The 56,702-nt window shown below is 59.5% G+C and carries 57 protein-coding genes and 1 pseudogene (2 of these 58 only partly in view); 19 read left to right on the top strand and 39 right to left on the bottom strand.

Translation table 11 applies throughout. From position 1 onward, the window contains the following. Positions 1-121, top strand: the final stretch of a protein-coding gene (locus tag ASC96_RS05055) for a WGR domain-containing protein (protein WP_060502065.1). 188 nt of this gene lie to the left of the window's left edge; the window shows 121 of its 309 coding nt (coding positions 189-309); the start codon falls outside the window, past its left edge; the stop codon is at positions 119-121. 65 nt (positions 122-186) lie between these two features. Here the strand turns inward: ASC96_RS05055 and ASC96_RS33280 are convergent, their stop codons facing one another. The 3 genes from ASC96_RS33280 to ASC96_RS05060 all read right to left on the bottom strand — a co-directional run bounded on the left by ASC96_RS33280 (position 187) and on the right by ASC96_RS05060 (position 1,426). Further along, positions 187-360, bottom strand: coding sequence for a hypothetical protein (locus tag ASC96_RS33280; protein ID WP_200956616.1), 174 nt, complete (start codon positions 358-360; stop codon positions 187-189). A gap of 292 nt (positions 361-652) precedes the next feature. After that, positions 653-814, bottom strand: a complete 162-nt coding sequence (locus tag ASC96_RS33175) for a hypothetical protein (RefSeq protein WP_162246319.1) — start codon at positions 812-814, stop codon at positions 653-655. Positions 815-1,114: 300 nt separating this feature from the next. After that, positions 1,115-1,426 (bottom strand): DUF736 domain-containing protein, encoded by a 312-nt coding sequence (locus tag ASC96_RS05060; protein ID WP_060501967.1) that lies wholly within the window; start codon positions 1,424-1,426, stop codon positions 1,115-1,117. Positions 1,427-1,883: 457 nt separating this feature from the next. Here ASC96_RS05060 and ASC96_RS33285 point away from each other — a divergent pair, with 457 nt between their 5' ends. Further along, complete coding sequence (locus ASC96_RS33285) at positions 1,884-2,060, top strand: hypothetical protein (RefSeq protein WP_200956617.1); 177 nt, start codon at positions 1,884-1,886, stop codon at positions 2,058-2,060. Between the two features lie 6 nt (positions 2,061-2,066). On the opposite strand, the gene ASC96_RS05070 is transcribed toward ASC96_RS33285, so the two are convergent. The 13 genes from ASC96_RS05070 to ASC96_RS05130 all read right to left on the bottom strand — a co-directional run bounded on the left by ASC96_RS05070 (position 2,067) and on the right by ASC96_RS05130 (position 17,613). Further along, the gene (locus ASC96_RS05070; RefSeq protein ID WP_060501969.1) at positions 2,067-2,984 is read right to left on the bottom strand and encodes a zincin-like metallopeptidase domain-containing protein; all 918 of its coding nucleotides are present in this window, start codon (positions 2,982-2,984) and stop codon (positions 2,067-2,069) included. Between the two features lie 275 nt (positions 2,985-3,259). Next, a complete protein-coding gene (locus tag ASC96_RS05075) occupies positions 3,260-4,093 on the bottom strand; it encodes an IS5 family transposase (protein ID WP_060501970.1) in 834 nt (277 codons plus the stop codon). 126 nt (positions 4,094-4,219) lie between these two features. Next, positions 4,220-4,804: a hypothetical protein gene (locus tag ASC96_RS05080; RefSeq protein ID WP_060501971.1), complete on the bottom strand. Its 585-nt coding sequence runs from the start codon at positions 4,802-4,804 to the stop codon at positions 4,220-4,222. A gap of 392 nt (positions 4,805-5,196) precedes the next feature. Continuing rightward, positions 5,197-5,469 carry a hypothetical protein gene (locus ASC96_RS05085; RefSeq protein ID WP_244481873.1) on the bottom strand — a complete coding sequence of 91 codons (273 nt, stop codon included), beginning with the start codon at positions 5,467-5,469 and terminating at the stop codon, positions 5,197-5,199. Between the two features lie 48 nt (positions 5,470-5,517). Next, positions 5,518-6,408, bottom strand: coding sequence for a hypothetical protein (locus ASC96_RS05090; protein ID WP_060501972.1), 891 nt, complete (start codon positions 6,406-6,408; stop codon positions 5,518-5,520). Continuing rightward, complete coding sequence (locus ASC96_RS05095) at positions 6,405-6,881, bottom strand: hypothetical protein (protein ID WP_060501973.1); 477 nt, start codon at positions 6,879-6,881, stop codon at positions 6,405-6,407. Before ASC96_RS05095 ends, ASC96_RS05090 begins: the two co-directional genes overlap by 4 nt. Before the next feature lie 94 nt (positions 6,882-6,975). After that, positions 6,976-8,799 (bottom strand): ParB N-terminal domain-containing protein, encoded by a 1,824-nt coding sequence (locus ASC96_RS05100; protein WP_060501974.1) that lies wholly within the window; start codon positions 8,797-8,799, stop codon positions 6,976-6,978. Between the two features lie 508 nt (positions 8,800-9,307). After that, entirely contained in the window at positions 9,308-14,410 is a 5,103-nt protein-coding gene (locus ASC96_RS05105; protein ID WP_060501975.1) for a DEAD/DEAH box helicase family protein, read from the bottom strand. A 121-nt stretch (positions 14,411-14,531) separates the two neighbouring features. Next, entirely contained in the window at positions 14,532-14,933 is a 402-nt protein-coding gene (locus ASC96_RS05110) for a DUF3085 domain-containing protein (RefSeq protein WP_060501976.1), read from the bottom strand. A gap of 10 nt (positions 14,934-14,943) precedes the next feature. After that, positions 14,944-15,549 (bottom strand): DUF1419 domain-containing protein, encoded by a 606-nt coding sequence (locus ASC96_RS05115; protein WP_060501977.1) that lies wholly within the window; start codon positions 15,547-15,549, stop codon positions 14,944-14,946. Positions 15,550-15,614: 65 nt separating this feature from the next. After that, positions 15,615-16,643: a DUF3991 and toprim domain-containing protein gene (locus ASC96_RS05120; RefSeq protein WP_060502066.1), complete on the bottom strand. Its 1,029-nt coding sequence runs from the start codon at positions 16,641-16,643 to the stop codon at positions 15,615-15,617. A 198-nt stretch (positions 16,644-16,841) separates the two neighbouring features. Continuing rightward, entirely contained in the window at positions 16,842-17,018 is a 177-nt protein-coding gene (locus tag ASC96_RS33290; protein ID WP_060501978.1) for a hypothetical protein, read from the bottom strand. Between the two features lie 313 nt (positions 17,019-17,331). Continuing rightward, positions 17,332-17,613 carry a LuxR C-terminal-related transcriptional regulator gene (locus ASC96_RS05130; RefSeq protein WP_244481882.1) on the bottom strand — a complete coding sequence of 94 codons (282 nt, stop codon included), beginning with the start codon at positions 17,611-17,613 and terminating at the stop codon, positions 17,332-17,334. Between the two features lie 167 nt (positions 17,614-17,780). Between ASC96_RS05130 and ASC96_RS33705 the strand changes: the two are divergent. Continuing rightward, positions 17,781-17,985 (top strand): annotated as a pseudogene (locus ASC96_RS33705) (2-keto-3-deoxy-L-rhamnonate aldolase); the annotation flags it as partial. Between the two features lie 104 nt (positions 17,986-18,089). Here the strand turns inward: ASC96_RS33705 and ASC96_RS05135 are convergent. From ASC96_RS05135 to ASC96_RS05165, 7 genes are all read right to left on the bottom strand, one after another. Continuing rightward, positions 18,090-19,694, bottom strand: a complete 1,605-nt coding sequence (locus ASC96_RS05135) for a glycoside hydrolase family 3 protein (protein WP_162246322.1) — start codon at positions 19,692-19,694, stop codon at positions 18,090-18,092. Positions 19,695-19,781: 87 nt separating this feature from the next. Beyond that, complete coding sequence (locus ASC96_RS05140) at positions 19,782-20,126, bottom strand: EthD domain-containing protein (protein ID WP_060501980.1); 345 nt, start codon at positions 20,124-20,126, stop codon at positions 19,782-19,784. Between the two features lie 24 nt (positions 20,127-20,150). Further along, positions 20,151-21,239 (bottom strand): sn-glycerol-3-phosphate ABC transporter ATP-binding protein UgpC, encoded by a 1,089-nt coding sequence (ugpC, locus tag ASC96_RS05145; RefSeq protein WP_060501981.1) that lies wholly within the window; start codon positions 21,237-21,239, stop codon positions 20,151-20,153. A gap of 2 nt (positions 21,240-21,241) precedes the next feature. Beyond that, positions 21,242-22,138, bottom strand: coding sequence for a carbohydrate ABC transporter permease (locus ASC96_RS05150; protein ID WP_060501982.1), 897 nt, complete (start codon positions 22,136-22,138; stop codon positions 21,242-21,244). A gap of 2 nt (positions 22,139-22,140) precedes the next feature. Beyond that, a complete protein-coding gene (locus ASC96_RS05155; protein ID WP_156397399.1) occupies positions 22,141-23,022 on the bottom strand; it encodes a sugar ABC transporter permease in 882 nt (293 codons plus the stop codon). 64 nt (positions 23,023-23,086) lie between these two features. Next, positions 23,087-24,322 (bottom strand): ABC transporter substrate-binding protein, encoded by a 1,236-nt coding sequence (locus ASC96_RS05160; protein WP_082511952.1) that lies wholly within the window; start codon positions 24,320-24,322, stop codon positions 23,087-23,089. 425 nt (positions 24,323-24,747) lie between these two features. Next, positions 24,748-25,629 carry a LysR family transcriptional regulator gene (locus ASC96_RS05165; protein ID WP_060501984.1) on the bottom strand — a complete coding sequence of 294 codons (882 nt, stop codon included), beginning with the start codon at positions 25,627-25,629 and terminating at the stop codon, positions 24,748-24,750. 93 nt (positions 25,630-25,722) lie between these two features. Here ASC96_RS05165 and ASC96_RS05170 point away from each other — a divergent pair, with 93 nt between their 5' ends. After that, the gene (locus tag ASC96_RS05170) at positions 25,723-26,412 is read left to right on the top strand and encodes a DsbA family protein (protein WP_060501985.1); all 690 of its coding nucleotides are present in this window, start codon (positions 25,723-25,725) and stop codon (positions 26,410-26,412) included. A gap of 247 nt (positions 26,413-26,659) precedes the next feature. Here ASC96_RS05170 and ASC96_RS05175 read toward each other — a convergent pair whose 3' ends face one another. The 10 genes from ASC96_RS05175 to ASC96_RS05220 all read right to left on the bottom strand — a co-directional run bounded on the left by ASC96_RS05175 (position 26,660) and on the right by ASC96_RS05220 (position 34,969). Then, a complete protein-coding gene (locus ASC96_RS05175) occupies positions 26,660-27,049 on the bottom strand; it encodes a nitrile hydratase accessory protein (RefSeq protein WP_162246323.1) in 390 nt (129 codons plus the stop codon). Next, complete coding sequence (locus ASC96_RS05180; RefSeq protein ID WP_060501987.1) at positions 27,049-27,768, bottom strand: SH3-like domain-containing protein; 720 nt, start codon at positions 27,766-27,768, stop codon at positions 27,049-27,051. Before ASC96_RS05180 ends, ASC96_RS05175 begins: the two co-directional genes overlap by 1 nt. Then, positions 27,765-28,430, bottom strand: a complete 666-nt coding sequence (nthA, locus tag ASC96_RS05185) for a nitrile hydratase subunit alpha (RefSeq protein ID WP_060501988.1) — start codon at positions 28,428-28,430, stop codon at positions 27,765-27,767. The genes ASC96_RS05180 and nthA overlap by 4 nt, the downstream gene beginning before the upstream one ends. A gap of 22 nt (positions 28,431-28,452) precedes the next feature. Next, positions 28,453-29,823, bottom strand: a complete 1,371-nt coding sequence (locus tag ASC96_RS05190) for an MFS transporter (RefSeq protein WP_060501989.1) — start codon at positions 29,821-29,823, stop codon at positions 28,453-28,455. 36 nt (positions 29,824-29,859) lie between these two features. Further along, positions 29,860-31,254 carry an amidase gene (locus tag ASC96_RS05195; protein WP_162246324.1) on the bottom strand — a complete coding sequence of 465 codons (1,395 nt, stop codon included), beginning with the start codon at positions 31,252-31,254 and terminating at the stop codon, positions 29,860-29,862. Continuing rightward, the gene (locus tag ASC96_RS05200) at positions 31,244-31,453 is read right to left on the bottom strand and encodes a hypothetical protein (protein ID WP_156397401.1); all 210 of its coding nucleotides are present in this window, start codon (positions 31,451-31,453) and stop codon (positions 31,244-31,246) included. Before ASC96_RS05200 ends, ASC96_RS05195 begins: the two co-directional genes overlap by 11 nt. 74 nt (positions 31,454-31,527) lie before the next feature. Beyond that, the gene (locus ASC96_RS05205; RefSeq protein ID WP_060501992.1) at positions 31,528-32,475 is read right to left on the bottom strand and encodes an ABC transporter substrate-binding protein; all 948 of its coding nucleotides are present in this window, start codon (positions 32,473-32,475) and stop codon (positions 31,528-31,530) included. Positions 32,476-32,578: 103 nt separating this feature from the next. Continuing rightward, positions 32,579-33,352 carry an ABC transporter permease gene (locus tag ASC96_RS05210; RefSeq protein WP_060501993.1) on the bottom strand — a complete coding sequence of 258 codons (774 nt, stop codon included), beginning with the start codon at positions 33,350-33,352 and terminating at the stop codon, positions 32,579-32,581. 1 nt (position 33,353) lies between these two features. After that, positions 33,354-34,139: an ABC transporter permease subunit gene (locus ASC96_RS05215; protein ID WP_060501994.1), complete on the bottom strand. Its 786-nt coding sequence runs from the start codon at positions 34,137-34,139 to the stop codon at positions 33,354-33,356. Next, positions 34,139-34,969: an ABC transporter ATP-binding protein gene (locus tag ASC96_RS05220; protein ID WP_244481884.1), complete on the bottom strand. Its 831-nt coding sequence runs from the start codon at positions 34,967-34,969 to the stop codon at positions 34,139-34,141. The genes ASC96_RS05215 and ASC96_RS05220 overlap by 1 nt, the downstream gene beginning before the upstream one ends. A 229-nt stretch (positions 34,970-35,198) precedes the next feature. Here ASC96_RS05220 and ASC96_RS05225 point away from each other — a divergent pair, with 229 nt between their 5' ends. Then, on the top strand, positions 35,199-35,996 hold the full coding sequence (locus ASC96_RS05225; RefSeq protein ID WP_162246325.1) for an IclR family transcriptional regulator: 798 nt from the start codon (positions 35,199-35,201) through the stop codon (positions 35,994-35,996). Between the two features lie 365 nt (positions 35,997-36,361). Here the strand turns inward: ASC96_RS05225 and ASC96_RS05230 are convergent, their stop codons facing one another. Next, positions 36,362-38,086, bottom strand: coding sequence for an FAD-dependent oxidoreductase (locus ASC96_RS05230; protein WP_060502069.1), 1,725 nt, complete (start codon positions 38,084-38,086; stop codon positions 36,362-36,364). Between the two features lie 28 nt (positions 38,087-38,114). Beyond that, on the bottom strand, positions 38,115-38,873 hold the full coding sequence (locus tag ASC96_RS05235) for an SDR family oxidoreductase (protein WP_060501997.1): 759 nt from the start codon (positions 38,871-38,873) through the stop codon (positions 38,115-38,117). A 210-nt stretch (positions 38,874-39,083) separates the two neighbouring features. On the opposite strand from ASC96_RS05235, the gene ASC96_RS05240 reads away from it, so the two are divergent. After that, positions 39,084-39,680, top strand: coding sequence for an EthD domain-containing protein (locus tag ASC96_RS05240; protein ID WP_060501998.1), 597 nt, complete (start codon positions 39,084-39,086; stop codon positions 39,678-39,680). Positions 39,681-40,024: 344 nt separating this feature from the next. Here the strand turns inward: ASC96_RS05240 and ASC96_RS05245 are convergent, their stop codons facing one another. Next, positions 40,025-40,789: a glucose 1-dehydrogenase gene (locus ASC96_RS05245; RefSeq protein WP_244481886.1), complete on the bottom strand. Its 765-nt coding sequence runs from the start codon at positions 40,787-40,789 to the stop codon at positions 40,025-40,027. A 175-nt stretch (positions 40,790-40,964) separates the two neighbouring features. Between ASC96_RS05245 and ASC96_RS05250 the strand changes: the two genes are divergently transcribed. The 13 genes from ASC96_RS05250 to ASC96_RS05310 all read left to right on the top strand — a co-directional run bounded on the left by ASC96_RS05250 (position 40,965) and on the right by ASC96_RS05310 (position 53,463). Continuing rightward, complete coding sequence (locus ASC96_RS05250) at positions 40,965-41,576, top strand: NAD(P)-dependent oxidoreductase (RefSeq protein WP_060502000.1); 612 nt, start codon at positions 40,965-40,967, stop codon at positions 41,574-41,576. Positions 41,577-41,587: 11 nt separating this feature from the next. Next, the gene (locus ASC96_RS05255; protein ID WP_082511955.1) at positions 41,588-42,631 is read left to right on the top strand and encodes an NADH:flavin oxidoreductase/NADH oxidase; all 1,044 of its coding nucleotides are present in this window, start codon (positions 41,588-41,590) and stop codon (positions 42,629-42,631) included. 70 nt (positions 42,632-42,701) lie between these two features. Beyond that, on the top strand, positions 42,702-43,343 hold the full coding sequence (gene maiA / locus ASC96_RS05260; protein WP_060502002.1) for a maleylacetoacetate isomerase: 642 nt from the start codon (positions 42,702-42,704) through the stop codon (positions 43,341-43,343). Between the two features lie 841 nt (positions 43,344-44,184). After that, on the top strand, positions 44,185-44,841 hold the full coding sequence (locus tag ASC96_RS31560; protein WP_162246327.1) for a flavin reductase family protein: 657 nt from the start codon (positions 44,185-44,187) through the stop codon (positions 44,839-44,841). A 144-nt stretch (positions 44,842-44,985) separates the two neighbouring features. Further along, positions 44,986-46,143, top strand: a complete 1,158-nt coding sequence (locus ASC96_RS05270; protein WP_060502004.1) for an ABC transporter substrate-binding protein — start codon at positions 44,986-44,988, stop codon at positions 46,141-46,143. Positions 46,144-46,198: 55 nt separating this feature from the next. Further along, positions 46,199-47,074, top strand: coding sequence for a branched-chain amino acid ABC transporter permease (locus tag ASC96_RS05275; RefSeq protein ID WP_060502005.1), 876 nt, complete (start codon positions 46,199-46,201; stop codon positions 47,072-47,074). Positions 47,075-47,078: 4 nt separating this feature from the next. Next, positions 47,079-48,053 (top strand): branched-chain amino acid ABC transporter permease, encoded by a 975-nt coding sequence (locus ASC96_RS05280; RefSeq protein WP_060502006.1) that lies wholly within the window; start codon positions 47,079-47,081, stop codon positions 48,051-48,053. After that, positions 48,050-48,823 (top strand): ABC transporter ATP-binding protein, encoded by a 774-nt coding sequence (locus ASC96_RS05285; protein ID WP_060502007.1) that lies wholly within the window; start codon positions 48,050-48,052, stop codon positions 48,821-48,823. The genes ASC96_RS05280 and ASC96_RS05285 overlap by 4 nt, the downstream gene beginning before the upstream one ends. Beyond that, the gene (locus ASC96_RS05290; protein ID WP_060502008.1) at positions 48,816-49,547 is read left to right on the top strand and encodes an ABC transporter ATP-binding protein; all 732 of its coding nucleotides are present in this window, start codon (positions 48,816-48,818) and stop codon (positions 49,545-49,547) included. Before ASC96_RS05285 ends, ASC96_RS05290 begins: the two co-directional genes overlap by 8 nt. A gap of 56 nt (positions 49,548-49,603) precedes the next feature. After that, entirely contained in the window at positions 49,604-50,809 is a 1,206-nt protein-coding gene (locus ASC96_RS05295; protein ID WP_060502009.1) for an MFS transporter, read from the top strand. A gap of 158 nt (positions 50,810-50,967) precedes the next feature. After that, a complete protein-coding gene (locus ASC96_RS05300; protein WP_060502010.1) occupies positions 50,968-51,750 on the top strand; it encodes a LuxR C-terminal-related transcriptional regulator in 783 nt (260 codons plus the stop codon). A gap of 17 nt (positions 51,751-51,767) precedes the next feature. Further along, on the top strand, positions 51,768-52,445 hold the full coding sequence (locus ASC96_RS05305; RefSeq protein ID WP_060502011.1) for a hypothetical protein: 678 nt from the start codon (positions 51,768-51,770) through the stop codon (positions 52,443-52,445). Positions 52,446-52,488: 43 nt separating this feature from the next. After that, a complete protein-coding gene (locus ASC96_RS05310) occupies positions 52,489-53,463 on the top strand; it encodes a helix-turn-helix domain-containing protein (RefSeq protein ID WP_162246328.1) in 975 nt (324 codons plus the stop codon). A 517-nt stretch (positions 53,464-53,980) separates the two neighbouring features. On the opposite strand, the gene ASC96_RS05315 is transcribed toward ASC96_RS05310, so the two are convergent. The 3 genes in view from ASC96_RS05315 to ASC96_RS05325 are tightly spaced (at most 9 nt apart) and all read right to left on the bottom strand, a layout consistent with a single transcriptional unit that may run on beyond the window. Continuing rightward, positions 53,981-54,982 (bottom strand): sugar ABC transporter substrate-binding protein, encoded by a 1,002-nt coding sequence (locus ASC96_RS05315; protein WP_082511958.1) that lies wholly within the window; start codon positions 54,980-54,982, stop codon positions 53,981-53,983. Positions 54,983-54,991: 9 nt separating this feature from the next. Further along, positions 54,992-55,981 (bottom strand): ABC transporter permease, encoded by a 990-nt coding sequence (locus ASC96_RS05320; protein ID WP_156397404.1) that lies wholly within the window; start codon positions 55,979-55,981, stop codon positions 54,992-54,994. Further along, positions 55,978-56,702: the 3' portion of an ABC transporter permease gene (locus ASC96_RS05325; RefSeq protein ID WP_082511959.1), read on the bottom strand. It continues 256 nt past the right edge of the window; only the last 725 of its 981 coding nucleotides appear in the window; its start codon lies off the right edge, out of view — the gene reads right to left on this strand; it ends in the stop codon at positions 55,978-55,980. The genes ASC96_RS05320 and ASC96_RS05325 overlap by 4 nt, the downstream gene beginning before the upstream one ends.

Here is a 56,702-nt window from a genome sequence, read left to right on the forward strand (position 1 = left end):
GGAGAAACAGCATGTTTTCGAACGGGAGGAGGAAGCGGTTCGATTGTTCCTCGACCTGCTGAAACAAAAACGCGCTCGCGGCTATCGGCCAAGAACAACTCTCCGGTACTTGCGGGGCTGACCTCCATCATCTGCTTTCCTTCACAGCCGAAGCGAGGGCCGCCGAAGCGGCCCCGGAATGGCCCGTCATTCGCGCCGGTTCCAGTCGGTCTCGAACGATGCCTCGATCTCGACGAAGAAAGGGATCTTGATGGCCAGTTTCAGGCCGAGTTTCCCCTTGCGGAAGAAGTGACAGATCACCTTGCCGAGGACGTGTAGCCGGCGACCGGTGACGGTGAGGAACTGAGCGAGCTGTTGCATGGTTTATTCTCCTTTCGAATGCGGATATCGCGGGGATAGGCCGCATGACGGACAAGGAGGGGCGCACCTGAAAGGCCGAAACGGAGGTCGAGGACCTACCGGCGCCTGAATTTTGGCGCGCAAGGAGCCGCAACACGGTGGGGAAAATTCTGGCGCCGGCAGGTTGCGGCGCGAGGTACGGGATGCAACATCCCCGATGTCGATGATAGGAGAGCGAAAGGAGAGCGGGAGCGGATCGCTTCTCTCCGGGGCCTGGATGGCGACGGTCCCCAGAGCTGGTGATATGCCGCCCTCAGAAGGGCGGCTCGGCATCGATGGAACCGTCCTGTTCGGCAAGCATCACGATCAGCTCGGCCTGGGCGATTTCGAGCTCGGCTTCGATCTGGCGGCGCTCGGCGGGCTCGATGCAGGCGTTCAGCTCGGCGCGCAGTTCTTCGATTTGTTGTTCGATCATCGTCATCTCCTTGATGTTTGAGAAAGATGACGCCCGTGGGCGTGGCGGTGGGTCGGGGTCAAGGATCGCGCATGCGACCGCCAGCGGCGGTGAGTGGGGGAGCCGAAATGCGCCAGCATTTTGGGGGAACCGCGAAGTCCTTGAGGCTGGCCCGGCTCCACGGCACGATTGGTTCGATATGAGCAGACCCCACCTCTCCGTATCGCACCCGAAAAGCCGGGAGCGGGCTCGACGCCCGTTACCGGCTTTCTCGAAGCGGCCGGTTGGCCCCGCCTCAAGCGGCGGGGCCTTGGCCGGATCTCAATCCCGGTTGGGGCGGGACCAGATCAGTTGGTAGCCGTCCTCGCCCTCGACCTCGGTGAGCGTTGCGTAGATCGGAGCCGGGAAGCTCGGGTCGTCCAGCTTGACCGAGAGGTAGTCGCGGTCACTCTCGCTGGAGCGCTTCTGCCAGGCCGCACCCAGCTCGACATTACCGGCGTAGATGCGGAAGTGCGGACCCTTGTCGGAGGGGGTTTCGATGCGGGCGATGCGGGCCTTGACGTTGAGTGCGAGGGTGCGGATCGAGCCGGTGAAGCCGGTTTCGGTGGAGGTGAAGGTGCCGATGGTAGCCATGTCGAAGTTCCTTTCGGTTGTTTCGGGCCGCGCCCTTCGCGGCCTCGATGGCTGTCGCAAGGATCGGCGACGATCGGACCGCACCCCGAAGGGGCCGAAACGAAGTGGAGGGCGGCCGGGAGCGGCTTTCTTGTTTCGCGAGGAATGGGCGCGCAGCGCTCAGGGGAAGAAAGTTGCGGACGGCCGTTGCGGGAGAACGATCGAGGCGAAGCCGGTCTCCGATCAGACATGCCTCATCGAGCCCGCGGAGGACGTGGCCTATGACAGCGGTGGGAGGAACTTGGATATGGCGGCCCGCGTCAGCACGCTGCCGTGCCGGACCGTCGCAGCCGCGAACCCGCTGCCCTGCCTCTGAGTCAGGGCGTCGGCTTTGGACGCGACAAACTCGGCTGCCGGGCAGCTGCCTCCTCTCATCAACGCGATATTGTCGGGCCGCGATTCGTCGCCTGGAGGATCTATGCCTCAGCAGACAAAGCCGTTTAGCGTCGAAATCAAGCAGTCCCGGAAGCTGAAAGCCACCGATCGGAAACCATCGATCTGGGGGAAGCTGGACCTCAAGTCCGATCAGCACACGCCGGCGGAGAAAGAGCCAAGAGAGCTGTCGGCCGTTGCGGGTGACAACGACCGACCTTGATGTCTCCTACGCAGCCGCTCTCTTGTCGGCCTGAATGGGCTGGAGACCGTGCAGGAAGCTGACAGCACGCTGGGCATGGGCTGCTGCCTGAAAAATAGCCCGCTTGTCATCGGAGATGACCTTCAGCCACGAGGCAAGGTAAGACGCATGGTCTGGCCGTGGCTCCAACTCCGGCACGATCCCGAGATCGGCGCATAAGAAGCAGCTTCCAAGCTCGGCGATCAGCTCTTCGCGGGCGCGCTCGCTCTTGTCTTTGGCATAGCGGCTGAGATCGCGTCCGACGCGATCTGGGCGCGCCGTCCAATGGCAACTTTCGTGACTCAGCGTTGCCACGTAAGACGCGGCGTCGCGGAACGTCTCGAACGGCGGCATCTGGATGTGATCCGTGACAGGCGAATAATAGGCCTGCGAGCCGCCATGCCGAATGACGGCGTCCGTGTTTCGGAAAAAGCGATCGGCGTGCTCGACCGGATCGAGCACCGGACCCGGTCGGTGATGGTAGTGTCCCGGCAACCCGTCGATCTGCTCAGTGTTGAAGACCGTGTATGCCTTCAGAAACGGGATCTCCCGGTCGACTTCTCCACCATTGCCGTCCGCCTCGGACTTGGTGAAGCGGCTGGCGAAGACGACCGTCGAACCGGTCTCACCCTTGCGCACCGCCGCTCCCAGTTCGAGCGCCTGCTTGAACGTCATCCACATGGGTGAAGTGAAGCCGCGCGCCATTCCCTCTGACCATAACAAGAGGATGTTCATGCCCGAATAGGGCTGACCGTTGTGGCGCAGCGGCCGGGTAATCCGGCCATCCGTGTTGGCCGCGTGCCAGGGTTTCATCCAGGGTTTTACACCCTTTTCGAGATCGGCGACGATCCTGTCCGTGATCCGTGCATAGATGTCGGCGCGTTCGCCCCCGGCTTTCCTGTTCATGTCATTATCCTCCGTTTTGGAGGCCGCGCCCATCGCGGCCCCGTTGCGGAGGTCCGAAAGCAGGAGCGATCAGGCGGCTGGCCGCACCGGAACGGCCGGAACGGAGTGAAGGACGGCAAAGCCGTTGCGGCAGGCAGCCGGCTCCAGCAGGACCGCCGACCGGGACGGGGTCGGGTGGCGAGCGGGGTCCTTGTTCTTCCCTCTTTCTTCCTTCTGATGACATGGAAAAGGCCGGTCCGAAAGGAACCGGCCTAAGAGCCTGACTCGAAAAGAATTCAATAAAGATAATATCTTGCGAGGCGTCGGGTAAGAATGCGGATGTGGGCGATGATGATCCACGCTTCTGCGGAAGCGATTGATTTCTCCCAATCCTTGGCCAATCTTCGGCATCTTCCAAGCCATGCGAAGGTGCGCTCCACGACCCAGCGACGCGGAAGGACTTCGAAGCCCTTGGCCTTGTCGGTGCGTTTGACGATCTGGAAAGTGAACCTAGCGATTTTTTGCAGCGCGCCCCTGAGCTTTGGTCCGGCATAACCTCCATCGGCGAAGATATGGCGGAGCCAAGGCCAGCGCTTGAGAATGGTTTTGAGAACGGCCGCCGCGCCGTCGCGGTCCTGAATATCGGCGCTGTGCACCATGAGACCGACCATCAATCCGAGCGTGTCGACGACGATGTGACGCTTGCGACCCTTGATCTTCTTGCCCGCATCATAGCCCGCAATTCCTCCGCTTTCTGTGGTTTTGACGCTCTGGCTATCGATCACACCAGCAGACGGCGAGGCTTGCCGGCCTTCCAGCTCGCGCGCCTCCATCACAAGACGATGGTTGATCCGACCCCATAAACCCGTTGCTCGCCATTCGTAGAAATAGGCCTGAACTGTCGTAAACGGTGGAAAGTCCTTTGGCAGCATGCGCCACTGACAACCCGTCGAAGCAATGTAAAGCAGCGCATTCACGACCTCGCGAAGATCGGTGCTACGCGGCCTGCCCAAACGCCTTGGCCCAGGTAGGCAAGGCGAGATCAATCCCCATTCCCGGTCCGTCAGATCACTTGCATAGCGGCTCGCGCGTCGGGCATATTGCCGACGGGTGAAATCAGTCCATCCCATTGTGGTCTCCGTTCGTCCTAAGCAAACAAACAGAATCACAAATGACTGATTTCACTCAACTCTTTTTCGGTCAGGCTCTAAGAGAGGGGGAAGAAGAAGCGGAGCCGAAGCTCCGCCCGAAACGGCTCAACCGAGCGCCGCCATCTGCGCCTCGGCCGCCTTGCGGTCGAGCGACTGGCCTGGGTTTTCGACCGGGCGGTCGAAAGGCTTCCAGGCTTCGCCGATGACGTGGCCGTAAGCGGCAACGGCGCCCTCGGCGGCCATCCGCAACGCGTGGGACTGTATACCCATGTCGGCTGCGAATTCGCGCTTGCGCTGGGCGGCGCTGTCGTATCCGACCGGACCATCGAGATCCTCGTCGCGGGCATCGTTTGCCGACTTGGCGGTTGCGTCTCGGGCTTCGGAGACTGCTCGGCTGTAGAACTGGCCGGCTCCGTGCGCCGAGCCGACATAGGCCCCGACGATACGCTGGAGATGGATCTGCATCGCTTTTTCGCCGAGACCGTCCGAGAGGCTGTCAGCGGTCTCGATGATCAGGCGCTCGTGGAGTTCACGGATGCCGTCGCTGTCGACCACCGCGGTCCCGAAACTCTCGGCGATCAGCATTGCCTGGGCGGTGTCCGGGCATGTCAGCCTGACCATTTCGAGGGTTGCGCCCTTGCGGAGCGGCACGACGCGGGCGGCAGGTCGATTGGTTGCGGGCTTGGCCATGGGTTCTTCCTTTCGTGGTTTCCACCGAAGCGGCTCCGGCCCCTGCCGGTCTGCCCTTCGATGCGGTCGACAGGAACCGGTTGAGGACGGGCGCTTTCACAGGTCCGGGACGGCCGGACGAGCGAAACGGGTTTGCGGACAAGCGGGGTAAAGCCCTGCGAAGGACGCGAACCCGTTTTGCGAGGGAGGCTGCACCGGCCGCTCTGCGGCGCGCCAGCGGCCTTGAAACGATCGGCCGCCGGTTCAGACCGCAGCGAAAACGAAGGGCAGACCGGCGGGGGTTGGGCGATGACCCGGAAACCCCGGAGGAGAGAACCCCTTGTAACCGACAGCCCGCATCCTGTCCTCCAGCGTATCAGCCCGGCACGAAAAGCGCCGCCTCCCGGTCGAGCTCACGCCGCCGCATTGCCCGCATCGTCGCCGAGTGTCCGACGCATGCCGGTGATCGCCCGCTCCTGACGCTGGAGCTTGCGAGCCAGGACAGCGATTTCCGTTCGTCGCTCGAAGGCTAGCCGCTCGACGTGATCCTGAAATAGCTGTTCGTCGGAGCGCGTCCACCGCGACCCGCCCCGGCGGTGCGAACGGGCCTTGGCCTTCTCGGTGACCGCTAGGCGTTCGGCCCGTGATCTGCCGGTGAATGCGATCGAGATGGTGGCGCGTCTCACGACGCGCCGCCTCCATGCGGGACAGAAGAACGCGGGGACTGACCGGATTCATGGACTGATCACCCGCGCCTGCCAGTTGATGAAAGACGACGGTCCGTTATAGGCAGCGTGGCGCGCCGGATCGATGACGAAGCCAAATCGGCCAACCGCGTACTCGTCGCTTGGTACGAGAAAGCGGCGCTCTTCCGCACGGCTGGCCCGCACGCCGCCAATCGTGGCGATGACTTCGGTCATACCGGCATGCTGCTCCGAGCGTAGCGCGGAGATGACGATCCAGTCGCCGGCATGCTCCAGCTCGAAGGTGCGGCGATCCTTTTCATGGGATTCACCGGGCGCAAGCAGACGGCCGAAGATCGATTCCCGGGCATTGGGCCACGAATCCCGGATCGTCCGATCGGCACACTTACGCTCGTATGCGGTAAAGAGGTTCGGATAGGCGAGGGCCACTGCAGCCCACGCGGCATCTTCTTCGTACCAGCCGCCGGCGCAACGAAGCATCGGATGAATTTTGACATTGCGCTCCTTGGACAGCTTGAATCCGCCATGCCCGGCAGTGGTGTGAGCGACGATACCCGCCGCGTAGACGTTGGCGCCCTGCGACGATCCCCATGGTGTCGAGCAGTTCATCCGAACAGTTGGCCGGGCGAGCGCCCTGAACTCGCGGCTGTGCTCGGCCTGCTCGATCATCCGTGCCCGAAATTCCGCCTCATCCACAACGGCGCCATGATGCGAGTAGAAGTCGTCGCGATTGAGCTCGGAAAGCGGCCGCGACACTCGCCAGGCGCTGGCGAGGAAATGCCGGCCGTTTCGTGCCGGGACCATGGCGAAGACAAGATCGCCGATACGCGCGACGGGCAGGTCATCGGCGCTGCGGCCAAACTCCATCCCTGAACCTTCAGGGGTGGCAGCTTCTGGGGCTTGGAGAGCGGGCGGGTTCATGCCGCAGCCCTCCCTTCGACGTGATCGGCCGCCACTTCATCGGCAGTGACCTCTTCCAGCACGGCATTGGGATAGCCATGCCGGGTCAACCATTCCTCCGCCGCTTGGCGATTGGCGGCGAGGTGGACGAGTTTGGCGTTGTCGCCGGCGCGGTCGAAAACCCTGATGTGGCCGAGCCGCGGGCGCTCGATCACCTTGAATGTGAGGCTGCTGTCGAGCGAGAACGTCCGGTGGATGCGGATCGTGATGACGCCATTGGCGCCGAAATCGCCCTCATGCAGCGTAAATTCGGGCGACAGGTGGACATTGCCGATGCCACGCTTGCCCTGCTTGTGGATCAGCCGACCCTTGCTGTTGCGGTTCTCCCAAGCGGCGAGCTTTTGTCTGTGGCGTTCGGGCGGGCGGGGCGTGCCGTCGGACCAGGCGACAATGGAGCCGATCGGAGCGCGTTCGTAAATCAGAAACGCAAACATGCGCTTTCTCCTGTTGGATGGCGGATGCTGGAAAAAAGCCGCCGCCGGTGATGGCCGGCGGCGGTATTGGTCGGAATGAAAATTTGGGAGGCACCTACTCGGCCGCGATTCCGTAAGCGGTTTCGGGATCCTCAGTGCTGGTGTCAGCGTCGGCATCGTCCAGGTCTTCGAGGTCAGCGTCCGCCGCATTGCGGTCGTCCTGGGCTTCCGGAACATGCGGTTTGTCGACTGCGTCGTCCTCGATCGACGGATCAGACTCACCGTCGGCGCCGTTCTCGATGCCGCCGATCGGCCCGTCGACGGGTGCATCGTCGTCCTCGCTGTCATGCTCCATGTTCTTGACCAGCCACTCGGCCAGCTTCGCGTCATCGGGTGGGAAGAGGGCGGCCGAATGCACGAAGCGTTCGTCCTTGAAGTGCTCGACAAGGGCAGCGCGGGTGTCCCTGACGCGCGGGCGGGGGGCAACACTCGTGCCGCCGCAGGACGCTTCTAGCGCGGGGCGCGAGAGGCACGCGAGGAACTCCTCCGTGCCCATGTTGGGAAGATAGGCGTCGGCGCCGACGGCATCACCGGCAATCCGAACAACGATGCCGCTATCCGTACGATTGGTCCGGGCCGACAGGGCGTCGATCAGGGTCAACCTGGCCACGACACGAAGTGCGTCCATGTCGAACTCCAGCTTGCCGCTTTCACCGATCAGCCGGACGGCGTGCCGGGCGAAACGCCTGGAGCCGTAGAGATGGTTGGAGGTTTCGGAGCCGGAATCGACCGAGACGTTCTGCCCGGCGAATGCGAGGACGAGCAGCGCCATGAGGGTATCGTCCTCGATCGGCGCTCGTGCCAGTGCCTCGTGCAGCGCGTCCGTGCGAAAATCGCCTATCATGTCGACGCCGTTTCGTGTCACGTCCGGCCGGGTCTTGGCTGCGACATCGATACCCTCGTTTCCGTCCTCGCCGCCGAGCGCGGTCGGATCAGCCTTGCCCTTGACTTGTCTGACCTCCGGCATCCGGAAGTGAGCAGTCTGCACCTTGCCGTCACGGTCGAGATACATGGCGGTGCAATCGCCCTTGCCGGGCTTGCCGTAGACGCGCTCCGCCTTCGGCGGCAATTGCGGCTGGCCGAAATTGCTGACTTCTACGATGGCGCCTTTCTTGGGAAGATTGCTGCTCATCCACTCCTGCTGCGCACCGAGGAAGGCTTCGACGTTCGTCGTGTAGCGGTTATCCTCGTCGGCCGGTCCGAACAGGTCTTCCGCCCACTCGATCCCATAGGCCTGGCGGAGGTCGTCGCCAAAACTCGCATCGCGTGCGAACATGCGGGTCTTGACGAGGCCGTTGGTAATCGCCCACCAGGCCGCCGTATCACCCTTCTTCGGCTTTTGCGCTTTCCAGACTTCCTTCTGCTCATCGTGCGGAGCGGCTGCGATGGTTCGGAGCTGCTGCTCGGACGGCATGTCGCCCTTGGCCATATGGTCGAGCATCGCCGGCAGGACGTTGGCGAGCAGACGAAGCTTGCGGATCTGACGGACCGCCAGGGCCAGCGCGATCGCTATCGCCTCCTCGGTCCAACCGAGTGCAACGAGGCGCTCGATGCCACGCCATTGGTCGACCGGATTGAGCGGCTCGCGCGCGATGTTTTCGATCATCGAACGCATTGCGCCATTATCGTTGGCCGCCTCGACGACGATAACATCGATTTCCTCGATGCCGGCGGCGATGGCCATGCGGGTGCGCCGGTGACCGGCTTCGATGACATAGCCGTTGCCGCCGGCTTCGGCGAAAATGACGGGCGGCTGGATGACGCCGACGGCCTTGATGGTCGCAAGCAGCAACGCGTCGGCCTGGGGCGTCGACTTCGACTGGCGCGTATTGTCGGGATTGTCCTTCAGCGCACGCGGATCGACCTTCATGAGTTGCATGGGAGTGTTCCTTTCCGGGGATGCGGACGCGGCCTTCTGCCGGTCCTTCCTGTCTTCATTTTTCCTGAAGACATCTCCCGGACCGCAAAGCGGCCCGACCGGCGCAACTGCGGGCGAGCGGCCCTGCCGCGAAGGACAAGCGAGGCTAACAGCCTTGCGAAGGACGAGTGGCCGGGATGCGCAGGCCGAGGTTGAGCGCCAGCGGCGACGGGAGGACCGATCTGCGACCGGTTATCTTTCCCTTTCTCCTTCTCCCTTTCCCAACTTCTTCCGATAAGCGCAGAGCTCGGAATCCGGGTTGAGCGGGAACAAAAAAAATGGGCCGTCGGAAGAACCGAGGCCCATGAAGTGTGAAGGTTATTTAACCTCCAGAGGGGAACAGCTGTTGCGGCGGCACTGGGAGGAGACCGCCATGTGCATCAGCTGTGTGCACTATGATGATATTTTGATCAGATGGAAAACATTTTTTGTGCAATGCACCTATGCACATGCTGCACTGCTTCCAAAATCAGGCTGCCTCCCTGGCAGAGGCTCCTGCCTCGCGCGCCTCGGCCGCGAGCTCCGCCTCAACCTCCCGGAGCTGGCGACGCTTTTCGGCCAGCTCACTCGCGAAGGCAAAATCGCCACCCTGACGGGACTGGTAGGAAGCAAGACGCCGGCGCGCTTCCTCCAGCCGCTGGCGATCACGTTCCCGCTCCCCGTCGAAATCATCCAGCGCATGCTCGAGGCGGGAGACGGCGCCGAGCGGCGTCACGGTGACGGCGAGATCGATCTCGTAGTCCGCGCCCGTGCGCTGAAGCATGGTGGTGTAGCGATAACCGTCGGACCTGCCGAACCGCTCGCCGTCATAGACGAGATCGAAGCCACCAATGGAGGCGATGACGATCTCACCCTCCTGTTGAAGCTGGACGAGGGTGAGGATCTCCTTCATCAGCGCGCGGCCGGCGTCCTTTCGCTCGTCGTATGAAAGACCTGTGACGGTCATTGTGAAGGCATCTCCCGCAGTCGGAACCAGCCGCGCGATGTCCTTGCCGATCTCGCCGATCCGCCGGGTCGAGACCTCAATGTCGCGTTCGGCGTCCCGGACCTGTCGGCGCACCGCGAACAGGTCGTCATCATGGGCGGCGCGTAGCCGCTCGAGACGAGCGATATCGGCTTCGAGACCAGCCTTCTGCATCAGGCGCTCGTCGCCCGAGGCAATCGCCTTGGCCATGGCGAACTGGTTGGCCTGGCCTTCACCCAGGTCGTCCAGCCGGCGGATCGAGGTGTCGCCGGAAAGGGCAGCAGTGATGAAGCGGGCCTTGCGCTCGTTATTCTGCCACATCGCAGCATCCAGTGACCCTTGCGTGGCGTAGGCGAAGATGTCAACGACATCATGCTGATTGCCCTGGCGGACAATGCGGCCCTCGCGCTGCTCGATCTGTGACGGCAGCCACGGCACATCAAGGTGATGCAGCGCCTTCAATCTGAGCTGGGCGTTGACGCCGGTGCCCATCATTTCCGAGGAGCCGATCAGGAAGCGAACCTTGCCCGAACGGACGTCGCCGAACAGGCGCTGCTTGGCTTCGGTCCTCTTGAAGTCCTGAATATAGGCGATTTCCGATGGCGGGACACCAAGACGGACCAGTTCGTCGCGAATCCAGCGATAGGCGCTGAAGCCGCGCGCCTTCTCGACATTGATGGTGCCGAGATCCGAAAAGATCATCTGCGCGGCGCCCGGAAGCTCAAAGGGCTTGCCGTCCGGGCGATGATAGATGTGTTCGCTCGTTTCCTTCCAGATGCGAAAGGCATTCTCGATGAGGAGATTGAGCTTATTGTCCGGCTCGTTGTCGTTTGCCCGAATGACCAGGCGCAGGTCGATCGCCGCATGGCGGCCGTCGGTGATGACGGACAGCAGAATATCGTCTCCGGGCTGAGCCGGCGCCTCGCGCATCTCGATCGCCTTGATGCGGCTGTCGAGGATCTGCTGATAGAGTTTGAAGGCCGGCGTCGGCTGCGCCGTCAGAATCTGCCGCCGACCAGTCGAGAGTGCCGGGACCTTCACATATTGCTTCAGGTCCTCCGGCATCACCACATCGGCGAACGAGCGGAACATGGCGATCAGCTCGGGCACGTTGACGAAGCTCGCGAACCGGCTCACCGGCTTGTATTTGCCGGACGGCTGGATTTCGAGTTCGGTCGTCGTGTCGCCAAAGGTCGAGGCCCAGGCGTCGAATTCGTGAAGGCCCCGTTCGCGGAGCGCCTCGTGGCCGAGCAAGCGCTGGATCGAGAACATCTCACCGAGCGTGTTGGTGATTGGCGTGCCGGAGGCCAGCACGAGCGCGCGTCCGGGATTCTTGGTCTCGATATAGCGGGACTTGACATAGAGGTCCCAGGCCCGCTGCGATCCGTTCGGGTCGATGCCTTTCAGTGTCGACATATTGGTCGCGAAGGAGAGCTTGCGGAATTCCTGCGCCTCGTCGACGATGATCTGATCGACGCCAATTTCCGAGATCGTAAGAAGATCGTCCTTGCGGGTTGAGAGCGCTTCCAGCCGCTCCTGCAAACCTTCCTTCAGGCGCTCGAGCCGCTTGCGCGACACCCGATCCTCGCTGTCCACCTTGGTCAGAAGATCCTCGTAGAGCTCCAGCTCGTCCTGGATCATTTGGCTCTCGAACGCCGACGGCACGGCGATGAACCTGAAGGCGGAATGGGTGATGATGATCGCATCCCAGGTGGCCGTGGCGGCGCGGGACAGGAAACGTGCCCGCTTGTCCTTGGTAAAATTGGTCTCGTCGGCGACGAGGATACGAGCGTTCGGATAGAGGGCGAAGAACTCGCGCGCCGCCTGCGCCAAGCAATGGCCCGGCACCACCAGCATCGCCTTGGCGATCAGGCCGAGACGGCGCTGCTCCATGATGGCGGCGGCCATCGTCATCGTCTTGCCGGCGCCGACGGCGTGAGCGAGATAGGTGGAGCCTGCAGAAATAACCCGCCAGATGCCGCGCTTCTGGTGCCCATACAAAACAAAGGCGCCAGAGGCGCCGGGCAGTTTCAGGTGGGAGCCGTCGAACTTTCGCGGCGCGATATTGTTAAACCGGTCATTGTAGACTCGCGCTAGCCGGTCGGTTCGATCAGGATCAGTCCAGACCCAGGACTGGAATGCTTCCTTGATTTTCTGCAGCTTGTCGCGGGCCGCTTCGGTATCGACGACATTCAGGACACGGCGTTCACCGCCGACGTCCTTGAACATGTCGAAGATCTGCGGAACCCGGCTGTTCAGCGCATCGGCCAGCAGCTCGCCGGCATGGCGCCGCCTTGTGCCCCATTCGGAGGTGCCGGCGGCGTTGTAGCCAAGCTGCCGTGCCTCGACGGTCCATGACCCGAGTTCCGGCATGTGATGGATCCGGATGTCGGCATCTATCGTCTCCTTGACGAAGGCGACGACATCAGCAGCCGGAATCCATGGCGCGCCGAGACGGGCGGTGATATCCGACGGCCGGAGGTCGGCGGGCTGGACATCCTGCAGCGCGCGGACATTGCGCTCATAGACTGGATCAAGCGACGCGGCTGCCTCGGCGACCATGAGCTTCGTGCGGACCGAACCGGAGAGATAGGCGTCGGACGTCAGCCATGACCCGTCGGCGGGATCGCGGAAGATGGCGTCACCGAGTTCGTCGATCACACCGCCGGGATCACGATGCAGCAACTCGGCAATATGCTCGGGATCGACGCGGCCGCGTTCGTTGAGGACGACAGCCAGCGCATCAGCCGCCGAGGTGATGACGGGTGATCCGGGAGGAGAAATCACCCGCTCGGTGAAAATCGGGCCGGGTTTTGCCGTATCGGTCTCAATGTCGTAATCCTCGATCGAGGCGACCAGCCAGCAATCCGGGTCGTCCAGGAACGGCTGGAGATTGGACCGGCGATGGGTTTCGTGGACCTCGCCGCTTTCCTCATCCTCCGAGATCGAAACCGTCGTATGGTTGATCGGCCCGAAGTCGCGCACGAAACTCGACCAGGCGATGCGCAGCCGAACCTGCAGATCTCGCCACGGTCGGTCCAGCTCCTGCGCTTTGAGAACCTCGCGCACGGCATCGCGGATCGGAACCAGCTTCTTGACGATCCGGACATGCTTTTCGGACAGGCCTTCGCCTGACCGGCCTTTCCGCACCGAAACCGCGAGCGGCACTCCGTCGATCATTTGCATGAGACCGTGGCGGTTATTGATGAAGAAGCTGCCCTCGCGGACCTTGTCGTTGCCAGAGCGGAGATCGACGATCTCGCCCAGTTCCTCTTCCAGATCGATGTCGATCTGCGACGGCTCGCCGTCATACCGATCCTCCGGAAGAAGAGCGATCACGGCCTTCAGTGCCGTTTCGAGATCTTCATCGGCGCGTGGCCGGCACGTATAGGTCTCACCGAACGGGCCAGACGTTAAGGCATGCTCGCCGAGCACGAGATCCGGGTGCCGCGCGAACCAGCGGTTCACGCGGATTGCACCGTCGTCGGATGTGGCCGGGCGCACCTCCTCCAGATCGAGCCACGACAGCTCGCCCTCCGGCTCGGCGATCCGGCGCTTGCGGAAGAACAGGATGTCCACCACTACGTCCGTGCCGGCGTCGCGGCGGAAGCTGCCCTCGGGCAGGCGGACGGCGGTGATCAGGTCGGCGGATCTGGCGATATACTCGCGGGCCGTCGCGTCCGCCTTGTCCATCGTGCCCGAACTCGTGACGAAAGCGGCGAGTGCGCCAGGCTTCAAGAGATCGATCGACCGGGCGATGAAGTAGTCGTGCAGCCGGAGACCGAGCGGACGGTACTGCCGATCCGAGCGAACCGTTCGATCGGAGAAGGGCGGGTTGCCGATGGCGAGATCATAGATCGAGTTGAGATCGGTGCGCGCGAAGTCGGCGTTGATGACCCGGGCCTTCGGTTGAAGCAACCGGGCAATCCGCGCTGTCACCGGATCGAGTTCAATTCCGGTAACATGGCTGGTATCCCTGAGAGCTGTTGGCATCAGCGCCGGAAACAGTCCCGTGCCGATCCCTGGCTCCAGAACACGTCCGCCACGCCAGCCGAGACGCCGAAGGGCGGCCCAGATTGCGCGAATGATGAACTCGGGGGTGAAATGGGCATACTGGGTGCAGCGCGCCAGCGAAGCATAGTCGGCGTCGGTGACGGCACTTTCCAGTGAACTGCCGAGGTCGGCCCAGCCTTCCCGGAAATCGACTTCGCCTGGACGCCGGAACATGCCGTTTGCGAGTTCCGATGCGCCAAAACCGGTGAAGCGGATCAGCCTCGCCTGCTCGTCACGGGTGGCGGGTCGATCCTGCTTTTCGATTTCGGTGGTAGTCAGGATGGCCGCAAGATTTGCCTTCGCCCGCTCCTTCCAGGTCGCGGCCAAGCCGCGGTCGTCGCCGTCATTGAGATGGAAGTTGGTTCGCTCGCCTTGTCTCCGCGTCGCCGGCCGCTTCGCAGCTGGCAGAGGCAATGCCGGCGTCGGGGAGGTCGGTGTCGGATCGGGATTGTCGTCGTTGGCGGCGAAACCGCCAAACGCGGTGACGCCCAGACCGAGGCCGGACGACAATGCGCTGCTGCCGAACATATCGAAGGTGAAGGGATCGTGGGACATGGAAGCTCCTTTTCGAGGATGTGCGCCATCGCCCATGGGACATGGTCCCGTGGCTGCGAAGGCGGATGAAAATGAGGTGGGGGAATTTGGACCTGGTTCGTCCGGTGGCACCGATCGCGAGCTACGAGCGCGTGATCACGGAGAGCTGCATGGTTTCCGGCGTAAACTCCGCCCGCAGATGCGTGGCTTCGGGGTTTGTGGAAAGCATGGCTTCCAGGCTCTCGCCGGCGATGAAGACGATGCCGTCGTCTCCCCCGAAATACCGACGCTTGTAATGCCAGCAGTCCGGATTGGTCTTCGGATCGCACTCGTCGGCATAGACCACGAGCGCCCTTTGACCCTCTGCCAGTTTGCCGTTGGAAAGCAGATAGACGCCTTCGTCGCCGACGATCCACAGACCGGGCCGTTCGTCCTTGCCTGGGAGGAGACCGTAGTGGGGGTTGCGGAAGCCGCCATTGGCTTCCGCGTCACTGCGTCCGCGCGCGATTACCGCAGGGACCTCGATCACGCTGAAAGTGAACATGGCTACTTCCTCACGCGGCGATCGGGGAGGGAAGGTGGCGAAGATGCACCGGCAGCTTCGCAGCGATCTCCTCGTCAGTGAGATCGTCGAGCAGCTTCAGGAAAGTGCCCTCGTTGCCGCCATAGAGCATCACGGTGCGTTTGCCGCGGGCGGCCTCCGGCCATCTGTCCCCGGCATAGCCGCGATAGCCATCCGCCGTGATGCTCCAGACATTCTCAAGCCGCTCTTCCCGCGTCATGGCTCGCGTCGGACGGCTTTCGCGCTCGATGATGGCGACGCGCATCGTTTCGACGAATGCCTTGTCGGAAAGATCGCAATAGCCATGGAAATAGCGGATGATTTCGTCGATCCTGAGCGCGAAGAACACTGATGTCACCGAGCCGGTCATGAATTCGCGCATCGCGAACATGGACCCTCGGATCCACAACGGCGGCAGGATCTCGAACATATAATCATGTTCAGTCTCGCCGATCTCGAACCATTCGCCTGAGTAGATTGGCGCGGCATCGCCGTCCCAACGGTTAGGGCGCTGGGCGTGACGGTCGAACATGCGGAACATCTGCTGGCGGCTTGCGACGCCCTGAAAAACCTTGGCGGTTGCGGGAGAGGGGATCATCTGCGGCTCCTTTGCGTGTTTTCGGACCGAAGTGCGGCGCCGTCCTCTCGACCTCGCCATCCTCTTCAGTCCTTCATGACCCCTTCCGAGCCGCCGGCATCGCGGCCGGCCGGGTCAAGGGCCGGCTCCGCCGGGCGAAGCCTCCCTTGACGCGGGCGGTGCGAATGCGGCACGCCACTTTCCTCTCTTTCCCGTTTTTGCTTTTCCCTGATTTTCAGGGTCTCGTTCCAATCCTCCTTGGGCGGGCGCAGCCGCGTCCAGTCGCACCCGGTATCCTCGGCGAGCGCCCGCAACCGCTCCGCAAACACATCCCCTTGAGAATTGGCGTCCGTCGCCGCGACCAGCCGGGCGTCAGGTCGGGAGGCCAATTCCCGCAGCGCGGCTTGCGTGGCCGGCGACCATCCACCGCCGGTGCTTAGATAGAGCGTGCCGTCGCGCAACCCCTCGATCGCTGCAAGGCTCATGGCGTCGATCGTGGCTTCGGTGACGGCCAGGCGCAACGCAGTATCCAACCCGATACGGAAGAGAACCTTCGTTCCGCCAGAGGCGAACCCCCGGTATTGTGGCCCCCGTACCTCCCAGCCGGTCACCACGCCAGCATTGTCCGTATGAGCTGCCCACATGCTGCCATAGGGGCCTTCCCGAAGCAGGTCGGCGTTGATCGCAGCATGGAGCAAAGGCGCCGGCAGCCAGCGCTCACTATTAAGGTAGCGCCATGTCGATGATCCGGGCCATGGGCTGCGGCGCGCCTGCCAACGCTTAGGGACGGAGAGGTTGAGTCCTTCACCACGCCTCGCAGGCTGCCACTCCGGTTCCGTGATCCCGAAACCAACGAGATCCGCGACCCTATCGGCGCCTTCGAGAAAACCGACATGATCGAGATGCTCGACAAGCCCGAAGACATCGCCTTTCGCATCGCTGAGCGGATCGAACCATCCGCGCCCCTCATGCATGACGATGATGATCTCGCCACCACGGCGAAACTTGACTGCCCGCCGGGTGCTTTCCTTGATGTCGATTGCGAACCTCGCCCGTTCAAGAACGGCCGCGCAGCTCACCTGCTCACGCAGCGCCTCTATCTCTCTTCTTTTCATTTTGCTCCCGATCGCACTGCGATCGGCCTCCATTGCCTCTCCTTGCCCGTCGCTTCGCGGGCACGCTTCGGCCAGCCGCGAAGAGCAAAGGCTGCAAGGGCGCGGCTGGCAATTGTCGGATCATGCAATGCTTGACCGCGGCGAAGCCTCCCTTGCGGCGTGCAGCGCGCAAGCGGCACGCCAAAGGCAAAGGCTGGCTCAATGCGCCGGCCAGGGAAAAAATTCGTGCACGATCGCAAGATCGTCGTCGGCGTCGATCTCGTCAGAGGGCAGGACGCCGTATTCGCCGTCGACCTTAAAGACGGTGACCGGGACCATGAGGTCACGGGAAAGCTGGAAGGCGTGGGACTGTGCAAGGGAAAGATCGTGCGACATATGAGATGCTCCATCCGGGAGCGGGCCAATTCCCGCTCGATGGCTCCTCAAAAGGCTCGGGTCGGGCGCGATCACCGCGAGGCGAAGCCATAGCGGCCGCAGCTCGCTAGCGGACCCTTTACGGGTTGATCGTGGAAGATCCGGAACCGAGCCAGGACGCCATCACAAGAGAGCGGGATTGGTTTGCTTCCGCTGGGAACTCAGATTTCCGCTCGGCTTTCGTGCTTGTGCCATTTGCTTCCCCGCGCTCTCGGCAGCATGGTCGGTTCCGTTTTCAAGCCGGCGGCAAGAGCGCCTGTAGAAATCTATCAAGTCAATCGGACTCACCGAGGTCCGCTTTCTGAAGCGCCTCCTTTATCGATTTTACCTCCAATGCGATCAACGCACTTTCCAGGCAGCTCTCGATGTCGGCGACGCTTTTGCCCTCAATCGCGGCGATTTCGGCGACGGTCCTGCCTCGAGATATCCACCGAAGGCAGGTCTTTTCAAGGGGCGAAAGTATCCATTCCTTCATGACAAAAATCGCATTCAGTTGCGCCGCGTTTGCGGCAGATGTGGTACCGGACGCCAACATCGAAGTCTCGGTGGAGGCCAATACGGCAATGCCCGAGAAAAGTGGCTGCCGCCGAGACCTGTGCGACGGCAGCCGAGGTGCCCCGGGAGGAGTCTGGGAGTTCGAAATCTTTCTTTTAAGTATTCGCATGTTATGTTATAACGACTCACATAACCATACTTATGGAACTTTTGGTAGTCGAGGTCGACCTGCGCAAGATCCAGTCCCATAGTAAGGCCGCCGGCACCCTGATCGCCGATCTGGCCCTTGCCAGACGCTACATCGACATCGGCGCAACATTCGTCGCCATCGGAAACAATGTCACCTTCCTCGCAAACGCAACTTCCAAACTCCTTCAGGATTTTAGGAGTGGAACCGGATCGGCATACCGCTGCTGCCGCAAGCGTATACTGATCAAGTTTGCCGCCGGAGAGAGGCGCCATCAACTTTCTGATCCACTCACCGCCGTGCAAAGGATCTTCTGCCATCGAGTGCTCGCAACCCGGCAACGTTTGCACTCAGTAGTGAGCGTCCGGCAATCCACAGAAGGCGTCAACAGGGCTCACGCCCGCGAATTCCTCTGCCCCGGTCAGCTTTCGTACAACCGCCTCCTGGGCGGCCTCAATCGTGCTGTAGGCGTTGACATAGGTCGGCACGCGAGGTGCGTCGAAGAGATAATAAGGATGTCCGAAAGACACCATAACCGTCGGGATCTCCCGCCAGAACCTATCCAGGGAGTGCGGGAAGCCGCCGTGATCGAGGTTCCAATCGAGGAAGATTCGCGACAGGGTAAGCGCGGATTCCACTGCCAGCACATAAAGCACGAGATCGGTATTTTCCGGCGTTGGCGGCTGCGCCGGATCGAAATGGCGAACATGGAAGCCCAGGCCTTTCAATCCCTCCACAACACCGTCGAGCTGTTTGGGTGCTCCACTGATCGGGTGCTCACGGGTACCCGACGAAACAACCACAATGCGACGATGCTGATCGACCGTGAGAGGCAAGGTCTTTTGGGTGTCCTTTACCAGTGTGACGGCTTTGGAGGAAACCGCGCGAGCGACCTCCTGGTTGTCAGAACTGCGAACCTCAGCTCGCACGACATCCAACGCTGGCAGGCGTTCGTCCCGGCTCTTGCTGTGCAGGCCAAGGGCGGCTTTGAGACCCAGTATCCGGGTTACCGCATCTTCGACGCGCTGCTCCGTCAAAACGCCACGCCGCATTCCCTGCCTCATCAGCTCCAGATCGGCATCGGCATCCTTTGAAAACAGGAACATGTCGCATCCACTTGCGATCACCTGCGGCACCGCGGTGGCGCGGTTCGTCCACGACCCGAGCCCGGCCATCTCGGTTGCGTCCGAAACGATCAGCCCGTTGAAGCCAAGCTCGTCGCGCATCAGGCCGAAATTGAGAGCCGCAGATTGGGAAGCGGGGCAGTAGCGCTCCACGCCCTCGGGAACGCCGAGTTTCTCGGCCCAGCTCGGCAAGGCGATGTGGGCGGACATGACTGTCATCACGCCCGCATCGAATACGGCCCGGTAGATCCGGCCGAACGTGTCGTTCCATTCGCTCGTCGACAGCGGATTGATCGTCGTTACCAGATGCTGATCGCGTTGATCGAACCCCTCGCCCGGCCAGTGCTTTGCTGTGGCGGCAATGCCGCTTTCCTGTAGCGCCCGGATGTGAGTGACAGCCTGAGCGATAATCGCCTCGATGTTCGAACCGTAGGAACGGGTACCGACGATGGAGCTGTGGATGTTCTTGCTGACGTCCACCACCGGTGTGAAGGACCAGTTGAAGCCCAAAGCCCGGCCTTCTCGCGCCAGCGCCCGTACCAGCCTGTCTGACAGCTCCAGATCATTCGCGGCAGCCGTCGCCAGTTGGTTGGGCATCCGGCTCATACTGTATGGACCGTGGCCACCCGCTTCGAGATCCCCGGTTACCAACAGGGGCAACGTTTCCAGTTCCAACGCGCGGCGGGTTCCACGCCAGGCTTCATCCAACTGATTGCCGAAAAACCGGTGTATACCCCCAGGTTTGCGCGCCATCAGAGACTCGATAGGTCCAGGCTCGTCGCCGATCGTGAGGTGGACGAAAAGCTGCTGCAGCTTTTCCTCCAGGGTCAAGCTTGCAAGCAATCGTTCAACCCAGGCGATGGCTTCTCCATCAAGATTGAAGGGCGGCTGTGTAAGGCTGGCTAGAACATTCATTCATTACACCGGAAATACTGTTCGACGATTTGCAGGCAGGGTTACCATCGTATCGAAATCGATGAACGCCGCACTATCTTCGATAACCTCCGGAATCGCCCAGCAGGCTTCAGCCTCTTCCTTGCTGCCAAAGCTGTAGATCGAAATTGCATCGAAGCCCGGGCCGCCTTCAGCGACGTAACGGCCGTCGGTTACAGACGTGTCGACCGGGAAATGTTCATAGGATATCAGCCCCTTGTCCTTGATGAGGTCTATCATCAATGGACCGTGGCGATCCCGGTAGTAGGCGAGGAACTCCTCCGCCGATAGACCGGGTTTCCGTTTGAAAATGAAAGCAACAGTGTACACTGATTGGTTCTCCCTTTTGCTTGGTCAGATGCGGTTTCCGCTTGTTTGGTCGAACATCGACAGGCGGTCCGGCCGGTAGAATACATCGAGCATGTCGCCGCCGGCCGGTGTGAAGCGGCGTTCGCCGTCGATGCGCATCGAAACGCCCTGCCCTGCAACCGTGCCCCATATCAGGGTGTCGGCACCCATCGGCTCGAAGACGGAAACCGTCAGCTTACTCGCTTTCCGGTTTTCCGTCCCTTCAAGGCTCAATTGTTCGGGACGGATGCCAAGGGTCACAGTTTGCCCGTTGCCGGGTTTCGTGGCAAAGCCATATCCTGAAACATCGAGCTCCCCGCCCTCCGTCGAAAATAAGATAACGTCACCGGATATCTTGAACCTTCCTTCGAGAAAGTTCATGCCCGGCGAACCGACAAACCCTGCAACAAATCGGTTGACCGGGGTCTCATAAATCTCCGCCGGCGACGCCAGTTGCTGAATGACGCCCCCCTGCATGACGGCGATACGGTCCGCCAAAGTCAGCGCCTCGATCTGATCATGCGTCACATAGATCATCGTCGAACCCAGGCTGGCATGCAGCTTTTTCAACTCAACGCGCAGTTCGGTTCTGAGCTTGGCGTCGAGATTGGAAAGGGGTTCATCGAAGAGGTATACGCCGGCGTCGCGAACCAATGCACGGCCGATGGCGACGCGCTGCCGTTGCCCTCCGGAAAGCTCGGAGGGGCGACGGGTCATCAGAGGTTTCAATTGCAGCATGCGTGCGGCTTCTTCGACGCGTCGGGTAATCTCCTCCTTGGGCATGCCCGCCATTTGCAGCCCGAAGGACATATTCTGCCCTACGGTCATGCGCGGATAAAGCGCGTAGGACTGAAACACCATGCCGATACCGCGATCCTTCGGCTCAGCCCAGGTCACATTCTTCTCCCCGATCCAGATCTGTCCGGCGGAAACCTCAAGAAGCCCCGCGATCGAGTTCAGCAAGGTGGACTTGCCGCAGCCGGAAGACCCCAGAAGGACTAGGAATTCTCCCTTGGCGATTTCAAGATCGAGGTTCGTGATGACTTTGGTAGCCCCGAATGTGATGTCGAGATTTCGTACGGAAACATTGGACATGATCAGCCTTTCACAGCACCGGAGGCGATCCCGCGCACGAACCAGCGGCCAGAAAATAAGTAAACGAGGAGAGGTAGCATCGCCGTGAGGATGGTTGCCGCCATATGGACGTTATATTCCTTCGCCCCGCGTGCGGTGTTGACGATATTGTTGAGCTGGACGGTCATTGGAAGGTTGTCCCGTCCGGCGAAAATCAGGCCAAACAGGAAGTCGTTCCACACACCCGTCACCTGCAGGATGACCGCAACGATGATGATCGGCGCTGACATTGGCAGCATCAATCTCCAGAAGATCGTCCAGAAATTCCCGCCATCGACGCGCGCGGCTTTGAAGAGATCGAGAGGCAATGCCGCATAGTAATTGCGAAACAAAAGGATCATGATCGGCATCGCGAAAATCGTATGCACAGCAACGATTCCGCCCAGATTTCCGTATAGCCCGACGGTCGCAAGTGAACGCACGAGCGGATAGATGAACACCTGGTAGGGCACGAACATGCCAAGTAGCAGCCCTCCAAAAAGAATATTGCCACCCTTGGGACGCCAGAATGACAGGGCATACCCAGTGACTGAACCAAGCGCGATCGGCAACAGCGTGCTGGGAATGAGGATCTTGATCGAATTCAGAAAGCCAGCTTGGACGCCATCACAGCTCAACCCGGTACAGGCGCTGAACCAAGCGGTCTTCCAAGCTTCGATCGAGGGATAGACAGGCCAAGTAAAGATCGAACCCTGTCGAACTTCGTCCATGCTCTTCAGCGACGTGGCCACCATGACATAAAGCGGAAACAGGAAGACGACAGCAGAAACGACCAGAAAAACATACAAACCGACACGTCCTGCCACGATCCGACGTGGGCGTGCGCCGCTGGCGTGGTCAGGAAAGATGTTCTTGGCCATGGTCAACCCGCCTTGCGTTTCTTTTGATAGGACTGGAAATAGAGCCAGGGGGCCAGCACGGCGACCACGCTCAACAGCATGACGGTGGAGGCGGCGGTCGCGAGACCAAGGTTCTGTCGGCCAAACAGATAGTCCATGACGAATTTTGCTGGCATCTCCGTTGCCGTTCCAGGGCCGCCGCCGGTCAGCGCCACGACAAGATCGTAGGCCTTGACGACCCCGAGGGCCAACAGCACGACAGCGGAAGCAATCGTCGGCGTCAGGATAGGCAACACGATGCGCAAATAGTAGCGGATCGGGCTGATGCCATCGATCTTCGCGGCTTTCCAGAGATCACCGTCAACGCCACGTAGGCCGGCCAGCAGCAAAGCCATAACAAGACCCGCGCCCTGCCAGATTCCAGCGATTACCATCACGAAAATTGCTCTGTCCGGCCTTACCAGCCAATCAAACGTAAACGTCTCCCATCCGAGCCCCTGGACCGCATGCTGAAGCCCGAGTGTCGGATTGAGAATCCATTGCCAGACAAGGCCGGTCACGATGAATGAGACCGCGTACGGATAAAGAAATATCGTGCGGAAAACCCCTTCCGCCCTGATCTTCTGGTCAAGCAGCACTGCCAGAATGAAGCCGACGACGAGACATCCCGCGATGAACAGGACACCGAAAACCAGCACGTTCTGAAGGGATTGCAACCAGCGCAACGAGCCGAACAATCGTTCATACTGCTCAAGGCCGACAAAATTACTGACGGGAACGACCTTGGAATCGGTGAATGAGATCTGCACGGTCCACAGAACCGTGCCGATATAGGCAACAATCAGGATGATCCACGCCGGTGCAAGTGCAATATGCGCGCCGATGCCAGTAAACGGTTTCTTCAATTGAATAATCCTTGCGGAATTCGAACTTCGGCGTCGTCTACGAAGGACAGCACGGCGCAACCTCTCAATTCAGAGAGGAGAATCCATCCTCCAACTGGCCGATCAGATCACTGCCGGATGCGGAGGTGTCGACCCAGAAATTACCCAGCACGTCAGCGATTGACCCCGCGGCGTCGGGGGAAAGCAAAACCGGATAGCCCGGCACGCTGGAATGTGCCGCCTGCTGTTCCACGGCAACTCGCGCGCACGTATCGAATGCGGCGCCCTCAATATCGGTGCGCACCGGCAAGGACCCCTTGGCTAGGCTGTAAGCGAGTTGAACTTCTGGTGTCGTCACGACCTTCGCAAGCAGCTTTTGAGCTTCCACCGTGTTTTCGTTCGTATTGACCGGGAACGCGAGAATATCGCCGCTGATCGAGACGGGCGAATTGTCGAGACCGACCGTGCAAAGCACATCCTTGCCCGGTGTCATGCCGCCAGCGAGAATTTCCCCTTTGGCCCAGTCACCCATCAACTGAAAGGCGGCCTCGCCACGCATGACCATCGCGTTCGAAAGGTTCCACTCTCGTCCTGGTACGCCGGAATCAGAATATTCGCGCAGACGAGCGAAGATTTCGACCGCCTTTTTAAATTCTGGCATTTCGAACACGGACGGATCCATCACGTGGAATTTGGTATAGGCATCGGTGCTCTGGGTTGCCAGCACGTTGCCGAATGTCATCAGATACCAGTACCACATGCCCGACTGAGCAAATGGGATGACGCCGGCCTGCTTTAACTTGTCGCCGACCGCAAAGAACTCTTCCCAGGTTTTCGGTGGCTCAGTGACCCCGACTTTTGCGAGTGCAATTGGGGAAGACCACAGGTAATTGTTCACACCTAGGTTGATCGGCGCACCATAAACGTGGCCATCACGCGTAACAGCATTCAAAATGGCGGCGGGCATGTTCGCTTTCCAATTACCGGCTCCCGCGACATCGTCCAGGGTCGAAATCTGTCCGTTTTTAACCAGATCATCAATGTCCTTGACCGAGTTGTACACCACGGCGGCTGGCGGATCGCCTGCCTGGATGCGCGTCGCCGCGGCCGCCTTGGCAGCATCGGTTCCAGCGACAGCAGCGTCGACCCACTCACCGCCAGCAGCCTTGAACGCATCGGAAAATACCTTGGCCGATTTCGCTTCGCTTTCCGATGTCCACCAATGAATGACGTCGGCCCGTTTCAGTTCCTGGGCAGAAGCTTGCGACACCAGTAGCGCCGAAGTGCACAGCAATAATTGGGCAAACGCTAGAACTTTCATGACTAATCCCCCAAGGAGTTTGATTTTGAGGTGAGCCCGGTGAACCCGGAGGCTACTATCTGATTAGTCGGCCTGATGAAGGCGCACTCGTCTTTCTATGCCAATCGTTTGGCTTCTCTTGCCAATCTGCGCGCCAATGCGGCCGGCCGCCTCGGTGAGGGGGGAGCCTCAATGCGGAACTGATCGCCATCGGTACGGCCGCGTCAGCTGTGATCAGCCAGGAAAAGCGAATGATGATGACCGCGAAAAATGGTCCGGTGATGCCGTATTTCACTGCGATTGTTCCGCCCTGCCAGATCTGGCTCGTCTCAGCTGTGCGTTTGGAGCCCTCGCATGAATAATCTTCTCTCGAAGTCTGCTATCTCGACGCTTGAGCACTTCACGGGGAGGACGCCTGTCGTCCCCGTGAGACCTGTCTCTCGCTCCTACGTCCTGAGGTTTTTGGTCAAAAAGTCGATCAACATCCTGAGGGAGAGCGGCATCTTCTGGCGCGATAGATAAACCGCAAAGACACCCAGAGTCTCGACTTCGACGTCGTCCAGTATAGGCACTAGCCGTCCTTCGGCTATCGCGTCGACTGCAGCAAACCGAGGTAACAAAGCAATCCCGCCCCCGCTGGTGGCTGCCCGCATGACGACAGATGCTTCGTTCGTGCTGAAGTTCCCGGAGACCGGGACCGCGACATCGTTGCTGCCCACGCGAAAGTGCCAGAGGCTGCGCCCGTAATATGCGTAGGTCAGGCAGTTATGCGCCGTCAGATCACCAACAGAGCTTGGCGTTCCATGCGCCGCGAGGTAAGCCGGGCTCGCACAGACGACCGAAGGGCAGTCCACCAGTTTGCGTGCGATCAGATTGGGATCCAAAGCCTTCGTGACGCGGATCGCGAGGTCGATGCCATCTTCGGCTAGATTTGTGACGCGGTCGACAACCTGTAAATCGATGGCGACGGTCGGATTGGCTTTTAGGAAGTCCATCAGAAGATCGGTCAGGCAATATTCCGAAAAGATCGACGACGCCGTTACCCGCAATAGCCCCTTGGGAACGCCATCGGCGTTTGATCCCTTTAACTTAACCTCTTGAGCCAGTGCGACAAGCTCCTTGCAGGTCAGCAATATCTCTTCGCCGGCCGCAGTCAGGCTGATCTTTCGCGTTGTTCTATGTAGCAGACGAGCCCCCGCCCATTCTTCGATAAGGGTGATGTATCGCGTCGCCATCGACCGAGACATACCCAACCGCGTCGCGGCGGCCGAGATACTGCCCCTAGCCACTGTTTCGATGAAGACTTCGGCAGAGATGAAGCGATCCATTTGAGTACCTTATGCAACAAACTGTTCCTATTTGACGGGTATTTCAGCGCGCAGCAATCGAATACATAGTGGGTCTCAACAGGATGGGGATCGATGAATAGCTTCAAGATCAATTACATTTACGATCCGCTCTGCGGTTGGTGCTATGCGAGCGCACCTGCATTGCAAGGGTTGGTGCAAGCATACTCCGACCAACTCGAGATGCATCCGAGTGGGCTGTTCTCGGGTGCCGGTGCACGCCCTCTAAATCTCGAATGGGCCGACTATGCCTGGACGAACGATCAACGCATCGGCGCTCGCACGGGCTTGGTCTTCAGCACTGCGTATCATCAGGATGTCCTGCTTGGCACCGATATCCAGTTCGACTCAGGGCCCATCAATCGTGCGCTCACAGCTGTCCGCAGGATCGACAGGACCTTGGAGCCAAGGCTTCTGCACGACCTCCAGGTGGCGCGCTACGTACAGGGCCAAGACACGGCATCGGCGAGGGTCATCGGAAGGGTGGCAGCGGAGCTGCTGGTCGCAGTTGGACGTCCGTCCAACGAACAGGCTTTCGCCCAAGCGCTCAACGATGATCACGAGCTATCGAGCCAGACAGATCGACGAGTCCGAGAGACCAAGGCGCTCATGGGAAAGCTCGGTATACGAGGTGTCCCCCAAGTGTTGATCCATATTGAAGAACGAGTCTATACGCTTGAATCCAATACGCTTTATGGCGGTCCTGATCTCCTGATTTCTGAGGTCAAAAAGACCGTCGAGCATCACCGTAGCCTGGTCAACTAAGCGGCCCACGACAGAGTGCGGAAGCCCTCAAGCGCGTGCATTCCGATATGCTTGCCGTTGGCGAAACGTCATTCCCGACTCCGGTCTTGAAACCTATCGTCAGGTCGAAAGGTGTGATGGAGGCAGCAGCCGGACGGCTTGCAGGTGTCTGCTGCGCAATTTACCCGAGCCAGCTCTATTTGTAGAGTTTTTTGATCCGACGGGACAAATGATGAACGCCAAAAGCAGGGTCAAATGGGAATGCTCGTCAGTCGTGAGATCCTGCCGACATCATCGCGGCGGCAAGTTCTACGGGACTTCCATGAGGCGTCAGTTCGTAGGCGCGACGCCACATGGCCGCCCTCTCCGCGACGTGCGGGTCCGTTATCACGCCTTTCTCGACGAGAAGTGCTTCCAGAGCGTTCTGCCAAAGATCGTAGTAGTGCTCGTGGTAAGTCGATGTCTCGCCGTCGTGATGCGCCCGCAGTTCCCTGCCAAGAGCATGCGTCCACTCGCTCCAGGTGAAGTAACCCATCTCGGAAAGCTTGATCGCGACTACGTAGGCGGTCGCTTGCCATGCCTCCTGGAATTTCGAGCCAGGAGCGGAGCGGGCCTCATCTGTGGACCCTGGCATGTCGTGGATGGTCTCTTCGGTCATCATTGGATCCCCTCTTCCGGTTCGGCCCCCAGGTAGCCTTCCCACATGTCTATGCAGACCTCGTCAGCCTGGTCGGCGTTGCCCCAAAGTTCGGAACTCTGGAACGTGACGCTGTAGACGTGTTCCGGCACCGCCTTGCTTCGCATGGCCATCGCATCGTTCTGATTGAACACGCCGCGGACGCCCGTGACGACCCCGCGCTTGCCGAGAGCGTATGAAGGAAGGCGGGTATGGCCTTCCATGCCGGTGCCGACCGCGCGCACAGGCTGCCCGATCGCAAATTGCGCGGGCCGCGTCTCCGGCATGGCAGGTATCATGTTCCGATGCATGATGACGCTCATCTGCTCGGCTGTCGGGGCAAATTCCGACGTCCCTGGCGGGCGGGACGCAGGGATTTCGAATGGGATCTCGCGCCGTGCGGCCAGTTCGGCCTCTGACACCATGCCGGAGGCGACAGCGGCCCGCTCGATCGGATATAGGAATCGCTCGTAATAGCTCTGCTGCATATAGAGCGACGGCTCCGTCTGCTCCATCGCCCAGCGCACGCCGGGCCCGGGTCGCAAGAGACGTCCATCGCCGCTGGCACGGCTGTAACCCACAAGTGCGAACCAGACGGTGTAGAAGCGCTTCTCCCATTCCTCATGAAACGAGTAGCTGGACTGCGTCCTGTCCGGCAGCGGCTCGCGCAGGTTCTTTCCACCGAGGTCGGCGCTGTTCATTGGGATCTCTTTTCGTCTGAGGGTGCCGACAGGATCTCGGCTCCGATCATGGAATCGCGCGTCACGAGAGCCGCGAGCTGTCCCTGGCTCCAGCCCTCTGTGCCAGCCGGACGCTGAGGCACGACGAGATATCGGTTGTCCGCCGTGCTGTCCCAGACCCGGATTCGGGTTGTCTCCGGAAGGTCCAGCCCGAACTCGGAAAGAACGGTCCGCGGTTCCCTCACAGAGCGGGCTCGATAGCTGTTGGACTTGTACCAGGCTGGCGGCAGGCCCAACAGCGGCACCGGATAGCAGGAACAAAGCGTGCAGACGACGAGGTTGTGAAGGCCGTCCTCATTCTCCACGACAATGACATTGCCGCCCTGCCAGCCGTTGAAGCCCATCGATCCGACCGCAGCGCCCCCGTCCTTCAGAAGCCACTGTCTGAACTCTTCGTCACACCAGGCCCGGGCGACGACACGGGCACCGTTGTGCGGGCCGATCTCCGTCTCGAGAAACTCCAGTGCGGCGTCGACGGCCGCCGGATCCAGGATCTTTTGCTCGTAGAGGATCGACTCGAGCGCCTTCACTCGTAGGGCCATCTCGGAAGGTACATGGCTATGGTCATGATGATCATCGCGGCCAGGCTTGTGGTAATCGTGATGCTCGTGGTCGGAACCCATTTTGGCACTCCTGTGTGTTCTCTCAGACTTGGGCGATCCGTCTCAGGGCGCTGGTAATGGCACCCAGAACCGCCAGAGTCGCGGCGGCGCTGAGAGCGTACATGCTCCAGTCTACCCCGGCGCCCGCAAGAGCGACCGCAACGATGATCGCACCAAGGGATTGGCCGAAAAGACGTGAGACACCCTGCATTCCGCTGGCAGCGCCGCTTCGCTCAAGAGGCACCATCATGATAATAGCTTTCACGTTGGGCGTCACAAAGGCACCGAAACCGAGGCCGCCCGCCGCCAGGCATATGGCGATCCATGGATGCGACGGGTTTTCAGGAAGCAAAGCGAGAGCGATCAAACCGAGTGCCATGGTCACAAGTCCTGCCGCACCGACCCGCCCCGGCGAAACATCGCGGAACCACCAGCCCATGACCAGGCCGCTCGCTGCGGCGGAAATCGGCCACGCACTCAGGAAGAGACCTGTAAGCTGTGGTGTGAAATGCAGGACGTTTTGCAGATAGAACGGCAGAGCCACCAAGGCCACGCCAGATGCCGCGAACGAAAAGAACGTCGTCATCATCGTGAGAGAGAACGCCGGGTTCCTGAACAGGTCCGCAGGTATCAGCGGGGTCGCAGACCTGCGCTGCATCCATATCTGGATCGCACCGAGCAGTACCGCCATCGCGATCACCGTACCCCAGAGCATCTTTCCGGGGCTGCGCAGGACGCGCTCCAGACCGAGCATCAACATGCCGAACGACAGCACGTTGAGGACGACCGGAACGATGTCAAGCTTCCTCGCCCGGCCCTTTGCGCTTGGCAGAACAGCCTGAGACACGCCGAGCGCAACGATGCCGATCGGGACCACGAGAAGGAACAGCCAGTTCCAGGGAGCGAAGAGAAGGATCGCACCCGCGATGGTCGGAGCCAGCATGGCGGTGATCTGGGACGTCAGGGTTCCAAGCCCAACGCCCTGTCCGACGAGGTGCCGTGGGAATATGTGAGCCATGGAATAGACGTAGACGCCCTGGATTGCCGCTGCACCAAGCCCCTGCAGGAAGCGGCCAAAGAGCACCGTCTCGAACCATCCCGACATGCCGCAGACCGCACTGCCGCAGACGAAAACGAAAAGGCCGGCAAGATAGATTGGCCGATAGCCGATGATGTCCGCGAGCGAGGAGATCGGGAGCAGGAAAGCGATGACCGCCAACTGGTAGATGGTGATGATCCAGATCGCATCGGCGGGCTGGATGCCGAGGTCCTTCGCGATGGTGGGAAGCGCGACATTGGCAATCGACACCATCAGCGTGGAAAGATTGAACGCGATCAGGACCGCGGAGATGGCCAGGGACCGCGCAGGCTGTCCGAGCCCGCCGGTGGATGCCTCTGCATCAAGGGTTGTCATTGGCATGCCTTGTATAATTGGAAGATGGGTCGGTGATCAGGGACATGGTGGGAAGGCCGGGGCACGTCCCAGCCACCCGGCTCTGGCCTCGATAACCTTCCCGACGCGCAGGACCATCGCCTCGTCAAACGGCTTGCCGACGACCTGGACGCCAAGAGGTAGCCCGTCGTGGTCAGCGTTGGTGGGCACGCTCATTGCAGGGTGACCCGTGATGTTGAAAGGAATCGTCCGCCCGAACATTGTGCTGTCCGGAACCGGATCGTAACGAAGGGCCCCGCCCGTCGTGACCAGGCAGAGCATGACATCGACATCGGTAAGGGCCGCGTTGATGTCCATAGCCAGATCGCGACGAAGTTTCTGAGCCTGCACGTAGTCCAGCGCGGATACGGCGATAGCCGGGATGAACCCGTGCCGAAGGGCCCTGCTCAGCATCTCCGGCTGCGTCTGAAGCGTGCGATGATGGACCGACAGTCCTTCGACGCCGATGACGGCACTGCCGCAGGCTGCGAAGGCGTCGTAACGTGGCAGGCTGATATCGACGATCTGCGCACCCGAGTTCTGGAGGAGCTGGAGGACACGAGCAAACTCCTCCTGCATGGTATCGGAGACCGCTCCGTGCTCCACGAACCGCATGTCGACGCCAATCTTGAGATCAACGACACCAAGGTCCAGGGCGTGGCGATAGTCCGGTACAGGCTTGTCGGCGCTTGCCGGGTCTTGAGGATCGTATCCGGCGATGACCTGCATGCCGACCGCCATGTCCTCGACGGTGGCGGTCAGGAGGCCCGCATGGTCGCATGAATGCGAGAATGGGAAGACACCCTGGCGACTGACGCGCCCGAAGGTCGGCTTTAGACCGACGATGCCACAGCATGCCGCCGGAAGCCGGATCGAGCCGCCCGTGTCGGTTGCGGTGGCGAGCCGCATCATGCTCGTCGCGATACCAACCGCCGAACCCGAAGAGGAGCCGGGCGTGATCCGATCAAGCTTCCACGGGTTCATCGAAGGAGGAAACGGCAGATCGTCCGCACGGTCGCCGATCGCGAATTCGTAGGTGTTCGTCTTTCCAAGAAAGACGCCACCCGCCAGGGCGAGACGCGATCCGACGGTGCTGTCGGTGTCCGGAACATTGTCTAGTAGAAGACGGGAGCCACAGGTCGTGCGCACCCCGCGGGTGTCGAAGATGTCCTTGATACCGACAGGAATGCCGTGCAGCGGTCCAAGATCGATCCCCACGCTGAGTTGTTCGTCTGCGCGCCGCGCGTCTGACAGCGCCCGGTCTTCGGTCAGAGTGATGAAGGCCTTGACCACGGGTTCCCACAGGCGCACCTGCGAAAGGCAGGATTCCGTCAGGGCGACGGACGTCAACGTTCCGGCCCTCAGGGCCTCGCCAGCGTCGGCAATCGAAAGGCGGCAGGGATCAGTCGTCATGACCATGGTCCATCTCGGGTATCGTGTAGTCGAATGCGGGGAATGCCGATCGTGGCGGGAACGCGTGCACCCTTGCAGCGCGCTGGCCCCGGACTTCGAAGGCGGCGGCCAACGACGGTACGTCGTCTGTATCCACGGAGATCCCTGTTCGAGCCAGTGCCAGAAGCAATGCTGCCTCGGTCCCTTTGGACGCTGTCATGTTCATCCCCCGCGTTTTGGATATGCGCTGCCGACCAAGAGGCGGTCGGCAGCTTGACACCAGTTGGTCTGACGTCACTTGGCCCGATAGATCAGCGTGGCCGGGTCGTAGTCCGCGACGATCAGCTCGCGGGACTTCATGGTGTCGTACCACCACGACAGGACGTCAGGCGTGACGCCGCGCTGGATCTTCGAGAAGGGTGTCCGGTTTACGATTTCCGGCTTTAGGCCCGTCGCGGTCAGCATCGCCTGGTGTCCTTTCTCCGGATTGGCGATCATGAAGTCGGCGGCCTCGTTCATGGAATCCTGGAAAGCCTTGACGATATTAGGATGTGCTTCGGCCCATTCGCGAGTAGAACCCCAGGAGTTGATCATCACGGGATGCGGAAGCGCATCTGCGATATTGCCGATCACGTTGGCCCCGGTCTTGGCGACCAAGTCCTCGAAGAAGGGCGTCGCGATGATGCCTGCATCGATCTTCTTGCTCGTCAGGAAGTCGGCCATGCTGGCGAGCGGAGCCTGGACAATGTTGACCTTGGTCGGATCTGCTCCGTTCTTTTTCATCCAGTTATTGAAGAAGATCTCGAAAGAGCCTGTCGTGATGATCATGCCGAAGGTCTTGCCTTCGAGGTCCTTTGCGGTCTCGATGCCGCTGTCCTTGAGCGTGAAGATGCCCCATGTGTGATCCGACGGCAGGACGGCACCGCCGGAGATGATGACGAGATCAAGTCCTGCATCCGTGGTCTGGAGCGCGACGGACGGCGATACGATGGTGATGTCGACCGACCCGGATACAAGCATGTTCACGGCGGTCGTCCCGCTCGCCACATACTGGCTGAGGTTCACATCGAGACCGTGCTTCTTGAAGATGCCCTCCTGCAGCGCAGTCTGCGCCGCGGCAAAGTCCGGCGAAGGCGTATAGAGGATCTTCAGCGGTTTCAGTTCCTGCGCCACGGCAGGACTGGAAATCGCCGCCATCACGAGCAGTGCGCCGGAAAAGAGCCGTCTGGTAATCTTATGCATGAGTTCGTCCCTCTTGTTTTAGGTTGAAGTTTACCTCGCCAGGCCCATGGTCCTTGCGGGAAGTGGAATCGTTTGGGGTCGATCGGTTGTCGACGAGCGGATGTCAGCGTTTCGTGTTCCACCGAAGCAACCGCGCTTCGAAAAGCGACAGGCAGGTCGTGGTTGCGATTGCGATGACGCTGATCATTGCAATTCCTGCGAACACGTCCGGTGCGCGGAAATTTTCGCTGGAGAAGAAAATGTAGCGTCCGAGGCCGGGCTTGCTGACGATCCATTCCCCGAGACACGCGACGATGAGCGAGATGGTCAGGCTCAGCCGCATGCCGGAGAAGATGTCGGGCAGCGCCGATGGCAGGCTGATCTTCCAGAACGCCTGTAGCCAGGAAAGGCCGAGCGCCTGGGCAACCTCCTGGTGGCGGACCTCGATGTTCGAAAAGCCATGGACCGAGGACATCAGCGTCGGCCATCCAGAGGCGATGGCGATGCAGAACAGGACCATGGTCTCCGTGAGGCCGAAGAATGCGAGGCCGACCGGCAACATGGCCGCTGCCGGGATTGGGCGGAGCATCTCGAGCGTCGGACCGAGCAAGGCACGGAGGGTGCGCGACATTCCGATCGCGGCACCCATCAGAATGCCGATCGCCGAAGCGAGGAGCCAGCCGTAGAGCATCCGGTTCGTCGTCGAGATCATCATGTCGATGAGGCTTCCGTTCGAGAAGCCTCGGACGAGCGACTGCCAAACCTTCAGCGGGCTGGGCAGGACAGCAGCAGGCAGCAACCGAGCATCGACGGCCTTGCTCCATAGCAGGACCCAGAAAGCCGCAACTGCGAAGCTCCCGACAATCCATATGGTTCTTGAGCGAACTTGATTGCTCATGTCAGCGATCCGCCATCTGCATCTGGAAGCGACCGAAGAACCGCGTCTCGATCAGGTTGAGTGAGGCAGCAAGTCCCCATCCGAGCAACGCCACCCAGACGATGTAGGCGAACATGGCGTCCGGCTGGAGCGCCTGCTGTGCAAGCATCATCGCGCTGCCAAGTCCGCTGGGGTTAGCGGTGATCTCGACCGAGACCGCACCGAGCAGGCTGAAACCCAGTGCAAGCCGGAAGGCTACGAACAGCCTTGGCAAAGTCGCAGGCAGGATGATCTTGAAGCAGCTCTGCAGGGTGCTCAGGCCGAGTACCTGCGAAACCTCCATCAACCTTGGTTCGATCTGACGCATGGCCGCACGGCTCATCAACATATTCGGCCAGAACGTCCCGATGGCGATCGCCGTCGCTTCCATCTTGAGGCCGACGCCGAGCATCATCATGATCATGGGAATCAGGACAATGAACGGCACCGGACGCAAGAGCTCGATGGTGACCTCCATCAGCCGGTCGATGGGGCGGACCAATCCGAAGAGGATGCCGCAGGTCACGCCGATAAGCGTTCCGAAGAACAGGCCGGTGATCGCCGCCCCAAGCGTCTCCCTGGTCAAGGTTAAGAGATGGCCGCTCGCCATTTCGACGAAGAGCCTTCTCACCACTTCGCTGGGTCTGGCGACCGCATAGGTGTTGTAGTCGCCATGCTGCGAAAGCCAGAGCTCGGCAAATGCCAGAAGGCCAACTGGTACGATCAGCCCGATGCCGATCTTTCCCAATCTGGTGGAACCGATCTGCATCACCGTTCAGCCCTCTCGATGAAGTCGAATAGAGCGCGACGCAGACGAAGGAACTCGGGGTCTTCGCGGGTGGAAAGCTGGTTGCGCGGCCGCGGCAGGTTGACTTGGAATATCTCTCCGACGCGGCCGGGGTTCGGAAGAAGGCCGACGATACGGTCGCCGAGATAGATCGCCTCTTCCAAGTCGTGCGTGACGAAGAAGACGGTGGTGCCCATCTGCTTCGAAATGGCAAGGACCTCGTCCTGCAAGGCCTGACGCGTCATCGCATCAAGAGCACCGAACGGCTCATCCATCAGTAGCACCTTTGGCTCCTGGGCGAGACAGCGAGCGATCTGAAGCCGCTGCTGCATCCCGCCGGACATCTGGTTGGGAAATTTTGAAGCATGGTCTCCAAGCCCCATCATCTCGAGAAGCTTCCTGATTTTCGCCGGACGCTCGGACCGGGGCGTGCCCATGGCCTCCATCGCGAGCGCGACGTTGTAAGCCGCATCGCGCCACGGAAGTAGCGCCTTCGAATAGTCCTGGAAGACGATGGCGACGTCCTGTCTGGGTTTGCGCATTTCCGCGCCACCCAGAAGAACCTTGCCCGCCGATGGTTTCAAAAGACCACCGAGCAGCCGCAGCAGGGTCGTCTTACCACTCCCGGATGGACCTACGACGCAGACAATTTCGCCTTCGTCGAGACCGAGGCTGAGGTTCTCAAGAATAGATCTTCCGGCAAGCGTGACGTCGGCGCGCCATACCTGGACGAGCGCCGAAGAATGATCGCCCTTGTCGACAGCCTCAGCCTTCACGTCGGCCTTCTCCATTCTCAGTACTTGTCCTGTCATCGTCATACTCGCCATTCATCAGTTGGTACGACTATAACAATATCAAATGCTTTTGCAATAGTTGAATAATGGCAATTTTTTGGCCATTTTCCTCATTTAACGGTTATTTTTTGTGCATTTGCTTTCCATGAAGCGAAATCTATTGACATCGGACGACGGACCCAGCATTGGCCAATGTGGGTCATTTTTGATCCACGAGTTGAACACCGGTTCCATGAATGAGGCTTCCATGAACGAACCCGAGAGCAAGACCCGGCGGGGTATCCAGTCGATCGAGATCGCAGGAAGGATCCTGCGGGTTCTGGCTGAGGCGTCGAGGCCGATGATGCTCAAGGAACTGTCAAGCGCGACCGAGCTGTCGTCCGCTCAACTACACGGCTACCTTGTGAGTTTGAAGGTGACGGGGCTTGTCGATCAGGACGAAGGAAACGGCAGATATCAATTGGGCCATTTTGCCTTGACCTTGGGCATTGCAAGAATGAGGAGCTTCGATCCGCTCCGGCATGCCAACCTGGTTGGCTCTGAACTTGCTATAGAGATCAACTCACTCATCACCGTCAGCGTCTGGAACCGCACCAAGCCAGTTATCGTGCAGGTTCACCGGGGGACCGCGGACATCCATGTCCAGCTTCAACCCGGAAGCGCCTCGCAGCTTCTGAATTCTGCAGCAGGCCAGCTATTCGCTGCATTGCTTCCCAGGGCGACAACCGACCCGTTGTTGGAATCGGAACTCCTCAAAGGCTACCGGAGCACCTCTGCCCGCAAGAGCATCACGACCATCGCAGAATGGGAGAACGTGGCAGCACGGATTCGCGAGCGTGGCTACTCCGTCATGGTCAACAGCCCCTTCGAAGGCTTGAACGCCGCGTCCTGCCCGGTCTTCGACAACGAAGGAAACCTGCAGTTCACGATGACGGCGATCGGGCTGTCTTCGGAATTCAGCGTCGGCGAGCATGACGAACGCCTGCGGATGCTGATTTCGACGTGCGAGATGATGTCGAAAGAGATGGGGTATTCGAAGCCCTGATCTGAAATGCCAGCAACGATTCGATTGTCCTGGGTCCCAGCGATGCGGGACTCGTGGCCTGCCGGCCAGCCTGAAGATGATCTGCTGCGGCATCGGCGGGACGGCACCGGCTAATTGTTAGTGCCTGCAGAGTGTGATGATCTTCTGGCGTGGCACGCAAGGATGCAGGAACATCCCAGCGTGCAGAACCGCGTGACGATGTCAGACCCGATCTGAAGAACACATGGGTGCCTGACGTTCAAGCCTGCGCCAGCGAAAACCACGAGCGTTTTCTGCAAAGATCACGCCTGTGATTTTCAGCTGTACAGTTCGCAAAGGCCCCGATTAGCTCGATACTCATGCGACACGTAAATTTTGCCCGTAGTTCAAGACTCGGCACCGCCCGACGCCAGGTCGAGCCCCGCCAGATATCCGAACGTCATGGCAGGTCCCAGAGTGATACCTCCACCCGGATAATTACCTCCCATGATGCTCGCGGCATCGTTTCCAACGGCATACAAGCCCGGAATAGCCCGTCGATCGGAATCGAGGGCGTGTCCGTGGCTGTCTGTCGTCAGTCCCACGAAGCTGCCAAGGTCACCGGGAACAATCCGTATCGCGTAGAACGGGCCGCTTTCTATCGGGGCAACGCATGGGTTCGGTTTATGCTCGGGATCGCCCAGATAGCGGTTATACCCTGTCGTGCCCCTCCCAAATTCAGGGTCCGAGCCGTCTCTTTTGGCATATCCGTTGAAATTCCGAATCGTGTTCTCGAAACCTATCGGGTCTATTCCGGTTGCATTCGCAAGGTCGCGGATCGTCCGACCACGTTTCAAGTAGCCCGATGCAAGCGACGGCTGTAGCGGTATGGGGAATGGCTTGACGAAGCCAAGGCCGTAGCGCCGGATCGTCCGGTGGTCGACAACCAGAAACGCTTCGCAAACCTCGCCAACGGGCGTGGCGCGGATCAATTCGGCGATCACGTCGTGATAGCTGTTTGCTTCATTGACGAACCGCTTCCCATCGCGACGGACCGCAATGACACCAGGCTTGGCGCGGTCCACGAGGTGGGGGAAGTACCCGGGTGGCCCGGTTTTTTTGGGAACAAGCGAAACAGGCACCCAAGCGGCGGCCTGCGGATAGCGATCTTCAAAAATGGCACCAGCCTTTTCGGCCGCGCGCAGTCCGTCACCCGTGTTGCCCGTAGCGGCGGGAGAGTAGTGTTCTGTACCCGTCTGGGCATGTGGATAGAGGGCTTTGCGCAATTCCGTGTTATGCGGAAAGCCACCAGTTGCAAGCACTACCCCTCGGCGGGCCCTGATCTCGGTGGTCCGCCCTTCGCTCTTCACGATCGCTCCGACAACCCTTCCACCTTCAATCACCAGTTCCTGAAGCGGCGTGCTTGTGAAAATCGGCACCTGCTTGTCGAGTACGGACCGGGCGAGACGCGCCGCCAGAGCGTTTCCGTTGGTCAGCCGCATTGCTCGGCCATTCCGCAGCACTTCAATCGCATGTCGCGCAAGCAGTCCCGCCACCACTCCGAAAGATTTGACCGACCGTGCAGCTTCGAAGAAGTGCTTGAGCTCCCTATTCGACCCGATCATCATCCCGAGAAACATGATTTCGCGGAGCGCTGGCGCGAGGCGGTCCTTGTCTTGACCGAGTTCTCGTAGATCGAACGGCTCTGCGTTCAACGAGCGTCCTCCTGTTTTCCCGCCGGGTTGCTCTGGATGGTAGTCCGAGAAATAGGCCCCGAGCGAGAACCGAACCGCGCTGTTCTCCTCGAAATAATCGAGCATCTCCGGGCCGTGCTTCAGGAAGGTGTCGATTTTCTCCCCGTCAAAAAAGTTTCCGGTTTCGGCTTGGAGATAACTGCGCGCGTCCTTAATGCTGTCCTGTATTCCCTCTTCGCGAGCGTGGCGGCTGTTCGGAATCCAGACCCAACCACCGGACACGGCGGTGGTGCCGCCAAATTTCGCCGCCTTCTCCACGACGACCGTTTTAAGCCCATGGGAGGCTGCCGTGAAAGCGGCCGATAGACCCCCTGCTCCAGTTCCCGCTACAAGCACGTCGACGTCCGTATAGTCGCCTAGCTCCTGGCTAAATGACATAGTTTCCTCCTTCATAAATCAGCTTGCCTCAGACAGCGAGATATCCACCGTCAACTGGCAGGGTGATGCCGTTCACGAAGCTGGACATTGCAGAACACAGGAAAACCACCGGGCCTCCTAGCTCCTCGGATTCTCCGATCCGCCCCATCAGTATTCTCGCCTCGATCTCCTTTTTCCGAATGGGATCGGCCAGCGACGGAGCCAGCATCGGAGTTAGAATCTGGCCAGGTGCGATGGCGTTTACGCGGATACCATCGGCTGCGAATTCCTGGGCCATTGCCTGTGTAAGTCCACGGACCCCGGCCTTCGACGCCGTGTATGCGAGCGTGGAACGGACGGCAACGAATGCTGCGATCGACGCAATGTTGACCACTGTCCCCCGTGTGGCGCGTAGGGAAGGAAGGAAAGCTCGTGTAACGTTGACGATGCCGCCAAGGTTGATGTCGACCGTGTCCTCCCAAGCACGCGGAAACTCATCGGAGTCGATCGGCACGCGAGGGCAAATTCCAGCGTTGTTGACGAGGATCGAGATGTCGCCGCACGTTTTAACAACATCCTTGTATACAGCGATGCAGTCGGTGCGCTGGCGGACATCCAGTGCTACGGAAAGGGCCTCGTAACCCTCTGCGAGTAAAAGGTCGGCCTGTGCTTTTGCGCGGTCGGCAGTTATGTCCGAGATTACGACCCGAGCTCCAGCTCTAGCCAGCGCTTTCGCTATCGCGGCTCCGTTACCCTGTGCCGCTCCCGTGACAAAAGCCGTCTGCCCCTCAAGAGTTTGAACCGTCATGAATCCTCCCGTTTGAACGGCCACCGCGTCCTCGCTCGGAATGGTCGGCCGCAGATATGTGTAGTTCCAACGATCACGTGGAAGGATCGTCATTGGAAACGGGTGAGTCTGTCGCGCGAGATGATGACGTAGAGCGATGGCCACCAAGACCTTTCCATTGTCCTGATTTCGGATGACAGACGCCCCGACAGCAAAGTGCGACCATTGGGTATGGTTAAACGCATCACCCTCCTCAGACAGCGCCCCGACATGAGCCGTGAGGCATTCGGCCAGCACTGGGCCGGGCCTCACGCCGATATCGCCATACATTTCCCGGCGCTGGCTGCTTACAACCAGAACCGGGTGGATCGGTCCTTGTGGAAGTTCGGGCCAAGCGGCCTGCAGGTGGACGGCATTGTCGAGCTGTGGTTCGAATCTGAACAGGGTATGCGCGACGCAGGACAATCCGATGTCACACGCCAGCTGATCGAAGACGAACCAAGGTTCCTGTCCGGAATAACCGGGCTGATGGCGACAGAGCGAGAAAAGCGGCAGGGTATGGCCGGCGCTCGCAAGGTGTTCCTTCTCGGCCATGCCGACGATCCGTTATCGGCGTTATCTTCTCTGTTCAACGGTACAAGTTTTTCGCTTGCGGGCGACACGCTTGCGCCTTCCTTCACCAGGGAGGCGCTTTGGAACGAACCGACGCCGCCCAACGTCGCCATCGCAATGTGGATAGACAATGAGGCGGACAGCATCAGGAAGCTCGCCCAGTCGGTATTCACGTCCGCGGAACTCTACGAAGTAGACACTTTGACGATTGTCTAATCCGTCCGGATTGGCTTAGATTTACCAACAAGGCCCGATCAGCCTTGCTCATGCAGCCGTTTCAAGCGTGGCGTAGTGGATCGGGTCGTGGCTTTAGTGCCCCCTTCAGGATCGTGCCTACCATGTCCGGCAATGTCATGCCCCCTCCTCTGTTGAGCGTATGGGAATAGAAGTGCATGGATTTATGAGCTCGCTCGCATTGAGCGGAGTCGTGAATAAACCAAGGGCAGCTTCTCGTCGATCGCGTTGAACTCGAAGAACTTGAATGCGAGGCAGCCTTCGCCGAAGTGGCGCGCCATGGCCGAGGTTGAAGATCTCCAAAGGATCGCCGGCTCCCACATTTGCTAGCCAGCCAGATACCCTCCGTCGACCGGGAGAAGAATACCGTTGACGTAGGACGACTGGTCGCTGACGAGGAAAAGCACCGGACCAACCAGTTCGTCGGGCTGGCCGAAGCGCTTCAACGGAATGCGGTCGGTGTAGCCTTTGGCTTTCTCCGGATTGGCGCGCGTCGGCACGGTCATCGCGGTCTCGATGATGCCAGGCGCTATCGCGTTGACACGGATGCCATGGTCGGCCAGTTCAACCGCCAGCGTCTTCGTCGCAAGGAGAACGGCACCCTTGGACATGCCATATCCGATGCCGCCCGTCGTAGCCTGGACGCTCGCGATCGAGCCGATGTTGACGATCCTGCCTTTTGTTCTTTGCAGCGCCGGAAGCAACGAGCGAACCATGTGCACGACACCGAGGGCATTCACGGAATACTGTCGCTCGGCGCTTTCGAGGAAATTCTCCTCGGCGATGCCGACGCGCTGGACGATCCCGGCATTGTTTACAAGGATCGACGTATCGCCGTACGTATCCGCCACGGCGGCAGCAAGGTCGTCACAGGACCCCTTGTGCGAAACGTCGAGACCGAACCCTATCGCGTCGTAGCCTTCGTCCGCGATTTCCTTCGCTGCGGCCACGGCTCCGGCCTTGTCTTTGTCTGCCAGCACAACGCGCGCGCCTGCACGCGCAAGACCGGTCGCTATGGATTTTCCGTTGCCTGCGGCCGCACCGGTAACGACCGCGATCTGCATTTCTATTCCAAACGGAGTTTTTTGCATTTGACCCTCCTTGGTGGTTTCTGAACGAACCCTAGAGAACGGAGGCGCACGTTTCTGTCATCTTGAAGAAGGACACGAGCCGCAAATGCGCCGCCTGTCATCAGCTTGAACGACTGACAACCGAAGCGTCACGTGTTTGCTAGTGTGATAAATTCAAACAACGATGAGGAATGCTATGAAAATCGCAGTGATCGGCGCCGCTGGCAATGCCGGGAGGCGAATCGTCCAAGAAGCCGTAAAACGCGGTCACGAGGTCACCGCGATCGGCCCGACCCTGGAAAAGCTGACCGAGCTCGGTGCTGCATCCGCTGTCGTGGGCGACGTCACCAAGCCAGAAGAGCTGGCCGGAAAGCTTGCGGGACATGACGTCATTGTCAGCTCTGCGCGTTTTGTCCGCTATGAACCCGTCGATCTGCTTACCGCAGCCAAGACTTCCGGAGTTCCACGCCTCGTAGTCGTGGGCGGCGCTGGCAGCCTTCGCTCGGCTGCAGGAGGACTTGTCGCAGAAGGCCCCAATTTTCCAGAGGCAGCTAAGTCCGAGGCAGCTGCGGGCATGAAACTGCTGGAACAACTGCGGAAGGAAAACGAATTGGACTGGACGTTCCTGTCCCCTTCAGCGGTCTTTTCGGCCGGCGAGCGCACCGGAAAATTTCGTCTCGGGGAAGACGAACTTCTCGTATCCGCAGAGGGAAAAAGCCATATCTCCTTCGAGGATTACGCTATCGCGCTGCTTGACGAAATCGAGAACCCGCGCAATTCGCGAAAGAGATTCACGGTTGGCTACTGAGGAGAACCGCCATGAGTAAAGTGTTCTCGCCTCTAACCTTGCGCGGCATGACTTTGCGCAACCGGATCGTCATGTCTCCCATGCTCATGTACCGGGGACAGGAGGACGGCCTGCTCAACGAACATCTCTATGTCCACTATGGTGCACGGGCCTTGGGTGGAGCAGCAATGATTGTCACCGAAGTACTGGCCGTCGAACCGAGAGGACGTATCAGCGCAAAGGACCTCGGCTTATGGAATGACGATCAGGCAGAAGGTCTGAAACGCCTTGTCCAGTTCGTGCATTCCTGCGGAACGAAAATATGCGCTCAACTCGCCCATGCGGGGCGAAAGTCTCATCTCACCGAGACGGCGATAGGCCCGTCCGCGCGGGCTTACGACAATGATCTCGGAACGCCCTCCGAGGCGACATCTGCAGATATCGAAGGCGTCAAAGAGAACTACCGGGCCGCTGCCCTGCGCGCTCTCGCCGCCGGTTTCGACGCACTCGAAATCCATGCGGCAAATGGCTATCTCCTGCACGAGTTCATGGCTCCCGTTTCCAACGCGAGAACGGACCAATATGGTGGTTCACTCGAAAACAGGATTCGGCTTGCGCTTGAGGTTGTGGAAACGGTGCGCGCCGTATGGCCCGATGATAGGCCACTGCTCTACCGAATTTGCGCCACGGACTTCGAAGATAACGGCGTCACCGAAGACGAAGCGCACATGCTGGCAAAGGAACTTGCCAAACGCGGCGTCGATCTGATCGACGTCCAGACGGGCAACATTCTCCCGGGCTATGCGGGTCCGGTATTCCCCGGCTATCAGACCGGGTATGCCGAGCGCATTCGAAAGGCAACCAACCTGCCGACAGCAACCACAGGGTCGATCGCGTCGATCGACCTTGCGGAAGATATCGTCAGCAACGGCCGCTCTGACCTGATTTTTTTGGGTAGAACTCTCCTGCGCGATCCGTTTTGGCCGATCCGCGCTGCCAAGGAAGCCGGCGCGGAGCTGGAGCTACCCATCCCGACCTACGCGCGAGCGACAGGCCCGTTCGAACGGGGATTCTGACGCAAGACGAGGTCGCTTCCCGGGCACCCTCCCCGGGGAGCTGTCTTTATTCTCTGATACCGGGGTCCTTATGAAGCTCTACGGATATTTTCGCTCGTCGGCCGCCTACCGCGTTCGTATCGCCCTCTTGCTGAAGGGTATCGACGTGGAACATGTCCCGGTGCACATGTACAAAGACGGTGGCCAGCACAAGAAGTCGGAGTATCGGGCGAAAAACCCACAACAGCTTGTTCCGACCCTGGAACTGGATGACGGGACCCTCCTGCATCAGTCTTTGGCCATCATCGAGTATCTGGACCACGCTTTCGGAGGCACCAGGCTGATCCCGGAGGACCCGCTCGCCGCGTCCAAAGTAAGAGCCGCCTCCTACGCGATCGCCTGCGACATACATCCCATCAACAATCTCCGTGTGATGAACTACCTCAAGCATGAGATGGGACACAGCGAGCAGGACGTGAAGACCTGGTACGCTCATTGGGTCAGGGATGGCGGACTGCTTGGTTTTCAGGACCTCATTCAGCAGGTTGGCCAATTCTCTTTCGGGGACCAGCCCACAATGGCGGACTGCTGTTTGGTTCCGCAGCTTTACAACGCGCGCCGTTTCCAAGTTCCGCTGGAGGGCCTGGAGCGCCTCGTGGATATCGACGCCAAGGCTGCCGGCTTGGACGCCTTCAAGAAAGCCCATCCAGTGGCACAGATCGACGCCGAGTAGGTATCGGCCTGAACGGTTGGCGCGAGTACGCCGTGCCATGCGGCTACATGGTTCGGGCGGCGATGTCATGATCCCGCCTATTTGCTATCGCGGAGGGACGACGAAACCCGGTTTGTCGTAATTCGTACAAGAGACAACTGACCCGGGGCGTTCACCCAGGCGCTGCATACCTAAGATTCACTCGATTGAAATGCCCGCCATTCCTCCGGCGGATCGCCCGTATTGAGGCGGAAGAAGCCGGGTCGTGAATTCAAGCGGCATTCCTCTTGCAAATGCACCATTGAGTGCTGGCGGTCCCCCCGACTGCGTCTTTTGCACCAGCAACGGACGCTGAAAATCCAAGCGAGAAAGAGTCTGTATCGGCGGTAACGCACTTTCGGCTACACTCAGTCAGCACGCCTGGGGATACGATGAGGGAGATTTTGCCGCGCTTGGCAACACCTTTACGGAAGACGCCATCCCGGAAGGTGCGATTGCGGGGACCGGAGGCGGTTGGGGGCTGAAGCGCTTGGGTTTGGGGTCCAGCTTGGAGCGTTAGCCTCCGACGCTGGCGAGGCTGTTTTGGCACACCAAAGTGTCTGCGCCGACAGCATATACCATCGGTGTCAAATAGCCGAGGTCCGCATGAGGACGGCCATCATTGTATTGCTTTTGCAAGGCCCCGATCCGCACTCTGGCCTCGGTTTCGAACCAATGAAGGTCAGGCACTCATCCCTGAGCGACTCGTTGAGGCTTTCGATGAGGGCATTGCCAGTGACATGGGCTTATCACGTCGTGGATTCTGACGACATAAATCGGTGGCCGGTTTTTCTATCCTGTCTCAAACGCAGGAGGACCGGCCTTGTCTACAGATACCTTCGACCTTTCCGAGTTAACGCTAAACGACCAGCGTAAGTTGATCAACGGCATCGTCGTGCCTCGACCGATCGCCTTCGTTTCAACCGTCGGCTCGGCGGGTCCGAACGTAGCTCCCTTCAGCTTTTTCAACGCCGTTGCGGTCGATCCATGCATGGTCATGTTTTCGATCGGAATGCCGCAGTCCAGCAGACAAGGCGGTGAAAAGGATACCATCCTCAACCTTCGCGAAGTACCGGAGTTTGTCGTCCATCTCGTCGACGAGCCCGTTGCCCAGGCGATGAGCGACGCGTCGGCCGAGCATCATCGCGGCTTCAACGAAATTGAAGAACATGGGCTGACCTCCACACCTTCACTCAAAGTGCGTCCACCGCGCATACTGGAGTGCCCCATACAGATGGAGTGTCGTGTTCATTCCATTCAGATCCTTGGGAAAGCACCGTACCACATGGTCATTGGCGAGGTTCTGCTTATCCATAGCCGAATCGGATACGTGAACGATCGCTTCCATGTCGATCCGGGCCTTCACAGGCCGATTGCACGGCTCGGCGGGGCGGGATTGTATTTAAAGCCAACTGACCACCTGGCGATTCCCGCACCGAAAGAGCCGCCTGCGCGACAGCCGTCTAAGTTGGCGGAATAGTAGACCTTATCCGCGAGGAATTTGGAGGCCATTCGGGGGGCAACCGCGATATGGCAACTTGTCCTCACCAGAGATGACAGAGCACTGTCACACAGTCCCTACACTTCCCCTGCAAGCGACAGTATATCTGGGAGGATAACAGACATGCGCCGAACAACACGTATTTTGGCAGCCACCTCGCTTTTGATGGCGGGCGTTTTTTCCACCTCGGCCGTGGCCGCCGATCGGCCTATTCGCATCGGGGCGATCATCGCGACGTCAGGCCCGGCGGCGTTCATCGGCGCTGCGGAAGAAAAGACACTGCACATGATCGCCGACGAGAAGAACACCCAGGGCGGCCTTGCGGGCCACCCCATCGAGCTCATCATTTATGATACCGAGGGCAACTCGACCAAGGCCACCCAGCTCGCACGCCGGCTCGTCGAGTCCGACAACGTAGACATTGTCATGGGTCCGTCCACCACAGGTGAGTCACTCGCCGTCAAGCCGATCTTCGAGGAGGCCGAGATCCCGACGATCAGCTTCGCCGCCGGCGAAAAGGTCGTGGTCCCGGTGAGCCCATACGTCTTCAAGGTTCCGCCGACCGACCGCGTCGTCCTCGATCACATGTTCGGCTTCTTCGCTAAAAGCAATTTCAATTCGGTTGCGATCCTGCATGCCTCTGATGGCTTTGGCCAAGGCGCGGCAGACATCATGCCGGCGATCGCCGAGGCACACGGTATCGAAATCAAGACCATGGAATCGCATGCGCCCAAGGATACCGATTACACGCCACAGCTCCTGGCGCTGCGGAATTCCGGTGCGGACGCCGTGATGTACTGGGGCAACAACCCCGGCCCTACCCTGTTTGTCCGCAGTGCCAAGTCACTTGGTATCAACAAGCCGCTTTTCAACGGCTACTCCGCCGCAACGGTAGAGTTCATCGACCAGAGCGGACAGGCAGCCGAAGGCACGTATGTGTCATCGATGCATCTGCTAGCACGCGAGTCCATGAAGCCCGACAACCCACAGACACCGGTGATCACGAAGCTCGCGGACGATTACAACAAGAAGTTCGGCTCTTATCCTCCCACGTTCGCTGGTCATCCGGCCGACGCGATGGCGATTCTCGAGGCAGCCCTGAAATCGGTCGGTGGTGAATTCGACGGGGCTTCTCTCCGGGACGCCATCGAGAAAGTCGAAATCCAGGGAGCCAACGGATTTTTCCGGTTCACCGCTCAGAACCACAACGGTCTCGACGAGAAATCCGGTTCGATGATCATGTTGAAAGTCGAGAACGGCAAATACGTACCTGCCGAATAGTCCCCCGGCTCCCATATACGCCGTAAAGGCCTTCCCAAATCAAGGAGCGGTTTCTTTGAATACGCTTTTGCAAACCCTCATTTCCGGGCTGATGATCGGCGCTGTGTACGGCTTGATCGCACTTGGGTTCACGATCGTCTACAATGCCACTCGGGTCGTGAATTTCGCGCACGGCGAGTTCGTCATGATGGGTGGTGTACTTTCCACTTGGCTCCTTACGGCTCACGACTTCCCACTTCCGATCGCGGTCTTGGCCGCGATCGGACTGGTCACGATTCTCGGCATACTGCTCGACCGGGTAGCGCTCCGTTCCGCACGTCATCAGGACCCGCTCACATTGATGATGATCACCATTGGCATGGCTGTAGGTTTCCGTGGATTGATGCAGGTGGTCGTCGGAAGGGACGTCATTTTCCTGGAGCCTTTCGGCGGCATCCCCACCATTATCTTCGGCGAAGTATTCATACCGTCACAAGGTCTTTGGATATTCCTGCTTCTCCTGCTTTGCAGCGTCGTTCTCTACTTTCTTTTCGCGCATACCAAAATCGGCAAAGCTATGAGAGCGGCAAGCGAAAACAAACGCGCCGCGGCGCTGTGTGGTATCAATCCACCGACGATGTCGGCTTTGTCATTCGCAATCGCCGCAGCACTCGGCGCTCTTGCTGGAGCCGCCGTCGCGCCGATCTCAGCGGCGTTTTACGAATACGGCCTGTTCTTCGGACTGAAGGGCTTCGCGGCGGCCATCCTTGGCGGCCTCGGCAATCCGCTCGGGGCCGTCGTAGGTGGGTTGGCGATCGGGCTGCTGGAAAGCGTCACCGCAGGCTACATCTCGTCTGCGTTCAAGGACGGTGTGGCCCTCGTCGTCCTCATCCTTCTCCTGCTCGTCCGTCCAAGCGGCCTCCTGGGTCAGGCAGAAATCAAGCGAGTCTGAAATCATGCATTCCTATCAACGCAAATATAGACGCGATCTCGTCGCGCTGGCCATTCTCACCGCCACCTTGGTCGTGCTGAACCTCGCCCTGCCCAACAGTTATTACCAGACCATATTGATATTCGCCCAGATCAACGCGATTTCCGCTATCGGTCTCTCCCTGCTTTTCGGCTATGCCGGGCAGGTGTCGTTGGGGCAGTCGGCATTCATGGGGATCGGCGCATACGCAACCGCCAACTTCACCATGAAGCTCGGACTGGAGCCCGTTGCAGCTCTCGTACTTTCCGGTCTCTTGAGTGCTACGGTTGGCTATCTGGTTGCGCGTCCGTTGCTGCGGTTGTCCAGCCATTATCTCGCGATGGCAACGCTTGCATTCGCGGTCGTGGCATTCGTGATTTTCGGTCAGGCGAAAAGCCTCACCGGAGGTTTCGATCCCGGCATCATCTCAATGCCCGGGTTTTCGCTGTTCGGCTGGAGGCTTTCCAAAACACGTGAAATGATCTGGGTGACCGGAACGGTGTTGATCGTAGTCACCTTTCTTAGCCTCAATCTCATCCACAGCCGCCTCGGCCGTTCCCTCGTCGCCCTTCGGGGAGCCGAAAACGCTGCCCAGGGGCTGGGTATCGCGACCGCGAGGCAGAAGACACAGGTCTTCACTCTCGCTGCGGGCCTGGCGGGGCTGGCAGGTTCGCTCTACGCCTTCCAGATGCGTTCCTTCAATGCCTCGGGCTTCGACGTCATCGTGTCAATCGAGATTCTCACGATGATCATCGTAGGATCGGTCTCGATGATCTGGGGTGCCATCATCGGAGCTGCCGTCATCACGCTACTTCCAAACCTTCTCGAAGGCTTCGACGCGTATAAGACACTGATCTACGGAACGATGATCGTGCTGATCATGATCTTCATGCCCAAGGGCCTCATCCAGTCTCTCGGCGAGCGCATCGCTCTCATGCGGCATAAGGAGGGCAAAGCGTGACCTTGACCGTGCAGGATTTATCCAAGCAGTACGGGGGATTGAAAGCGGTTGACGGCGTGACCTTCAATGCCCTGGCAGGTGCAATCACCTCTGTGATCGGGCCGAACGGGGCAGGAAAAACCACGTTGCTCAATCTCATCAGCGGTGTCGTCGTTCCGACAAGAGGCTCCGCGGCGTTATTCGACAATCCTCTATCTGGTCGGCCACCTCACCAGGTCGCAGCAAGCGGTCTTGCGCGGACCTATCAGACACCACAGCTGTTCCAGGGAATGACAGTGTTGGAAACCGTCATGGTCGGAGCGCACCGACATGGTTCGAGTTCGCTTCTTTCGACCATTCTCAGACTGCCTGCGCTCCGCCGCGAGGAAGAAAGACTTGAACACGTGGCAATAAAAGCGCTCGAGGTCGTGGGACTTGGCCCTGCCTATCATGAGCGCATCGCGATCGATCTCGCCTATGGCCTTCAACGGCGTGTCGAGATCGCCAGGGCGATCGCAATGCAATCGAAATGCCTTCTACTCGATGAGCCCGCAGCAGGTCTCAATCCGACGGAGAAGGTTGAACTCTCTGAAATCATCAGGAGCGTGTGCGGCTCCGGCCACGTCGTCGTCCTCGTGGAACACGATATGGACATGGTCATGGGGATTTCCGACCATATCGTCGTGATGAACTTCGGGACGCAGATCGCTGAGGGAACTCCGGAGCTGATACAGGGTAATCGCGCCGTTATCGAAGCGTATCTCGGGCAAGAGGAGATGCATTATGCTTGAAGCTAGGGGCCTGTCGGTAAAGTACGGTGCCATCACGGCATTGCGCGGCGTTGACCTCAGCGTCCAGTCGGGTGAAATCGTCGCTTTCGTCGGTGCGAACGGTGCAGGTAAATCCACGCTCCTCAACGCGATATCTGGAGTGGTGCCACTAGCACAGGGCGAAGTGACTTTCGACGGAGGTCTTGTCTCGGGTCGGCAAGCCGCGGAAATCGTCAGGCGCGGCCTTGTCCAGGTTCCGGAAGGACGCCAGGTCTTCACAAATATGAGCGTCATGGAGAACCTCGAAATGGGAGGCTACAGCCGCAAAGGACGGCTGCCGTCGAAGGACCTTGATTTCGTGTTCGGCCTTTTTCCGAGACTGGCTGAGCGCCGAACCCAGATGGCTGGGTTGATGTCCGGCGGCGAGCAGCAGATGCTGGCGATAAGCCGCGCACTGATGGCGCAGCCCCGCCTGCTGATGCTTGACGAGCCGAGCATGGGCCTCGCGCCGCTCGTGGTCGCGGAAATCTTTCGTACGCTCGAGCGCCTGCGAAAGGAAACCAAACTTACAATCATGCTGGTCGAGCAGAACGCGAAGGCGGCTCTTCGACTTTCCGACCGCGCATACGTCCTCACCAACGGTCGGGTGCAACAAAGCGGGCTTTCTCGCAACCTGCTTCAGGACGAACGGATAAGAGAAGCCTTCCTGGGTGGAGCGAAGTTGAAACAAGCCGTGTCGGCTTAACGTTTGCCGCTGTCGTTCGCAGTCACGGCAACGAAAGCGATACTGAGGAAGCCAGAATGTCCGACGAAGAGGGCGGCGATGCCACACCCGCGGCAGTCGATCGCTTAACACTTTTTTTCGTGGCCGTGGCATGCGCTATCGCGGTGTCCGCCCTCTACATCTCGCAACCCATACTTCCGATGATCGGCGAGGCGTTCAATGCCGATCTGGCGGAAACGGGTATGATCCCGACCTTGACACAGGCGGGTTACGCGCTTGGGTTATTCCTGCTGGTGCCGTTGGCCGACAGGATAAATCCCAAGCAGCTCATTTCCATGATTGTCGTGGCGAACATCCTCAGCTTCGCGGGATGCGCGATCGCTCCTTCCCTCCATATTGAATATCTGACGTCCGGTCTTGTCGGGGTTACAGCGGTCTCCGCCCAGATCATGATCCCGGTTTTATCCGGATTGGCTCCTTCCGGTCAGCGCGGACGTGTTCTTGGCGCGCTACTGGGCGGCATGGCCGGGGGACTGCTCACGGCACGGGTCGCAAGCGGTATCGTTGCCGAGATTTACGGATGGCGGTCGGTATTCGCGATGTCGATACTCGCGGACGTCGTGCTGCTGATCATCATCAGCCGTTTCATGCCGACAACTTCACCCAGCACGCGCCTGCGCTGGCTCGACTTGATGGTTTCGATGGCTGGCCTCGTCGCGAAGAGCGCCGTTTTGCGTTCGTCTTCAATGATCGGCTTCACCACCTTTGCAGCTTTCAGCGCAATCTGGTCAACTCTATCGCCTCTCCTTGCGCAGGAACCTTATAGTTTCGGTCCGGCGACCGCCGGGGCGTTCGGCCTTGTCGGTGCTGTCAATGTCCTGCTTTCAAGCGCAATAGGTATAATGACCGACCGCCTCGGGGCACGGATCGTGGTCTTTGTCGGATCTTCACTGACGATGCTGTCTTTCATGCTTCTCGGAGCAGCACCGTTCTATATCATCGGGCTGATTTCATCTCTCCTGCTTCTGGACCTCGGCAATCGCATCAACCTGGTAGCGAACCAGACCCGGGTCTACGCCGACTTGGCTTACGCGCGTTCAAGAGCGAACTGCGTTTTCATGACGAGTTATTTTCTAGGTGGTGCGACAGGGGGCTATCTCGGATCGCTGGCCGCCAAGAGCTTCGGGTTTCATGGTGTAGCCCTGGTGGGGATAGGGTTCAGTGCGCTCTCGATCCTGTTCCACCTTGCTTTCCGCGCTTTACCACAAGGTGAGGTTCGTTAGCCGGCAAGTCCTTTCCACCGAGGAGAGCGAACTATGCCTGCGTTGGCGGCTGCAGTCATGCTGTATGGCCGACAACGGCATGCAGGTAGGCGCGGAGAGGCTACATTCACCGAAGCAAATAACCGTATGGAGGCGGTTGTTTGCCGGGAGGAAGTGAAATGATTTATTCGCGTATTGAACCGTGCGGGCACGACCCATCTGTGGTCCCTGCGATCACGAGGCTCTTGGAAACCGTCGGAACGCCGGACTTTGAGCATAGCATAAAGAGTATTCTTTCGCTCTGCGCGAGCGTCGGAGAATATATAGCCTTCGTTCGCCGAACGGACGAGAAGGTACCCTACATCGTCATGTCAGCAAGTGAATGCGGAGGTTCTGCGCGTCGGGCCGAAGCGTATCGGGCGCGATACTTCCGGTACGATCCGATCAATCGCTTGCTCGACCGGTCCACCCCGACGGGCATTTATATCGCCCGCGTGAAAAGCGAGGAAATCCTCCAGAGCGACTATCGGCAGACCTGCTATGTGCGTCCTGGATTTATCGAGAAGCTGACACTCGCGTCCAACGAGAAGACCCCGGTAGTCTTGAGCGTGTTCCCCAAGAACCATCGCGTAGAATTCCAGCGCGACGAGGTCGAACGGCTTTCGAATATCGGCCAGATATTGCTTTCTGTCATCAAAGTTCACTCCAGGATGACGGCCGGGGTAACCAGGACACGGCGCCTTACAGCTGAGGACGTAGAAGTTCGTTTGCGGGCGAACTTCCCCGATCTGTCCGGCCGCGAAGTTGCCGTCTGTGCTCGTTCGCTTCTTGGGTCGACCGCTGAGGGGATCGCTAACGATCTCGGTATCAAGCAGACCAGTGTGCTGACCTATCGTCGGCGCGCCTACGATCGCTTGAACATCAGCTCCGTACATCAACTATCGACAATGCTCATACAGTGAAGGACGAGGTGCCTTGCATGAACGATTATCTGTTTTTTCTTACCGCCAAGGACGGCGACCGTGAAGCGTTCCATCGCTACCTGCTCAATGATTTCGGTCCCCGTGTCACGAAATCACCTGCCTGCTCCGGGCTCTGCATCAATGTTGCAGTGGAACCGTTGGGCGGAAGCGCCATCTATGAGAACGAGAAGCGGGAAGGCTCAGAGTTCGACGCGACGGTAGACCTGACTTGCCCGGACGACCAGGCATTTAGGAGCCTATTTGAGGGCTTCCGGACGGAGTTGGACGCGCGTACGATGACGAACTACGTCTATCCGGTCACCAAGATTCAGGAACTCGACAACGGCGAGGTTTCAGGCGTCAACCCGAGTTGCGGCTATAAAATCATGCGAGGCTTCTTCTTTCATGACGACCTCCCGCCGAGCGCCCGCAAAAGATCCTGGGATTCCCATGTGAACGCCGCGAAGCGTATCCACGGTTTCTCCCGCTATGTCCGTTACTGGATCGGCGATCCGCTGACCGAGGGATCACCCCGCATCGGAGGGGCTACCAATCTGCACTTCGCCGACGACACAAATTGGAAGGAACGCTATTTCCAAATGCCAGATGGGCAAGTGCAGATCGCACAGGACATCACGCATTTCATCGAACGCGGCCTTGCACGTGTCTTCACGCGCGAACACATTCTCAAGTAGCTGTGTCCAAACCGATATTACGTGATTGACAGAGGTGGCTGTGTTGGACATCCTCCCGGCGGAGGAAAGTCATTTGTCTAATAGCCGAGTGGGCGCATTGCCAGCCGTGGCGTCGTTTCAGGAGAGCGATGTCGAAGCGTGGCATGATGTCATCTGCCAGCGATTTTCGAGGTCCAACTTCGCACGAGGAACGCGGCGGTCCAAGTTCTCCGGCCACCTAAGGCAGTTTGCTTTCGGTGAAGCCAGAATATCGTCGATAGACGCCTCACCCCTGACTTACATCCGAGAGAAGCAGGAAATCAGCGCCGATCACGTTGACGGATTCGTATTCATGTTGGTCAAGTCGGGAACGGTGAATGTAAGTCAAAGCGATCGGCGCTTCGTAGTAAAACCCGGCGAGTTGTTCGTGTATCGCCATGGGCTGCCGTTTAACCTGGAGTTTCTTTCCTCCTATAAGGCCATCTCTATCTGGGTCCCGCCCGAAGTGATGGATGTACATTGCTATAGCCGTTCAATCTCCTCGCCCGCCATTCTGAACGCGTCGCTTGCAAACACGGGTCTAGCAGCATCCATGATGACGCATCTTGGATGCCTGCCCGAGTTCGGCGGCATCCAGTACAGCCAACTGCTGAGTAACGCGGCAATAGACGTTCTGGCGTCCGCACTGCCGGACCAAACAGGCTCCCCGGTGGGTCGCACGGATCATATCTTCGATATTTTGAAGGACTACGTCAGGCAGTACATTGATGACAGCGATCTGTCTCCGGAAAGGCTTGCGACTGCCGCGGGCATATCACTTCGAACGCTGAACCGGATTTTCGCGGGTCGAGCCATGACACCGATGCGGTGGGTCTCACATATACGGCTCAACGAAAGCTATGCCGCGCTTGCTGCCGGGAAGCATTCGTCTGTGATTGAAGCCACATTCGCATACGGTTTCAAGGACAGTTCTCACTTCAGCAGGACGTTCAGCGCACACTTCGGCCGACCGCCCTCGCAGGTCATTCGACCTGGCTAGCTGACGAGCATATAGGCAGCACAAAAGTCCCCACAGGTTGAGCGCTCGCCAGTCGCTGCTACCGCTGCTCGGACCAGGGCACGATCTCCAAGAAGCGAAGATGCAATCGTCAGGCTGCAAGCCCACCGCCAAGACAGCGAACTTTCCCATGGGGAGCTGGCTCTTGGAAGATTAGGCCGCCATTAGCCCTACCTCACTCGGAACGCGGATATTTGGGCCTCTTCAACAACCATCACCGTGTGGCCTGGGGAAGCCTCCGACAACCTTCGAGTGGGCGGAACGTAATCGACTGCACGATGCGGGCTGATAATTTCATCGTTGTTCTCGCTTTCGATAGCATTGAGCGGGGTCGGTTATCGGAACAGCCGATTGCAGCTTCCGGGTGTAGGAATGCTGCGGATTGGCGCCTGAGCAAAGTCAGGCACCTAAACCGATATGATACAACAGCTGCGAAGGCGGCATTTCAAGAACAAACATGCCCGGAGACTCCCGGGCATGCCATTTGTCACTTTAGATATCAGAGCTGGGTCCAAGGCTTACACTCGGCCCCGCCGTTGGCGGCCTTGGCAATCGGCATCGGTGTATAGCGTTTGGGCTCAAGCTTGCCGTCCTTGAAGTAGTCGACGACGCTGTCGATGGCGTATTTCGCCTCGTCTGCCGGTGCCTGACCAAGCGTCGCATCCAGCTTGCCAGCCTTCAGCAGTTCCACGCCAGCTGGCTCGCAGCCGACCGACACCGTTGCCAGCTTCTTGACGTCGATGCCAGCGCGTTCAGCAGCCACCACGACGCCTTTCATCATGGCGTCTTCGTCGGAATAGATGCCCTTGACGGTCTTGCCGTACTTCGTCAGTAGACCCGAGGCGGCGTCCATTGCAGTGCCCGTATCCCAGTTGCCTGGCTGCTGGGCTACGATCTTGATGCCCGGAGCGATCTCGGCGAGACGCTCGGAGAAGCCCTTGTAACGTGACATCGTCTGCGCCTGGCCCACGATGCCCGTAATCATGATGACTTCGCCGCTATCGCCCAAGCCCTTGGCCTTGAAAGATTCGACCATGAGGTCGGCAGCAGTCCGGCCCTCGCCTTCGTAATCCGCGCCGCTGTAGGAAATCCAGAGGTCCTTGTACTTGTTGTCAGGTTCTACGTCCGTCAGCAGCAGCGGGATGCCAGCGGCCTTGACCTTACGCATCGAAGGGAACAGCGCAGTGCCGTCGATGGTCCAAAGAAGGATGAGGTCAGGCTTTTTGGCGATCGCCTGGCTGATCTGCGTCGCCTGCTGCGAAGCATCGAACTTGTTCGTGACGACCTCGAGATTGATGTCAGCATCCTTGGCATACTTGCGCAGTGCGTCGTTATAGGCGGCGCAATACTCGCAGATGTCGTCAGCTCCCTGGAAGATCACCTTTTTGCCCGCAGCATCTGCGGCGAATGTCGGGTTTACCAGGAAACTAGAGGCCAGGGCGAATGGCATCGCGGCGCGGAGGACTTTTGTCAGGAAGGCAGGAGTCATTGGTTTAAACATGAAGTTCCCTCATTGGTTTTTGGGTTTGGAGCGTTCACCGAACAGCTTGAAAAACTGTTCGGTGACGTCGTTTTCGATGAGCACGACAGCCAACAGGACCCCTCCGTTGATAAGGAGGACTGTCGAACTGCTCGCGCCCACGAAGCTGAGACCGTTACTGAGAACGGAAAGGATCAATGCGCCCAAGAAAATGCCGGTCACTTTGCCGACGCCGCCGGAGAGTGCGACCCCCCCGAGGATCGCGGACGTCACCGACTGGATCAGGAGCGGCCCACCGAATTGCGAGGAAGCCCTGCCCAGGCTGATAGCCATCAGCACGCCGTCGAGTGCAGCGAAAACGCCGGAGGCAATGAATACCGCATAGAGCGCAGGCTTCACGTTCGCCCCGCTCATTAAGGCCGCCTTGCGGTCGCTGCCGGCCGCATAGATATCGCGACCAAGCCTCGAGTAGCCAAGTATGAACCAGGTCGCGCATCCGAGCGCCAAGGCCACAAGGCTCCAGGGCGAGAGGACGAGAAGGAGTGTCATCCCCAAGATATCGGTAAGGTCGAAGTTGTCGAAAGACGCAGTCTGGCCGCCCTCAAGCCATACAGCCGCGCCTTGGAGCACGATCATCACACCGAGCGTGGTGACAAGCGATGATACCTTCAGCCGAAGGGTCAGATAAGCGTTGATGATACCAATCACAGCACCGAATACGAGTGCAGCCGCAATACCCAGCAGCGTGCTATCGGCACCGGCGTGAACAAGAACCAACCCAGATATTGCGACCATCGCTCCCACACTCAGGTCGAGTTCGCCGGCGATCATCGTAAGGCCGATCGCAAGCGCAACCGGCGCGATGACGGCGAAGCTCTGGCCGATCGCTGCGATGTTGCCGAGCGAAAGGAAATCAGGGCTTATCAATGTAGGGACAGCGATTACCGCGATCAGCAGTCCCAACCGGAAGAGAAGGCCAGCCGAAATTTTGTCGTTATGCATTTTCCGCTCTCCGCTCAATTCTTCTCTTTGGCGAACGCCGCGCCGAGGATGACCGAGAAGATCACCGCGAGCCCTTTGACCATAAGCTGCACTTCGTATGAGAAGCCGTAGACCAGAAGGATGTTGCTCAGCACGGCTACAAAGACTGCGCCGACCGCAGCATCGATGATCCGGCCCTTCCCGCCTTTGATGCCGATGCCCCCGATAAGCACAGCGGCAATCGCGCTGAAATCGATGTCCTGACCTACACGCATGTTTCCGGCCCCGGTCTGCGCGGCGATCATGACACCAGCGGCAGCTGCGGCCGAGCCCGCCACGAGATAGGAAATTATGGCAGCCGGCGACGACCGAAGACCGGCCAACTTGGCTGCCGCGCGATTCATCCCAGTGAGCCGAAGCTCGCGGCCCATGCGTGAGCGTTCGATGAAGAATTCCACGATGGCAACGATGGCGATGAAGATGAGAGCCTGGACAGGCAGCCCCGGAAAGAGCTGACCATTGCCAAGCCAACCTACATCGCCGCTCGCCAATACCGTCCTCCCTCCGGAAAGGTACTGGCCCGCCGCACTGATCAACGATGTTGCGGCGATCGATGTGATGATCGGATTAGTCTTGAATCCAACAACGACAGCGCCCTGCATCGATCCCACCACCGCGCCCGTGAGAAGCGCGCCGGCGATTGCCAATGGATAACCAGCACCGAGCATGCTGGCGAAGATGATGGCTGCCAGAGCGGCTG

Source organism: Rhizobium sp. Root1204, from assembly GCF_001424965.1.
Taxonomy (GTDB): Bacteria; Pseudomonadota; Alphaproteobacteria; order Rhizobiales; family Rhizobiaceae; genus Pararhizobium.

What these genes read in the sequence shown, in the direction of transcription:
- ASC96_RS05180 (WP_060501987.1), bottom strand. Translation starts at nt 27,768, where the DNA reads ATGAACAGCGCCGACCTCGGTGGAAAGAACCTGCGCGAGCCGCTGCCG.
- ASC96_RS05315 (WP_082511958.1), bottom strand. Translation starts at nt 54,982, where the DNA reads ATGTTTAAACCAATGACTCCTGCCTTCCTGACAAAAGTCCTCCGCGCC.
- nthA (WP_060501988.1), bottom strand. Translation starts at nt 28,430, where the DNA reads ATGGGTTCCGACCACGAGCATCACGATTACCACAAGCCTGGCCGCGAT.
- ASC96_RS05090 (WP_060501972.1), bottom strand. Translation starts at nt 6,408, where the DNA reads ATGAACCCGCCCGCTCTCCAAGCCCCAGAAGCTGCCACCCCTGAAGGT.
- ASC96_RS05200 (WP_156397401.1), bottom strand. Translation starts at nt 31,453, where the DNA reads ATGACAGCGTCCAAAGGGACCGAGGCAGCATTGCTTCTGGCACTGGCT.
- ASC96_RS05150 (WP_060501982.1), bottom strand. Translation starts at nt 22,138, where the DNA reads ATGGCCAAGAACATCTTTCCTGACCACGCCAGCGGCGCACGCCCACGT.
- ASC96_RS05270 (WP_060502004.1), top strand. Translation starts at nt 44,986, where the DNA reads ATGCGCCGAACAACACGTATTTTGGCAGCCACCTCGCTTTTGATGGCG.
- ASC96_RS05305 (WP_060502011.1), top strand. Translation starts at nt 51,768, where the DNA reads ATGAACGATTATCTGTTTTTTCTTACCGCCAAGGACGGCGACCGTGAA.
- ASC96_RS05175 (WP_162246323.1), bottom strand. Translation starts at nt 27,049, where the DNA reads ATGACCGAAGAGACCATCCACGACATGCCAGGGTCCACAGATGAGGCC.
- ASC96_RS05080 (WP_060501971.1), bottom strand. Translation starts at nt 4,804, where the DNA reads ATGGCCAAGCCCGCAACCAATCGACCTGCCGCCCGCGTCGTGCCGCTC.
- ASC96_RS05250 (WP_060502000.1), top strand. Translation starts at nt 40,965, where the DNA reads ATGAAAATCGCAGTGATCGGCGCCGCTGGCAATGCCGGGAGGCGAATC.
- ASC96_RS05120 (WP_060502066.1), bottom strand. Translation starts at nt 16,643, where the DNA reads ATGAAAAGAAGAGAGATAGAGGCGCTGCGTGAGCAGGTGAGCTGCGCG.
- ASC96_RS05115 (WP_060501977.1), bottom strand. Translation starts at nt 15,549, where the DNA reads ATGATCCCCTCTCCCGCAACCGCCAAGGTTTTTCAGGGCGTCGCAAGC.
- ASC96_RS05210 (WP_060501993.1), bottom strand. Translation starts at nt 33,352, where the DNA reads ATGAGCAATCAAGTTCGCTCAAGAACCATATGGATTGTCGGGAGCTTC.
- ASC96_RS05160 (WP_082511952.1), bottom strand. Translation starts at nt 24,322, where the DNA reads ATGAAAGTTCTAGCGTTTGCCCAATTATTGCTGTGCACTTCGGCGCTA.
- ASC96_RS33280 (WP_200956616.1), bottom strand. Translation starts at nt 360, where the DNA reads ATGCAACAGCTCGCTCAGTTCCTCACCGTCACCGGTCGCCGGCTACAC.
- ASC96_RS05165 (WP_060501984.1), bottom strand. Translation starts at nt 25,629, where the DNA reads ATGGATCGCTTCATCTCTGCCGAAGTCTTCATCGAAACAGTGGCTAGG.
- ASC96_RS05205 (WP_060501992.1), bottom strand. Translation starts at nt 32,475, where the DNA reads ATGCATAAGATTACCAGACGGCTCTTTTCCGGCGCACTGCTCGTGATG.
- ASC96_RS05070 (WP_060501969.1), bottom strand. Translation starts at nt 2,984, where the DNA reads ATGAACAGGAAAGCCGGGGGCGAACGCGCCGACATCTATGCACGGATC.
- ASC96_RS05280 (WP_060502006.1), top strand. Translation starts at nt 47,079, where the DNA reads ATGCATTCCTATCAACGCAAATATAGACGCGATCTCGTCGCGCTGGCC.
- ASC96_RS05105 (WP_060501975.1), bottom strand. Translation starts at nt 14,410, where the DNA reads ATGTCCCACGATCCCTTCACCTTCGATATGTTCGGCAGCAGCGCATTG.
- ASC96_RS05295 (WP_060502009.1), top strand. Translation starts at nt 49,604, where the DNA reads ATGTCCGACGAAGAGGGCGGCGATGCCACACCCGCGGCAGTCGATCGC.
- ASC96_RS05195 (WP_162246324.1), bottom strand. Translation starts at nt 31,254, where the DNA reads ATGACGACTGATCCCTGCCGCCTTTCGATTGCCGACGCTGGCGAGGCC.
- ASC96_RS05170 (WP_060501985.1), top strand. Translation starts at nt 25,723, where the DNA reads ATGAATAGCTTCAAGATCAATTACATTTACGATCCGCTCTGCGGTTGG.
- ASC96_RS05235 (WP_060501997.1), bottom strand. Translation starts at nt 38,873, where the DNA reads ATGACGGTTCAAACTCTTGAGGGGCAGACGGCTTTTGTCACGGGAGCG.
- ASC96_RS05245 (WP_244481886.1), bottom strand. Translation starts at nt 40,789, where the DNA reads ATGCAAAAAACTCCGTTTGGAATAGAAATGCAGATCGCGGTCGTTACC.
- ASC96_RS05220 (WP_244481884.1), bottom strand. Translation starts at nt 34,969, where the DNA reads ATGACAGGACAAGTACTGAGAATGGAGAAGGCCGACGTGAAGGCTGAG.
- ugpC (WP_060501981.1), bottom strand. Translation starts at nt 21,239, where the DNA reads ATGTCCAATGTTTCCGTACGAAATCTCGACATCACATTCGGGGCTACC.
- ASC96_RS05290 (WP_060502008.1), top strand. Translation starts at nt 48,816, where the DNA reads ATGCTTGAAGCTAGGGGCCTGTCGGTAAAGTACGGTGCCATCACGGCA.
- ASC96_RS05230 (WP_060502069.1), bottom strand. Translation starts at nt 38,086, where the DNA reads ATGTCATTTAGCCAGGAGCTAGGCGACTATACGGACGTCGACGTGCTT.
- ASC96_RS05300 (WP_060502010.1), top strand. Translation starts at nt 50,968, where the DNA reads ATGATTTATTCGCGTATTGAACCGTGCGGGCACGACCCATCTGTGGTC.
- ASC96_RS05215 (WP_060501994.1), bottom strand. Translation starts at nt 34,139, where the DNA reads ATGCAGATCGGTTCCACCAGATTGGGAAAGATCGGCATCGGGCTGATC.
- maiA (WP_060502002.1), top strand. Translation starts at nt 42,702, where the DNA reads ATGAAGCTCTACGGATATTTTCGCTCGTCGGCCGCCTACCGCGTTCGT.
- ASC96_RS05190 (WP_060501989.1), bottom strand. Translation starts at nt 29,823, where the DNA reads ATGACAACCCTTGATGCAGAGGCATCCACCGGCGGGCTCGGACAGCCT.
- ASC96_RS05225 (WP_162246325.1), top strand. Translation starts at nt 35,199, where the DNA reads ATGAACGAACCCGAGAGCAAGACCCGGCGGGGTATCCAGTCGATCGAG.
- ASC96_RS05255 (WP_082511955.1), top strand. Translation starts at nt 41,588, where the DNA reads ATGAGTAAAGTGTTCTCGCCTCTAACCTTGCGCGGCATGACTTTGCGC.
- ASC96_RS33175 (WP_162246319.1), bottom strand. Translation starts at nt 814, where the DNA reads ATGATCGAACAACAAATCGAAGAACTGCGCGCCGAGCTGAACGCCTGC.
- ASC96_RS05095 (WP_060501973.1), bottom strand. Translation starts at nt 6,881, where the DNA reads ATGTTTGCGTTTCTGATTTACGAACGCGCTCCGATCGGCTCCATTGTC.
- ASC96_RS05100 (WP_060501974.1), bottom strand. Translation starts at nt 8,799, where the DNA reads ATGCAACTCATGAAGGTCGATCCGCGTGCGCTGAAGGACAATCCCGAC.
- ASC96_RS33290 (WP_060501978.1), bottom strand. Translation starts at nt 17,018, where the DNA reads ATGTCGCACGATCTTTCCCTTGCACAGTCCCACGCCTTCCAGCTTTCC.
- ASC96_RS05240 (WP_060501998.1), top strand. Translation starts at nt 39,084, where the DNA reads ATGGTTAAACGCATCACCCTCCTCAGACAGCGCCCCGACATGAGCCGT.
- ASC96_RS05060 (WP_060501967.1), bottom strand. Translation starts at nt 1,426, where the DNA reads ATGGCTACCATCGGCACCTTCACCTCCACCGAAACCGGCTTCACCGGC.
- ASC96_RS33285 (WP_200956617.1), top strand. Translation starts at nt 1,884, where the DNA reads ATGCCTCAGCAGACAAAGCCGTTTAGCGTCGAAATCAAGCAGTCCCGG.
- ASC96_RS05110 (WP_060501976.1), bottom strand. Translation starts at nt 14,933, where the DNA reads ATGTTCACTTTCAGCGTGATCGAGGTCCCTGCGGTAATCGCGCGCGGA.
- ASC96_RS05075 (WP_060501970.1), bottom strand. Translation starts at nt 4,093, where the DNA reads ATGGGATGGACTGATTTCACCCGTCGGCAATATGCCCGACGCGCGAGC.